Consider the following 55405-nt stretch of genomic DNA (forward strand, 5'->3'; position numbering starts at 1 on the left):
TAATGTGCCGCCGTCATCGCGAGCAGGCTCGCTCCCACAGTAGTCCGAGTTGTCCGCAGGTCTTGCATGCCGCCGCAAATCCCCTGTGGGAGCGGGCTTGCTCGCGAAGGCGGTGTGTCGGTCGGGATCGATGTTGAATGTGCCGCCGTCATCGCGAGCAGGTTCGCTCCCACAGTAGTCCGAGTTGTCCGCAGGCCTTGCATACCCCCGCAAATCCCCTGTGGGAGCGAGCCTGCTCGCGAAGGCGGTGTGTCGGTCGGAATCGATGTTTAATGTGCCGCCGTCATCGCGAGCAGGCTCGCTCCCACAGTAGTCCGAGTTGTCCGCAGACCTTGCATACCCCACAACCCTGCGGGGAGGGGGCTCACTGGGTTGTGGCGATCGGGCCGAGTCGGGCCGGGTCGTGCAGTAGGGAGAATCCCAGCTCGCGCAATGTGCGGCCGATGAAGCGTGAGCCCACGTCATTCAAGTGTGCGTCATCGCGGTACAGCAACTGCCCGTCCATGATCGGGCTGCATAGCCCCGCTGGGCAGATCACTTGATTGGGGTCGATAAAGCGCACCTGGGGCAGTCTGGCGCGTATCCCCTCCCAATACGGCGCGGTGACGTCCAGCGGGGCCGAGCATGGGCGATCGGTGCCGAACATCAAGCGGCGCACGGGGCAGGTCGCTGCATTGTCGATGTTCTGGTTGCGCAGAATCACGATGACCTGGCCGGTGTTGTTCGCCACGTGCTTGATGCTCGCTTCGATAATGTGTGCGGCCGCCGCATCCTTGGGCCAGGCGCCGGCCAGCACGACGTATGGGTAGTGGTTCTGCTTGATCAGCTCGAACACCCGGTCGTTGCGCGCCATGCAACGGTCGCCATACGCCTCGGACACCTCGGTGGCATAGCCGAAAATCGGCGGGCAGGCGTCCAGTGTGTAGTCCATTAATCTGATGCCGTTGGGTTTGGCCAGGATATCGACCATGCCCGTGAAATGATTGGCGAACGAGTCACCCACCATCATTCCGTCCAGTTGCTCCTTGTGTGCACCGAGCTGGCAATCCGGATCAGGTTCGGCGCTGTACCGCGCACTGGGCATATGGCAACCGCTGCGAAGCCTGTTCGGTTTGCTCAGTGCCATGGCCTCGAGCCTCGACACTTCAGGCGCAAAACGCTGTGGGAAGCCGTTCCATTGCAGGCTCAAGGTCGCCAGGACGGCCAGCCCCAGGGCCGGGACTATGAATCGGCGGACCAGTACGCGGGGAAACTGCAATTGCGCGCCAGTGCGCCGAAAGGGAATTTCGACATACCGCCAGGACCACCAGGACAACAGAATCGACACCAGCACCAGTGACATGCCCACAGAAAGGGTTATCTCGATGCCCAGGTAATTCAGGTAGGCAATCAACGGCCAGTGCCATAAATACAGCGAATAGGAAATCAGGCCTATGAACACCATGGGCCGGTTGGTCAGCAGGCGGGAGCGAGCCTCACCGCTGTCGGCCAGAATCAGCAGTGCCGCGCCCAGGCAAGGTATCAGCGCATTGACGCCGGGGAAGGGGGTGTCCCGGCTCAGGGCAAACAAGGAAAAACCAATCAGCCCATACCCCGCCGCTGTATAAGCCAGCACTTCTATCCGGCCGAGTGTACGTGGCTGATAAAGATAGATACCCAGTGCTCCGCCTAGCATCAGCTCGAAAAAACGTGTGGGCAGCAGGTAATAGGAGGCCGTGGCGAAGACGTTCGTGGCGTATTCGGAAAGCCCCACCGCCGCCACGATACCGACGGCCAACACCGGCAGGACATAACGCGGTGTCAGGCGATAGAGCATCAGGATCAGCAGCGGCCAGATCACGTAGAACTGCTCTTCAATCCCCAGGGACCAGGTATGCAGCAGCGGCGCTTCGCTGGCATCGGCGGCGAAATAGTTGCCGTACTTCATCCAGATATAGATATTCGAGACCCCCAGCAGGGAGAACAGCGCACTGACGTTGAGCCGCGTCAGGTCGGCGGGGGAAAGGATGAAGGCCCCTGCGATCACGCTCGCCAACAACACAGTGACCAGTGCGGGCACGATGCGATTGATGCGCCGCTGATAAAAGCGCTTGAGCGAAAAGGTGTTGCCCTTGATCTCGGAAAACACCTGGGAAGTGATGAGGAAACCCGAGATGACGAAAAAAATATCGACCCCCACGAACCCGCCTGGCAGCAGGTCGGCGTTGAGGTGATGGATGAGTACGGCCAGCACTGCAATACAGCGAAGCCCATCGATATCGAGGCGATATTTTGTTTGAGGCATGTCGGCGATCGTCCTTGAATAGGAGGCAATCCAGGTGCGTCATGTTTATGACGAATTTGCCGACTGCATGTAAACGGCACGTATTAGTCATTGATTGATAGCTGGAAATTTATGCTTTGCAAGGCGTCGGGCAAAACAAGGCGGGGCAGACGACCAGCGGTGTTTGCCCGTCGCCTGAGCGCATCCTTGGTCTGCCCGTCACCCAACTCCGCTATCCTGAGCCTCACGTTTACCCATGAGCCTTTTCATGCTTGAAGTTCGCGACGTATTTAAGAGCTATGCCACGCCGCAAGGGCCATTGCCGGTGCTGCAGGGTATCGACCTGACGTTGGCCCCTGGCGACAGCCTGGCACTGATGGGTGAGTCCGGCAGCGGGAAAAGCACCTTGCTGCATCTGGTTGCCGGTCTGGACAAGGTCGACCGTGGCAGCATTCGCTTTGGCGAGCGCAGGCTCGACGGCATGAGCGAAAGCCAACTGGCAAGCTGGCGACGTACACAGATAGGCCTGGTGTTCCAGCAGTTCAACCTCATCAGTAGCTTGCCGGTGGAGGATAATCTGGCGTTCCAGGCGCGTCTGTGCGGTCGCTATGACCCTGCCTGGCAGACCCATCTGGTGCAACGGCTCGGCCTTTCGCAACTGCTGCACCGCTATCCCGAACAGCTGTCCGGCGGCCAGCAGCAACGGGTGGCATTGGGGCGGGCACTGGCCTCGCGGCCGCCCTTGTTGCTGGCCGACGAACCCACCGGCAGCCTCGACGAAGCCACCAGCGACGAGGTGTTGCAACTGTTGCTGGAGTTGCTGGACGGCAGCCCGACGAGCCTGCTGATGGTGACCCACAGTCCCCGGGTGGCGGCCCGTCTGAGCCGTCGAGTGGTCTTGCAGGGCGGACGTCTGGCGCAGGTGGCCCAAGGGTGATGATCCTTCGCCAGACGCTCAAGGCCTTGCTCAGCCATTGGCGCCAGCACCCGGTGCAGTTTTTCAGCGTCCTGACCGGGCTCTGGCTCGCCACCAGCCTGCTCACCGGCGTGCAGGCGCTCAACAGTCAGGCCCGGGACAGTTACGCTCGAGCCAGCCAACTGATTGGTGGCGAACCCCAGGCCAGCCTCAGTACGCCCGGCGGCGGCACCTTTACCCAACAATGGTTTGTCGATCTGCGTCGCCTGGGATGGCCGGTGTCTCCCGTGTTGCAGGCTCGGGTGACGCTGCAGGGGCACGAGGATCAGCGCCTGCAGTTAATGGGCATCGACCCGGTGTCTTTGCCCCCCGGAGCGGCAGTGGCGGGGCAGGTCCGGGAGATGGCAGACGTGGTGGAGTTTTTCACTGACCCTGGCCGCACCTGGATCGCTGCGCAGACCTTGCAGGCCTTGGGGCTGAGCGAGGGTGACCGGCCCCGGACGGTCGATGGACAATCCCTGCCACCGTTGCTTGTCCAGGCGGACATGGCGCCCGGCGTGCTGCTGATGGACATCGGCTTCGCCCAGCAGGTACTTGGACGGCCGGACCAGCTGTCGCGCTTGCTATTGCCTGCCACGTTCAACGCGCCCTTGCCGACGGCGTTCAACGGCCGGCTGCAGTTCAAGCACGCCGATGAAGAAAACAATCTGTCGCGCCTGACCGAAAGCTTTCACCTGAACCTTGACGCCTTGGGGGTGCTGTCCTTCGTGGTGGGGTTGTTCATCGTTCACGCCGCCATTGGCCTGGCGCTGGAACAACGCCGCAGCTTGCTGCGAACCCTGCGGGCCTGTGGCGTCAGTGCGCGGTTGCTGGTCACCAGTCTGGCCCTCGAACTGGGCGCCTTGGCCTTGCTCGGCGCAATCGCAGGAGTGCTCAGCGGCTACTGGCTGGCGAGTCTGTTGTTGCCCGATGTCGCGGCGAGCCTGCGCGGCTTGTACGGCGCCGAAGTGGCCGGCCACCTGAACCTCAGCCCGTGGTGGTGGCTCAGCGGCGTGGGCTTGGGCTTTCTCGGCGCGTTATTGGCCGGCGCCGACAGTTTGCTGCGGGCGGCGCGCCTGCCGCTGTTGGCGCTGGCCAATCCCCAGGCTTGGCATCAGGCCCATGCACGCTGGCTGCGGCGCCAGGGGTGGGTGGCGACATTGGCGGGGTTGCTCGCGGTATCGGCGTTGATCTGGGGTGACAGCCTGGGCAGCGGTTTTGTCTTGATGACGGCGTTGTTGCTGGGCGCTGCCCTGGCTTTACCGGTGTTGCTCAGTGGCGCGCTGAAGTTGCTGTTGCGCCGCAGTCGTTCGGTACTTGGGCAATGGTTTCTCGCCGACTGCCGTCAGCAATTGCCGACGCTGAGCCTGGCACTGATGGCGTTGCTACTGGCTCTGGCGGCGAATATCGGTGCCGGCAGCATGACCGCAGGTTTTCGCCAGACCTTCAGTGACTGGCTCGAGCAACGGCTGACCGCCGAGCTGTACATCAATCCGCAAACCCCGGCCCAGGCGGGCGAGCTGCACGTCTGGCTCAAGGAGCAGCCGGCGATCAGCACGATATTGCCCAACTGGCAGGTCTCGATTCCTTTGCAAGGCTGGCCGACGGACATCTACGGCATCATCGATCACAGCGCCTATCGTCAGCATTGGCCGTTGCTGGAGTCGGTTTCCGACAAGCCTTGGGAGCAACTGGCCGGGGGTGACACGTTGATGCTCAGCGAACAACTGGCCCGGCGTCTCAACGTGAATATTGGCGATCGATTGACGATCCCGACGCCCCTGGGACCCTGGACGCCGCGCCTCGTCGGGATCTATGCCGACTACGGCAACCCCAAGGGCCATGTGCTGGTCAATGCCGACCACTTGCTGCGGCATTGGCCGCAACTGACGCCGAACCGCTTCAACCTGCGCATCGAACCCTCCGCGATCCCGGCGTTGCTGACGGCGTTGCAGGCCCGGTTCAGCCTGGATGACAGCCGAATTGTCGATCAGGCGCGCCTCAAGGGCTGGTCGACGCAAGTATTCGAACGCACCTTTGCCGCCACCGCTGCCCTCAATAGCCTGACGCTGGCGGTGGCCGGGGTGGCGTTGTTTATCAGTCTACTGACCCAGAGCCAAAGCCGCCTCGGCCAGTTGGCGCCGCTGTGGGCGTTGGGGGTAACGCGCCGGCAGTTGATGTTGCTCAATCTGGGCCAGACCTGGCTGTTGGCGCTATTGACCCTGGTACTGGCCTTGCCACTGGGCATCGCCCTGGCCTGGTGCCTGGACGCGGTAATCAATGTGCAGGCCTTCGGCTGGCGCCTGCCGTTGCGGGTATTCCCGTGGCAATTGGCGCAGTTGCTGGGCCTGGCGATGCTTGCCACGCTGCTGGCATCGGCCTGGCCGCTGTATGCGTTGTACCGCACGCAACCGGCGGATTTGCTGAGGACCTTTGCCCATGAAGATTAAACTGGGCTTGATGCTGATAGCGCTACTGCTCTGCGGTTGTGATAACCGGCAACCGCCGCCGAAGGGCTTCGCCGGCCTGGGTGAGCAGGCCGGCGCATTCACGCCCGTGGTGCCGGGGCGGGTATTCAGTTTTCCCGCCGATCATGGTGTTCATGAGGGGTTTCGCATCGAGTGGTGGTACGTCACTGCCAATCTCAAGGATGCCGAGGGCCGCGATTACGGTGTGCAATGGACGCTGTTTCGCAGCGCCCTGAACGCCGCGCCCCAGGCCAGCGGCTGGCGCAACCAGACGATCTGGCTCGGTCATGCCGCGGTCACTTCCAGCGCCGTCCACCATGCCGCCGAGCGCTATGCACGGGGCGCAGTGGGGCAGGCCGGGGTGCAGACGACTCCTTTCGACGCCTGGATCGATGACTGGCGGTTCGCTACACAAGCGTCGGGGGCCGATCCATTGGCGGACATGCAGCTCAAGGCCAGTGGCCCACACTTCAGTTATGAGTTGCGCCTCACGTCGACGCGTCCGCTGGTGCTACAGGGCGATAAGGGGTTCAGCCAGAAATCCGAACAGGGCCAGGCGTCGTACTACTACAGCCAACCGTTCTTCCAGGCCAGCGGCCATGTGGAAATCGATGGCCAGCGTTATACGGTCAGCGGCCCGGCCTGGCTCGACCGCGAATGGAGCAGCCAGCCACTGACTGCGAACCAGACGGGCTGGGACTGGTTTTCCCTGCACCTGGACAGCGGCGAGCATGTGATGCTCTACCGCATGCGCCACAAGGAGGGGGCGCCATACCTCACGGGCACCTGGATCGATGCCCAAGGCCAGGCGCAGACCCTGCATGCCGGGCAGATCAGCCTTGAACCACTGGACACCGCCGTGGTTGCCGGGCGCTCGATGCCGGTGCGCTGGACGATCAGGATCCCCGACAAGCGACTCGACATCACCACCGATGCCTTGAACCCCAACGCCTGGATGAACCTGCGCATTCCCTATTGGGAAGGGCCGGTGCACCTGAGCGGCAGCCACAGCGGCAACGGTTACCTGGAAATGACGGGCTACTGAGAATCGCCGGAACTCCCCGGGAACGTCGACCCTCATACCTTATGAATGCCTCTGAGGAGTCCGTCATGAGTGATGACCTCACACTTCCCTCGCTGGCCGACTGGCAGCGCTTGTTCGACGACAAGACCTACTGGCAGCAGTCGCCCGACGTCCATTTCACCGAGCTGATGCGGGTGGCCGATGACCTGTTCGGCCAGGGCGCTATCGACCTGGCACAGTGGCAGGAACTCAAGGCCAAGGCCGAACAACTGCACCATCGTTCACCCGACGCCAACGTCGCTGAAGAAGTCGCCGATCCTGACGCCTGACGCGCAGGCCCGAAAAACCAAGGAGTTCGCCATGAAACCCAGTGATCAAACGTCGCACAATCCAGACGAGCCGGCGATGCCGGGAGAGGTGGAGCGTGACAACGACGCCCTGCGCCCCAACGATCCGGCTAAACGCAAACAGCAGGAAGGCGATACTGAAGCGGGGGAGACGGATGCACAAAAGACCGCGCGACAGGGCTGAGGATGGATAGACCGCGCGGTCTTGAAAACGCATTTGTTAATGCTGCTTTACTTGCCCGGTCTTGTTCGGCGTAGCGGATATGTTTTTTTTATACTGCTGTTGGATTTTGTATAGCTGTTTGTATAGCTGTTATTGATTGGGCGTTAATAATGACGACTAAAGATAAATAATTATTTAAACAAGCTCCCGGACATATTTTGCAAGTTCCACTATTATTATGCCCGTTCGCCCAGTGTCAGGCTCTTTACCAGTGCATGGAATGCCGAGGCCGTCGCACTGGGCGAACACCATCCTGAATCAATATCTATCGACGACTATCCGGCGACCGGTGAACGCCAGTCATCGGAGCCCGACGTGCCGCTGACTTCGTGGGTCCAGGTGATCTTGCGGTAGGTGAAGTGCACATCTTCCAGATGGGTGAAGTGCGCGTTCGCCGGGTCCTGGCAGTTGAGCATGTAGTCCTTGATATCGACGATGATCGCGTCCTCCAGAGTGGTGGTGTAGTAATGCTCCTGGGTGCCGGCCGCCGAGGTGCGGTACCACTGGATCTCGACTTTGGTCAGGCGTTCTCCGCAGGTCAGGGCCGCCAGCAGCAGCGGCGAGGCCTTGTCGAACACCTTGGTGATGACCAGGGGTTTATGCACGCGCTGGCCGGTTGGCTGACCCGACTGAGGATCGCGGGGGATGATGACCTGGTGCTCGAAGCCTTGCACCATGACTTGATCTTCATGACCTTCCTGGTAGGTGTTGCCCACCGAGTCGGCCGTAAAGGCGCCGGCAGTGATCAGACCTTGTTTGGTGCCTTCGATGGACATGTAAGCGGGGGTAGCCAATGGATGCTCTCCTTGCGGGATAACTAAAGGGACCTGGGAAGGGAATCGTCCCCAGGTGGCCTGACGGTTATCAAGAGCTATGCCATCTTCTATAAAAGATATGTATATCAATAAGTTAGGATCAGGCGTCGATCCATGAGCGCTCCGGGTACAGAGGAATGCGCGCGAGGAGTTGCGTAGTTGGCAAGCCGGATGCGCAACTTCTTACGCATTCGGCTTTCCGGTTTTTCCTACATTCCCAGGGCGGACATGCACTCATCCATCGAGCGCTGTTGCGTTTCGGCATACAACTGCAGCTCATCGATGGTCGGTTGTCCCAGCGCTTGCTCGAATGCCTGGCGATTGGACTGTCCGGCGTAGTGAATTTGAGCGGCATCGCCGAGGTTCGACTGGAAGATGCCGGCGGCGCTCACTGGCAGGAAGTCCTCGTACACCAGGGGTTCGGCGCGCAGGTATTGCGCTTCCAGCAAGCGTTCCAGCGAGACCGGTTGCTTGATCGTGCCTTTGGCAGCGAGGCCCTTTGGCGTCACGAAATAGCGAAAGTACGCCAGTGCCTGCCGACGCAGCTCATCGTGGTTGTCAGGGAACTGGGCAAAATGCTCGGTCATCAGTGCGTTGTAGCGTTCGGCGTTGGCTTCGTTGGGAAACTCCCCCAGCGCATCCCGAGCGGCGTTCAGCAACTGATCGTAGAGTGCGCGACCTTTCGGGGTGAGGGCGGCGCCCCGTTGCTCGATTTCGCCGAAGCGGGCGCTGTGGCTGCCTTGGGAGTGGGGCTGGTCGGTGAACGCTACAGGTTCGTCGAGCGCCTTGAAGCTGGTCTGCCGCAGCAGGATCGGGCACTGCCGACGGGGCGGGCCTTCGACGACTGCCTTCGGGGTAATGCCGTGCACGGGCATCTGGGCCTGCACAATGTCGATGTCCAGGGTACGTGGCGTCAGGTGATTGATGTGCGGGCCCTTGAAAGCCACCACGTCGGCGATCAGCCGATGCTGGGCGCTCAGTTGCCGATACTGCTCGGCCGTGACGGTGGCGCTGTGGTGCCAGCGAAAGGTTTCCAAGGCCTCTAGGACGAAGTCATCAGCCTGTGGTTGGGTCAGCCCCCCTTGGCGTTCAGCGAGGTCGATGAGCTGGAGCGCCGTGGAGGTAAAGATCTGGCGCTTGTTCAGCACCGATTCGGCAAAGGCCCGAAGCTCGGCGTTTTCGATCAGCTCCAGACGCAGCAACGAGGTAAACACCCGGAACGGGCTGACCTGCAAGGCGCTTTCATGCACGGCTCGAAATGCCGTGGAATGCACAGGCACCCCGGCGGGCGTGAGGTCGTAGTAGCCCACCGGGTGCATGCCCATGACCGCGAACAGACGCCCCAGGGTTGCCAGTTCTGCGGCGGTGCCGACACGGATCGCGCCGTGGCGCTCCAGGTCCAGACGCTGGAGTTCGCCAGTACTGCGCAAGTGTTCGGCCAAGTGCGGGTCGTTGACCAGCACCTGGGCATTGGTCTGTTCCACCAGGTTCATCAGTGCCCCGTACAGCGGCACCTCGTCGCGGTACATGTCGGACATCGCCTTGGAGAAGCGTTGGCGGATCAGGTCGGGACTGACGAAGCTCATTGTGAGAATTCCTGGCGCAAGCTGTGGGAAAGTGGAAGGAAAGATCGCAGCCTTCACCAGCGTCGACAAACGAAGAATCTTCAGGACTTCATTCTGTCAGGGACTGATCCGCCCACTTCACCGTGGCTCAGGCAGCCTTGAAGAGCGGCATCAAGGTCACTGGCCCAGGCCCTTGAGAAAGTCGCGATACAGCGCGGCGGTTCTCCCGGGTCGCTCGACCATGGGCATATGGCCTACCCCCTCCCAGATTTCCACACGCAAGTCGGCGATGCCCTTGCTCCATACGGGCACACTGCTGACGTCAATCAGCCGGTCCTTGCGACCCCAGAGCAGCAGCGAAGGCGCGCGGATGTCGGGCAGGCGCGGCTCCATCGGCGGGCTGGCGCGAAAATCCACGAAGATCTCTTCCAGTTCATCCCGGCGCTGCTCATAACGCTCGGCCAGCGCCGCCAGCACCACACTCGGCACCCACGGCGGCGAGGCCATCGTCATCGCGTAGAAAGGAGCGAAGTCGTCCCGCGAGCGCACCAGAAACGGGTTGTGGCCGGCTGCCAGGTGCCGCTCCATGTCGCTGGGTTCGGGCGCGGTGACGCCGGCCGGGTCGATCAGGGCCAGGGTGAGTATCCGTTCCGGGGAGGTCGCTGCCAGCCAGGCGGCGAGATGACCGCCCATGGAGTTGCCGATCACATGGACCTTGTCCAGGCCGCAGGCATCCAGCAGTTCGATCACCCGTCGGGCCTGGGTCGGGATGTCATAACCGCCGCCGGCCTTGAAGCCGGTTTCGCCATGACCGGCCAGGTCAGGAATCACCACCCGATAGTCGCTGACAAAATGCCGGGCAAAACGCAGCCAGAGGTTCTTGTCGGCGCTGTAGCCGTGCAGCATCAATATGCTGCCGGACGCTTCGTAGGGCCCGCCTTGCCAGGTCGACACGGTCATTTCGCTGATGGGCACCGTGATCTTGTGCAGTCGGTACAGACGCGCTTCCAGGGCCATGCCCATGTCGTACAGCACATGGCCGATGCCTGGATACGTCAGCCAGCTCCAGGCGATAAACACGGCGAGGACTACCCACAACACCAACATGCTTTGCCCTCCAGGGTCAGGACAGAATGTGATCGGCCAACCGGAGCCGACGAGTCAGATAGTGATAAGTGAAGCTGAAACCGGGGAACATCGCGACGACGTGGCCGCTTTTGCTTTGATACCAGCTGTGACAGCCGCCGGATTTCCATACAGTGCGTTGCATTTCCCGGTGGATCATTTCGGTGTAGCGCTGTTCGGCGGCAGGCTGCACTTCGATGCTGCGCAGGTTTTGCCGGTTCAAGGTGCGGATGCAGTCCAGGATGTAGTTCATCTGCGACTCGATGATGAACAGTGCCGAGGTGTGACCGATGCCGGTGTTGGGGCCGGTCACGATGAACAGGTTGGGGAAGTCCGGCAGGCTGGTACCCAGGTAGGCGCGCGGGTATTGGGCCCAGACGTCGTGCAGTCGGGTGCCGTTGCGGCCGGTGACGGGATAGGAAATCACCCCGTCGGTGGCGTCAAAGCCTGTCGACCAGATGATCAGGTCCAGTGGGATGTGCTGGCCGTCCCGGGTGATGATGCCGGTTTCATCGAGGGCGGCGATGCCGTGCTCCTGGCCATGCACGCTGACGTTGGCCCGGCACAGGGCCGGATACAACGTACTGGACAGGATGACGCGCTTGCAGCCGATCAGGTAGTCAGGGGTCAAGCGACGACGCAGAACCGGATCCGGCACTTGGCGTTCAAGCATGTTCAGGGCCTGGCGCTGGACCATGCGAACCGCCGGCCGTGAATATTTGAACGCAATCACCCGGGTTTCGAATTGCCAGTAGATCGACCAGCGCAACAGGGTGCGCATCGGCGCCAGGCTCAGCAACCAACGTTCGAGACGGTTGAACGTGCGGTCGCGGCGTGGCAGTACCCAGTGGGGCGTACGCTGAAACACGTGCAGATGGGCGACTTCTGGCGCAATGGCCGGGATGACTTGGGCGGCGCTGGCGCCACTGCCGACGATGGCAACGCGTTTGTGGCGATAGTCGTAGGTGTGGTCCCAATCATTGGTGTGAAACGTCTCGCCCTGGAAGCGATCCCGGCCTTCGAAATCAGGGATCACCGGTTGGCTGAGGGGGCCTGTGGCATTGATCAGGAATTGCGCATGAAAGGTCCCTAGGCTGGCGGTGTCGACGATCCAATGTCGGGCATTGTCGTCCCATGCCACCCGCTGCACATTCGCGCCCAGTTGTACCTTGTCCTGCAGGGCGAAGCGTTCGATCACGTGCCGGGTGTAGCGGTGCAGCTCCTCCTGGCCGGCGAACATCCGGCTCCAGTCGTAAGCGGCGAATGAGAGCGAATACAAGGGCGACGGCACGTCTACCGCCGCGCCGGGGTAGGTGTTCTGGCACCAGGTGCCGCCGAAGAAATTCCGTCGCTCCAAGAGCAGGAAATCCTTTATGCCCTCTTTGAGGAGATTGATTGCCGCGCACTGGCCCCCGAACCCGCTGCCGATGATCAACACCTGATAGCTGCGCATGGGCCTCCTTTCTGGTGGTGGTTGCCGATTCCCTTTGTCATGTATAGCCAAAATCCGAGGGGAGCCGTGCATTTGATGGCGAATAAATACCCCTTCATTGATGGTGGCTATTTGATGCCGCCCTGATAGACTTCAAATAACCCTATCCCACAACCCGGGAAGCCCTCGGTACAGAGGCCTCTATGCAAAGAACGGGACGAAAGGGACTGTCATTGGCCAGGAGGCTTTACACCTCACGAATCCTGGGCCTGATGCTAGGGTTGTTGTTGGTGAGTGTCGCTGTCTATCCCCTTGACCCGGCACCCTGGGTCTGGTGGGCCATGCTGTTCAACGGCTTGTTATGGCCGCATGTGGCCTATCAGTGGGCCCGTCGCGCGGCGCAGCCGTACCAGGCCGAACGCCGAAACTTGCTGATCGACGCCTTTCTTGGCGGTTTCTGGGTCGTTGCGATGCAATTCAATCCGCTGCCCACGGCCGTTACGCTGGCAATGATGGCGATGAACAACGTCTCCATCGGGGGCTTGCGTTTTCTGTTCGCCGGGGCGGCGGTCCAAGTGACGGGCATCGCCCTGGGCCTGGCGATCTTCCCGTTGACCAGTGTGCCGATGACCAGTTCGGCGCAGCTCTATGCCAGTTTGCCTCTGTTGTGCATATATCCGCTGGCGTTGGGCTGGATCTGTTTTCGCCAGACCGACATCCTGGGCCGGCAAAAGCGCGAGTTGTTGGCCCTGAGCCGTACCGACAGCCTGACCGGTCTGCTCAATCATGGGGCGTGGAAGGACCGGCTTAACGAGGAGTTCCAGCGCTGCCTGCGACAGCCACACGATGGGGCTGGTCACGGCGTGATTGCGCTGATGGACATCGACCACTTCAAAGCCATCAATGACACCTATGGCCATGGCGCTGGTGACATCGTGTTGCGTCAGCTGGGCAAGATGCTCAAGCAAAACCTGCGGGCCACCGACATTGTCGGACGTTATGGGGGGGACGAGTTCTGCGTGATTCTGCCGGACCTGACGTTGCACAATGCCGTGCTGGCCATGGAGGCCCTGCGTGAGCGGTTCGCCCTGCTCGGCTACGAGCAGGCCCCCGCGCTAAAGGGCAGTCTGAGCATTGGCCTGGCCGCCTTCAACCCGGCCTATGGCGACGCCACTCTCTGGCTCAACGACGCCGACCAGGCGCTTTACGAGGCCAAGACCGGCGGGCGCAACCGGGTTGTTTGCCATCGGCAGTGCCAGATGCTCGAGGAACCGGCGGTTTCTTTCTGACCCAACCGAGGAAGAGGGTTTATTTGTGCTAAACACAAACAAGTCCTGTTCCAGCCGCACTGTGTTCCGGCCTGAACTATCCCCCTAGGATTGCTTCACTCAACCACTTGTGAAGGAATCCCTCATGCAACGTTTTACCCGTCGTTTGCTCGCCGCTTGTGCGTTCTCCGGTATTGTCGCCAGCACCGGCGCATTGGCTGATGCCCATCCCACCATTCGAGCCATGGCTGGCGCGGAGCCGGTCAACCAACTCCCGGCCGGTAAAACCGCGTTACTGGTAATCGATTTTCAGAACGAATATTTCACCGGCAAAATGCCCATCCCTGACGGCGCTGCTGCGTTGGCCAATACTCGCGAACTGATTGATTTCGCCGATGATCACCACATGCCGGTGTTCCATATCCAGCACATTGCGCCGGCCGGTTCGGCGGTGTTTGCCGAGGGTGGCGAAACCGTGAAATTCCATCCGGACATGCAGCCCCGGGCCCAGGATGTTGTCTTGCAAAAGACCACTGTCAGCGTCTTCGGCAGTACCGACCTGGACAAGCGTTTGAAGAGCGCTGGTATCGAAAACCTGATCATCTCCGGTCTCATGACCCACGCGTGCGTGGCCGGTGCTGCCCGTGATGCGGCGCCGCTTGGCTACAATGTGTTGGTCGCCTCCGATGCATCGGCTACCCGTGCGATCACCCGGGTCAGTGGCGAAGCGATCGACAAGGACGCCTTGCACAAGGCCGCACTGGCCGAGGTCGAGGATACTTTAGGTGATGTGATGACCACCGCCCAAATCATCAAGCTGCCGGTACGCTGAAAATGAATCAGATGCTCGCCATGCGCGTGTTTCGCTGCATCGTGGAGGCTCAGGGGTTTTCAGCCGCGGCCGAACGACTGGACACCACTCATTCGTCGGTGTCGCGCAACTTGCAGCAATTGGAGTCTGTGCTGGGCGTGCGTCTGATCAATCGCAATACCCGACGCATGAGCCTTACGGCAGCAGGCGAGCGCTACTACGCCGCTTGCGTGGATATTCTGGATCGCGTTGATGCCGCGTCCCAGGCGGTGACCCTGGAACAGGAACGGCCCTCCGGGCTGCTGCGCATCAGTTCACCGCTGGTGATCGGTACGCTGGAGCTGGCACGTTGGTTGCCGGCGTTCCAGGAGCGCTATCCGGACATCCAGGTCGATTTGTCCTGCTCGGATCCGCTTGTCGATCTGGTAGCCGATGGGTTCGATGTGGCATTACGGATTTGCGGGCCGTTGGCCGACAGCAGTCTTGTCGCGCGCTTGCTCAGCGTTTCGCCGCTGGTTCTGGTGGCGGCACCGGCCTATGTCTTCAAGCGCGGGCTGCCTCGCGGCGTTGCTGAACTCAACGACCATCGGCTGCTGACGTATGCCTCGGCCACGCAGTGGGTGCTGGTGGGGGAAGCAGGGGAGTCGAGCACGGTGGATTGCGCCAGCAGCTTTCATACGGACACCATCACTGCCTTGCACGCCTGCGCTCTGGCGGGCGGGGGCATTGCCGCGTTTACCCTGGCGACGGTGCAGGATGACTTGCTGACGGGAAGACTGGTGCGGATTCTGCCTGAGTACACGCTTGGGCAGCGGCACTACTATGCGCTTTACCCGCATGCGCGGAATTTGCCGGCCAAGGTTCGAGTGTTTGTGGATTACATGGCGCAGTATTACGGCGCCAGGAACTGATGGACCTTGGACTGAACAGCGCCGGGGCCTGAAAAGCCCGGACAACGTTGCGACGATTTGAACGATGTAGCTGAGCCGTGGCGAGGGAGTTCCCTCGTCACAATGGGGCAAGCCACAATGAATCAAACAGCCTTGGTGTGATCGGCTGGCCCGCGCAACGTCGCAATATCCCGCTTGGGCGGCATGCCAAACAAACGGCCGTACTCACGGCTGAACTGCGAGGGGCTTTCATAGCCCACTTTGAAGGCCGCACTCGCCACGTCCATATGTTCATTGAGCATCAAGCGCTTCGCTTCGTTCAACCGTAGCCACTTCTGATACTGCAGCGGACTCATCGCGGTGAGCTGGCGGAAGTGATGGTGGAAGGTGGGGGGGCTCATCTGCACACGCGCCGCGAGGTCCTCTACGCGGATGTGTTCGGTGTAATTCAATTTCAGCCAGTCGATGGCTTTGGCGATCCGGTAGCCCTGGCTGTCCACGGAGGCGATCTGACGCAGCCGCGAAGCCTGGTCGCTCATCAACAACCGATAATGAATTTCCTGTTGGATCAGCGGCGCCAGTACAGGGATCGCGTCAGGCTCATCCAGCAGCGCCAACAAGCGTGCGAACGGCGCCAGAAGCTCAGGTGTTGCTGTACCAATGCCTGCGCCAATTCCGATGGGCCGGTCTCGATACGGCGTCATGCCGCTCTGGGCGACCAGATCGGCGACCATGCGCAAGTCGAGCTTGAAGACCAGGCCCAGGCAAGGTTGCTCCGGGCTTGCCACCATCACTTCAGAATTGGCGGGGATGTCCAGCGAAGTGATGAGAAATCGTGTGGTGTCGTATCCATACGCCTTGCCACCTACCCATACCTGTTTCACGCCTTGGGCCACGAGCACGATGCTCGGTTCGATCATGCAGATGACGGGACGCGCCGGGGCTTCACGTCGAAAGAAACTAAGGCCGGCCACCGGCATATCAAAGTCCCCCGTCTGTGGGGTCCGGGCGTCAATGAGGCTGGCGAGCGTCTCTTGCAGGGATTTGCGTTGGGTGGTCATGGCGGGTTCGGAAGTTGTCCAGGACTGATAGCTATAGGCAGAACATTAACTCGCCAAGCGAAGCGCTGCCTACATGAAGTGGGCGAACTCATAGGATCGGGCAAGAAAAGCAGCGCAATGCGCTACCTGAAATCCGGGTTGGGCGCTGAGAATTTGATCCGACCTGACTCAGGAGATCATTACTCAATGCATGTTCGAGCCTACGCGGGCGACACCCCTCGAATCACTCAAACAGAAGGACTATCCAGTGAAAAGAATGCTGCTTGCCCTCGGTCTGCTTATCGTCTCTTGCTCATCCATGGGGGCTGATATGTCCAACGGTGCTGACAACTTCTACAAAAGTGACAAGGTGACAGTGGAAAAGGTCGCCTTCAAGAATCAATACGGGATGGAGGTGGCAGGTAATCTGTTTGTCCCAAAGGGACTGGACCCGAAGGCGAAGAGCGCCGCCATCATCGTGGGTCATCCCATGGGCGCGGTGAAGGAGCAGAGTTCCAATCTGTACGCGACCAAAATGGCCGAGCAGGGTTTTGTTACGCTCTCCCTGGATTTGTCGTTCTGGGGGGAGAGTGAGGGTACGCCGCGCAATGCGGTGTTGCCGGACATGTACGCAGAGGATTACAGCGCTGCGGTGGATTTTCTCGGCACCCGGCCGTTCGTCAATCGCGAGCGCATCGGCATCATTGGTATCTGCGGCAGCGGCGCTTTCGTCATCAGCGCAGCCAAGATCGACCCGCGCCTGAAGGCCATCGCGACGGTCAGCATGTACAACCATGGCGACTTGTACCGCAAAGGCCTGGGTAACTCGACAACGGCGGAACAGAAAAAACAGTTCCTGGCCACGGCAGCCGAGCAGCGCTATGTGGAGTTTATCGGTGGAAAAACCGCGTACACCTCTGGCTCACCGCTGAAATTGACGGGCGATGCCATCGCGGATGAGTTCTTTGACTTCTACCGGACCCCGCGTGGCGAAGTCACTCCCGCCGGCGCTTCGCCGCAGACCACGACCATGCCCACGCTGTCCAGCAACGTCAAGTTCATGAACTTCTACCCGTTCGATGACATTGAAAGCATCTCGCCGCGTCCTTTGCTGTTTATCACCGGCTCCGAGGCGCACTCGCGTGAGTACAGTGAAGATGCCTACAAGCGGTCTGCGCAACCCAAAGAGTTGCTCATCATCCCGGGAGCCAACCATGTGGACCTTTACGACCGGGTGAACCTGATCCCGTTCGACAAGTTGGCCGGGTTCTTTCGCAACAATCTGAAGTAACTCCCTCAATCACGCCATCACTTGGCACCTCTTGTCCTGCGGCAGCGATCTTCGTTGCCGCAGTTCGTCCCCTCGAGTCTTCAGTGGACCCGACGCTCAAGAAACACAGGATTCATATCCCATGACCGATAGCGTATTGCCCATATCCCAAGACCGCCCCACGTGGAGCGCGGTGCTTGCCATGTCCCTCGCTGCGTTCGCCCTCGTTGCATCGGAGTTCATGCCGGTCAGCCTGCTCACGCCCATTGCGGCCGATCTACACATTAGCGAAGGGCAGGCCGGTCAAGGCATCGCCGTGTCTGGCGCCTTCGCCCTGATCACCAGCCTGTTCATTGCATCGATTGCCGCTAGGGTGGACCGTAAAAGTTTGCTCCTGCTGCTGACACTGTTGATGATCATTTCTGGAACCGTGGTCTCATTGGCACCCAATTACGCGGTATTCATGGCCGGACGCGCACTGATCGGCGTTGCGATTGGCGGCTTTTGGTCGTTGTCAGCCGCCACGGCCATGCGGCTGGTGCCGGATCACCAGATCCCACGGGCCCTGGCGATCGTCAATGGCGGCAATGCGTTGGCGACGGTGGTGGCGGCGCCGCTGGGCAGTTTTCTTGGGCAGATAATCGGTTGGCGTGGCGCGTTCTTTTGCATTGTGCCTGTCGCCGCCACCGCTTTGGTCTGGCTGCTGTTACGCCTGCCCTCCATGCCGGCACAGACGAAGCAGGGCAGCGCCAACGTGTTCAAATTGATGGCGCGGGGCCCCATAGCCTTGGGCATGCTGGCTGCCAGTGCATTCTTCATGGGTCAATTCATGTTGTTCACCTATCTACGACCGTTCCTTGAAACGGTGACGCAGATGAGCGTGTCTTTGCTTTCGTTTGCATTGCTGGTGATTGGCGTGGCCGGTTTGCTCGGTACCTTTGTGATCGGTGCGTTCTTGAAAAATGGCCTGTATCGGACGCTCATCGTCATCCCGTTGCTGATGGCAGCGATTGCACTTGCCCTGGTGGGGTTCGGGGCGTCGGCAACCATCACGATTATCCTGCTGGGGCTTTGGGGTTTAGTGGCCACCGCTGCCCCCGTCGGCTGGTGGACCTGGCTGGCGCGAACGCTGCCAGATGATGCCGAAGCAGGGGGGGGATTGATGGTCGCGATCATTCAGCTTGCGATTGCGGCGGGTGCCACGGTGGGCGGCATCCTTTTCGATCTGAGCGGCTATCAGGCGACTTTCGAAGCCAGCGCGGTTGTGCTGGGTGGTGCAGCCGTTCTCGGCATCCTGGCTGCACGGGCCGCGGTTCGGGATTGCCCAGACATTCGCGCCCGGGCGCAAGCCAAGGCCGTTTGAGCAGATGACCGTTGAGCGCCTGCGGTTGGTGGCACATTGATATATTGGTAGGCTAGGGGCTCGTTACCTATCGAGTGGGTCAGTGTGACTACCGAGCGAATTTTCCAGTTGGAGCAAGCCCTTATGGCCGTGATCGCTGCGGCGGGAAAGATGGGGGTCTGCAGTGATGAACTGTGCGCGCAGGCGGTGGGCGGGTTGATGTTTGAACACCATTGGAGCTGGGCAAACGCACAGTACGCGCAAGGGGCGGCCGACGAGATCGACAACGCGTTGAGCCTTCTCGTAGGGAAACCAACGGTGGAAAACAGGTCGCCGGCGATTGAGACCGGCGCCAATGCGTTGCTCAATCCGCCAGCTAATTCGCGGTCTGTCAGTTTTATTTGATACGAGTGTGCGCCCATTTGCGTGTGCGCCCTCATCGCGAGCAAGCTTTGCTCCCACAGGGTAAATGCTTGGAGGTTAATGCTGCGAGCGATATTCCGGCGCGGCTTCCAGCGAGGTCTTGTGAGCGTTTTCCTTGGACGTTTGCCCCTGCGTATCGGGTAGCGAGGCGACATGAACGGTACGGGCCGGGATCGCAAATCGCACACCGATTCTGGCGAATTCTTCCATCATGCCCAGGTTGATCGCCTGTTGGACATCCATGTAAACGTTGTAGCTGGGGTCCAGCACGATGTACACCGTTTCGAATTCCAGTGCGCTCTCGCCGAAACCGCGAAAGTGCGAGCGGTCGAAGCGGGTCTTTTCCTGAGCCTTGATGATGTTTTCGACGATGACCGGCACTTGCCTTAGCTGTTCTGTCGAGCAGTCATGGGGCAAGGCGAATTCAAAGACGATGCGTCGTTCCTGAAGCCGTTTGTAGTTCTGAATGGTGGTGCTGATCATTCCGGCATTGGCCATCACGATCTGCTCGCCACCCAGGCTACGGATCCGCGTGGTTTTCAAGCCGACATGTTCCACGGTGCCGGCCAGGGAACCGACGACAATGAAGTCGCCGACCTCGAACGGCTTGTCCACGGCGATGGACAGCGAGGCGAACAGATCACCGAGGATGTTCTGCACCGCCAGCGCCACGGCGATACCACCGACCCCGAGGCTGGCGATAAAGGCGGTGATGTTCACGCCCAGGTTGGAGAGCATCGCCAGGAGTACCACGGCCCAGAGAAACACCTTCGCGCCCCACAGGCTCAGGGTGGCCAACGCGCTTTTCTGGTGGATGTCGGAGTGGCTGTGGCGGGCGAAATAGTGCAGCAACGCCAGGGCAATTGCCCGGTTGGCCCAGAGCCCCACCTGCAAGGCTGCGACCACGAACCAGAGGCTGCTGACCCGGTCAAGCCAACGCTCCGGCAGGTCCAGGACGCCGACGCCAATGAGGATGGAGGCCAGTAACAACAGCGTATTGCTGGTGCTGGACAGGACTTCGACGGCGATGTGGCTGACGTACGCATCGGGTTTCTGTGCCCGGGCCTGCACTTTTCTCAACAGCAAGCCGATGCCGGCCCTGACGATGATAAAACTCACCACCATCACACCCAGGGCCAGGAGCCAGTTGGCGATGGAGATGCCGAGTAATTGGGTATCGGTAAGGAACTGAAGAGAGCTTGAGTCCATGTGAACGGTCACCTGTGCCATTGCTGTTCAGGTTTTGGCCCTTGCCGACTTTGGTGTGAGAACCTGGGCAGGGCATGAACCTGGTTAGTTCGCGCAAAGCACGGGCCGTTCAATTTTGTTCTGCGCGAGCAGTTGCGTAGGAGAGTGCTGGCGGCGTAGTTTCCTGGGCAGAACCTCTGTCAGAGCAATGCCATGCACATGACCGAACTGAGCAATGAGGAGTTGGAGCCGTTGCGCCAGGCGCTGATCCTGGGGGGGCTGCCTGTGGACGACCTGAACCAGCAGGGCCGACGTTTTTTCAGCTTCAGGCAAGCAGACGCTCAGACAGCGTTTGGCGGGATCGAGGGGGAGGGCGCGGACCGATTGTTACGCTCTCTGGTGGTCCCTGAGGGGCTGCGGGGGCGCGGCATAGGCGCAGCGATGCTGGTCGCTCTGGAAGACTTTGCGAAAAACCAAGGTGTGGAGCGCCTTCACCTGCTCACTGCCAGTGCTGCTAGCTTCTTTGTCGCCCAGGGGTATCAGCCGCGTGACCGTTCGCTGGCGCCGATGTCGATCAGCGAAACGGCCCAATTCAGATCATTGTGCCCGGCCTCGGCGGCCTACCTGAGCAAATGCCTCATCTAACGCAGTAGATGCACGGCCAGGCCGGTCAGTCCGCATCCCAGTAGCACCTGGATGACGCCGCGTTTGTAGCGAAACAGCGCAATGGCGGCGGCGAGCGCGATGATTGCCGACGGCCAGTCCAGCGCACCGGAAAAACCGCTGGGCCAAAGCACGTGGTAACCGAAGAAGCAGGCCAGGTTGAGGATCACCCCGACCACGGCGGCAGTAATCGCCGTCAGCGGTGCGGTGAATTTCAGCTCGTTATGCGTCGACTCCACCAACGGCCCACCCGCGAGGATGAACAGGAATGAGGGCAGGAACGTAAACCAGGTCACCAGCGTGGCGGCAACCGCGCCAGCGAGGAAGGCCTGTTCAGGGCCGAACACCTGCATCACGTAGCCACCGACGAAGCCGACGAAAGCGACCACCATGATCAACGGGCCGGGAGTGGTTTCGCCGAGGGCCAGACCATCGATCATCTGTGTCGGGGTCAGCCAGCCGAAATGTCCGACAGCGCCTTGATACACATAGGGCAGAACCGCATAGGCGCCACCAAACGTCAGCAAGGCCGCCTTGGTGAAGAACCAGGCCATTTGCGTCAGGGTGCCTTCCCAGCCGAACAACAGGGTCAACACACCCATCGGCAAGGCCCACAGCAGGGCGCCGATGATCGTCAGCCGGGCCAGTCGCAAGGCGCTGAAGCGGGTATGCTCCGGGGGCGGGGTGTCATCGTCGATCAATGCCGGGCCAAAGGATTGATGCGTGGCGTTGTGGCCGCCCAGGCTGAACTTTTCCGGTGCCCAGCGGCCGCCGAAGTACCCGATGACCGCCGCTCCCAGCACGATCAGCGGGAAGGGGAGATTGAAAGCGAATATCGCGGTGAACGAGCCGGCGGCGATGGCCCACAGCCAACTGTTCTTGAGCGCGCGCGAACCTATCCGGTGGGCGGCATGCACGACGATCGCGGTCACGGCTGGCTTGATGCCATAAAAAATCCCGGCCACCACGGGCACTTCGCCAAAGGCGACATACAGCCAGGACAATGTGATGAGAATGAACAGCGAAGGCAGCACGAACAGCGCCCCGGCAATGATCCCGCCCCAGCTGCGGTGCATCAGCCAGCCCAGGTACGTCGCCAATTGCTGCGCCTCGGGGCCTGGCAGCAGCATGCAGTAATTGAGGGCATGCAGAAAGCGTCGTTCGGAAATCCAGCGTCGGCGCTCCACCAACTCCTGGTGCATGATCGAGATTTGTCCTGCCGGCCCACCGAAACTGATAAAGCCCAGCTTGAGCCAGAACCAGAACGCCTCGCGCAAGCTGATGGCCGAGGGGCTGGACAACGGGTCGTCGACGGTCGGGATGGGTTTATTCATGGTCGGCCGGTGCTTGGATGGCAAAGGCGACCTACGTTATGGGGCGTTACGCAATTTTGATAGCCCTGGCAAAGCGATTCATGAAAAAAACCGGCTTTCCGGGATTGTCGCCATTGGGGGGGATTTTCCGGCCAGAACGGGTGAATTTGACAGGGCCATGCGCAGGATTTTGGATCCATTGAGCCACCCATCGGCTATGCCACACCGGCAAATTGCCGCCCCCCCAGGCGGTAGGCTAAGCTCACGAATATTGGGGGCTTTGAGGGTTTCGCTCATGCTTTGCCCCCCTCAGGAATTCGCTTGCCTATCCCCCATTTTGATCCGTTCCATGTCCCCGGCGGTGCCCTCAAGCGCCTGCCGTTGCTCAAGGCAGCGGTGGCGTTTATCGCGGCGGTCTGCCTGTGCCTGTGTGGCCTGCTTTTTTTGCAACTGGAACAGTCTCGTCGCTACGATCTGGAGTCGGCGCGCACCGCCTCAGCCAACCTCACCCGGGCCATGGCCCAACAGGCTCAGGACACGTTCCAGCAGACAGACCTGGTCCTGACCAGCCTGGCGGACTGGATAGAGAGCGACGGTTTCGGTCCGGCGCTGCAACCACGTCTGCAGAAAACCTTTGCCCGGCGCGTGCAAGCCCTGGAGCAATTGCATGGCCTGTTCCTGTTCGACAAGCACGGTCATTGGGTCATTACGTCCTTTGAACAACTGCACAGGGGCCCAGGGGTAGCAGATCGGGACTACTTTACGTTCCATCAGCAGAACACCGCCCTGATCGCTCATATCGGGCCGGCTATCCGCAGTCGACAAAATGGCGAGTGGATCATCCCGGTGTCGCGGCGCTTGAATGATCAGGACGGCAATTTCCAGGGCGTATTGTTGGCCGGGATCAAGATGTCGTACTTCGATCGATTCTTCGAAAGCTTCAGCCTCGCTGATCAAGACGAGATGGTCCTGGCCTTGTCCGACGGGACCTTGCTGGCCCGGCGCCCCTTCGACGAGGCGAAAATCGGTCGATCCCTGGCCGAGGAACCGGTCTTTCAGCATGAGTTGTACAGCGAAAGCGCCGGTACCGCGACCATCCGCTCCGCTGCCGATGGCGTCCTCAGGCTCTATGACCACCAGCATTTACAGGCCTATCCGCTGGTGGTGACCGCCGCGATGTCCGAACAGGCGATCCTGGCGGGTTGGCACGACAGAGCCTTCAAATCCAGTCTCATCGTAGCGGTGGTGGTATTAGGTATCTGCCTGTTCGGCTGGGTGTTCGTGCGTCAGGTGCGCAACAGCGAACGGATCGAAGCGGACCTGCGCAAGGCCCAGGAAGCGTTGGAACTGATTGCCACCCATGACAGCCTGACCGGGCTTGCGAACCGTCGGCTGTTCGAGCGGGCCCTGGACATCGAGTTCGGCCGGGGTGCCCGCCAGCGCAGCCCATTGAGCCTGATCATGCTCGATATCGATTTCTTCAAGCGTTACAACGACACCTACGGCCACGTGGCCGGGGATCATTGCCTGGCAGAAATGGCGAAGGTGCTCAAGGGTTGCTGTCATCGCAAGGCTGACCTTGCCGTGCGTTATGGCGGCGAGGAGTTCGCGGTGCTGCTGCCCGATACCAACCTGCAAGGGGCCTTAGCCCTGGCCGAGCAGATCCGCCGCAGCGTTATCGACCAACACATCACCCATGCCGGCTCTCCTACCGGCTACTTGACGGTGAGCCTGGGCTGCTACGCGTTCGTGCCCAGCAGTTTGGACAGCATTGAAGTGTTCCTCCAGCGGGCCGATGCGGCGCTTTATCAGGCCAAGCACAGCGGACGCAACCGAGTGGCGGCGTTATCGATGGAAGACGGGTTTGATACGCTGGCGCGCTCGGATCGTTGAGGTCGCAGAAATCATCAAAATCGATGGCCGGGAGATCGTAAGTCGTTGCAACCACCACGGTGGCTTGTCGGTCACAGCTAGTGTCCTGGATCTGGAGCCCTGGCCCGATGAAAAACCTGCGCATAGCGACCTTCAATATCAACGGTATCCGGGCCCGACTGCCCAATCTGCTGGAGTGGCTGGAGCGGGAGAAACCCGACATTGTCTGCTTGCAGGAACTCAAGGCAGCGGACAAGGATTTCCCCACAGCGCAGCTGGAATCGGTTGGTTACGGATCGCTCTGGCACGGCCAGGCGTCCTGGAATGGCGTTGCGATCCTGGCCCGTGATGCGCAACCGCTGGAGAGCCGCCGTGGCTTGCCCGGTGGCGACGATGACCGCCACAGTCGTTACCTGGAGGCAGCGGTGCATGGCGTGCTGGTGGGTTGTCTTTATCTGCCTAACGGCAACCCGCAACCTGGGCCCAAATTCGATTACAAACTGGCCTGGTTCGAACGGCTGATCGCTTATGCCCAGGGGCTGCAGGCCAGCGATCATCCGGTGGTGCTGGCGGGTGACTACAACGTGGTGCCCACCGATCTGGACATCTACAACCCGCGTTCCTGGCTCAAGGATGCCCTGCTGCAACCCGAAAGCCGCGAGTGTTACCAAAGGTTGCTCGACCAGGGTTGGACCGATTCGTTGCGCCATCTGTACCCGGACGAGCGGGTATACACCTTCTGGGATTATTTCCGTCAGCACTGGCAAAAGAACTCCGGGCTGCGCATCGATCACCTGCTGCTCAACCCGGCGGCCAGTCCTTACCTGAGCGAGGCGGGCGTGGACGCATGGGTCAGGAATCAACCGCATCCCAGCGACCATGCTCCGACCTGGATCCGGCTCGCTTCGCGAAAACGTCGGTGAGGGAGCGAGGTCTGCGGTCGGTTATTGTCTCGCAAAGGCGAATGCCTTATATCTGCACCCCAGCAGCGGACTTTTTGTAAGCCCTGCACTGGACAGGAAAGGACATCCTCATGAGCCAAACCCGACTGAACGATTCGGGCCGTTATCTGCAACGCCTGGGCTTCGACACACCGCCAGCCCCGACCCTCGACACCTTGCGCCTGCTTCAACGACGCCACACCGCCGAGTTCCCCTTTGAAACCCTTTCGACGCTGCTGGGCCAACCCGTCCCCATCGACCTCGAATCAGTGGAGCGAAAAGTCTTCGAACAAGGCCGCGGCGGCTACTGCTATGAGCTCAATCAATTGTTCCTGGCGCTGCTGTTGGAACTGGGCTTCGAAGCCCGAGGCATCACCGGACGGGTGGTGATGAATGCCCCCGAGGGTGCCTGGCCCGCCCGCACCCACCGCCTCAGCCTGGTGACGCTTGACGGCGTGCGTTACACCACCGATGTCGGCTTCGGCGGCATGGTGCCTACTGCGCCGCTGCTGCTGGACAGCCGTGACATCCAGGCCACTCCCCACGAACCCTATCGCATCGAGGCTCACCCGGACGGCTATCTGCTGCGTGCCTGCGTGGCCGACGAATGGCGGCCGATGTACCTGTTCGATCTGCAGCGCCAGGAAGACATCGACTACACCGTCGGCAATTGGTACGTCAGCAACCACCCCGAGTCGCCATTCATGGGCCGGTTGATGGTGGCTCGCACTGGCGATGGATTGCGCAAGACCCTGAACGGAAACAGCTATGCCTTGCACCGGATAGGCGAGCAAAGCGAGCGCCGGACAATCACCGACGCCGACGAACTGATCGACCTGCTGGAAAACGAGTTTGGTCTGCGCGTACCGCCACGCGAGCTTTTACGGCCCGCCGTGGTTGGGCTTCTGTAACGAAGTGGGGTAGCAGGGGAGGCGCAAGGATCCGCGGGAGAGGATGGCTGTGCGCAATAAGTTGTATACAACTCTATGGACATTTGTCCTGAGTTTTGAATACAGTGTGCGCATAACAAAAAACAGGGAACTCCCGAACCATGAAAACGCCCCATGTTTCACTCCCACGGCCCGAGGACGAAAACCTTGGCGTCGGCGCGAATATGGCTTACGGCCTGCAACATGTGTTGACCATGTACGGTGGCATCGTCGCTGTGCCACTGATCATCGGTCAGGCCGCCGGTTTGTCACCGGCGGACATCGGCCTGTTGATCGCGGCGTCATTGTTCGCGGGGGGGCTTGCAACATTGTTGCAAACCCTTGGCCTGCCGTTTTTCGGCTGTCAGTTGCCTCTCGTGCAGGGCGTTTCGTTTTCCGGGGTCGCGACCATGGTGGCGATCGTCGGCAGCGGCGGAGAAGGGGGGTTCCAGGCCATCCTCGGAGCGGTGATCGCCGCGTCCTTGATCGGCTTACTGATTACTCCGGTGTTCTCGCGAATCACCCGGTTCTTTCCGCCGCTGGTCACTGGCATCGTCATCACCACCATTGGCCTGACCTTGATGCCGGTAGCCGCTCGCTGGGCGATGGGCGGCAATAGCCACGCCGCCGATTTCGGCAGCATGGCCAATATCGGTTTGGCCGCCGTCACCCTGGTCCTGGTGCTGCTGCTGAGCAAAATGGGCAGCGCGACGATCTCGCGGCTGTCGATTCTGCTGGCAATGGTCATTGGTACGGTCATCGCCGTATTCCTGGGCATGGCGGACTTTTCATCCGTCAGCCAAGGCCCGATGTTCGGCTTCCCCACACCTTTCCACTTTGGCATGCCGACTTTTCATGTCGCGGCCATTCTGTCGATGTGCATCGTGATCATGGTGACATTGGTGGAAACGTCCGCCGATATCCTCGCGGTGGGCGAGATCATCGACACCAAAGTCGACTCCAGGCGTCTGGGTAACGGCTTGCGGGCCGACATGCTGTCGAGCATGATCGCGCCGATCTTTGGCTCTTTCACCCAGAGCGCCTTTGCCCAGAATGTCGGGCTGGTGGCGGTGACGGGGATCAAGAGCCGTTTCGTGGTGGCAACTGGCGGGGTATTTCTGGTGGTACTCGGCCTGCTGCCGTTCATGGGCCGAGTGATCGCGGCGGTGCCGACTTCGGTGTTGGGCGGTGCCGGTATTGTGCTGTTCGGCACCGTGGCTGCCAGCGGCATCCGCACGCTGTCAAAAGTCGACTACCGCAACAACGTCAACCTGATCATCGTCGCCACCTCTATCGGTTTTGGCATGATTCCCATCGCCGCGCCGAATTTCTACGATCATTTCCCGAGCTGGTTCGCGACAATCTTCCATTCGGGCATCAGCTCTTCGGCGATCATGGCAATCGTGCTGAACCTGGCCTTCAATCACTTCACCCGGGGTAACTCGGATCAACAGTCCGTATTCGCCGCCGGTACCGAGCGGGTGTTGCGTTATCAGGACCTGGCGGCGCTGCGTGAAGGCGACTACTTCAGTGACGGCAAGCTGCACGACTGCGATGGCAACGAGATTCCGGTGGTGTCGGAGGCAGCCCATGCACCGGTAGAGCATGGCCCGGTACGATTGAAAAGCAGCGAGCACGTCTAGCCTCGTGACGACGGCGCTTGCTCGGCTTTATGTCTCTTAATAAAGAAAGGCCTGTGATCGAGGATCACAGGCCTTTCCTTTTGCCTCAGAGACTGATCACCAGCGCCCGTAATGACCGCGCGGTGGGCCGTAGTAATAGCCCCGTGGTGGCCCGTAATACACCGGCGCCGGACGATAGTAGACAGGGCGCTCGATGTAGACCGGCTGTGGCTGGTAGTAGACCGGTGGCGGCTGCTGCACATAAACCGGTTGTGGCTGGACGTACACCGGTTGCTGCACGTAGACCGGACGATCACGGTTGATGATCGCTGAGCCGACGATGGCCGAACCAACGATTGCGCCAAACACGGCGGGCCCCTCCCAACCACCTCGACCATGGGCGGATGCCTGGCCGGTGACCGCGAGTGCCCCCATGAGCAGGGCGATGATGGGGAGTTGACGGTTCATAACGATTCCTCGTTTTGGCCCCGGCGCCTGTGGTCTGCAACAGACCCGAATGAGGGTCGCGGGGATACTTGCTCTGACAGCGATTTTTTCAGAATTTGCCGTGCCGTTGGGTAAATATTGTGTAAGGTCTGTAGCGGTTTCTTTACTGCAAGGAGTCACACATGCAGATCAACCCCAACAAAGACACTCAACTGTGCATGTCACTATCGGCGCGCCCTGGGAACTTCGGCCTGCGCTTTCACAATCACCTGTATGAGCAACTGGGGCTGAATTTTTACTACAAGGCATTCAGCAGCCAGGACTTGCCCGGTGCTGTAGGCGGCATCCGCGCCTTGGGCATCCGCGGGTGCGGGGTGTCGATGCCGTTCAAGGAAGACTGCATCGCCCTGGTCGACGAACTCGATCCTTCCGCCGCCGCGATCCAGTCCATCAATACCATCGTCAACACCGATGGCCATTTAAAGGCCTACAACACCGACTACATCGCGATCGCCCAATTGCTGCAAACCCATGCGGTGCCCAAGGATTCAACCTTTGCTCTGCGCGGTAGCGGCGGCATGGCCAAGGCCGTGGCCAGCGCCTTGCGCGAAGGTGGTTACTCAAACGGTTTGATCGTGGCCCGCAACGAAACCGCCGGGCGAGCCTTGGCCGGCTCCCTGGGTTACGAGTGGCAGGCTGAACTGGGGCAGCGACGGCCGCAGATGCTGATCAACGTCACGCCGATCGGCATGACCGGTGGCCCGGAAGCCGATCAACTGGCGTTCGAGCCCGAGACCATTGCAGCGGCCGAGACGGTGTTCGATGTGGTGGCGATCCCGTCGCAAACGCCGCTGATCGTGCGCGCCCAGGCTGAGGGCAAACGGGTCATCACCGGGCTCGAAGTGATTGCGATCCAGGCCCTGGAGCAGTTTGTCCTGTACACCGGCGTGCGGCCCAGCGCGGAACAATTCAAGAAGGCCGTGGCGTTCGCTCGATCCTGATTACTCCAGTCGCGCCAGCCGTTCTTCCAACGCGGCGATCCGCGCTTCGAGTTCTTCGATGCGCTCCAGCGACACGCCGCTGCCGGCACCACGCTCCACGGGATGCTGGCGGGCGGCGAGGATCGCTTCGATATCCGCCGGGTCGCCCATGGCGTGCATGTAACGGTCTTCCCGCTGGCCGGGCTGACGCGGCACCAACAGCGCCAAGCCACGGGCGATCAGCCGTTCAAGCTGATGCACCACCTGTTCGGTGTCTTCGAAATCGTGCATCCGCCCGCTACGGGTCAGCAGTTCATTGACTGTCTGCGGGCCGCGCAAGAACAGCAACCCCATCAGAATCACTTGGGCCGGCACCAGCTCCAGGGCCTTGTCGACCCGATGCTCCCAGCGGTCGGCGCGGCTGCCCATCACCAGTTTGGTAAAGCCGCGACCTTCCAGCGCACGCAGGCTCTGGCCGACCTGGCCCGGATTGAGGTTCATGACCGGCTCACGGCTGGTCTTCTGGTTGCAGGCCAGCACCAGGGCGTTGAGCGTCAGCGGGTAGGTCTCGGGGTTGGTGGCCTGCTTTTCGACCAGCGCGCCGAGAATGCGGATTTCCGTGCTGTTGAGCCGCGGTTCTTCGGCCGGGCTTTGTTCTTCGATACTCATCGCGCGTTCCCTATGCTGTGGAAGCCGCCTAGCCTAATCCTTGCGCAATAAAAGACAAGGTGCGCAACAAGGCGTGGCTATAATCGCACCCGTTTGATTTGTCCTTTCCTGCCACCTGCATGAGATCGCCATGACTATTTCCCTGTACGCCGCTTCCATCCCGGTTTTCAAGCAGATGCTCAACGCCCTGAGTGATGTCCTGAACAAGGCTGAAGCCCACGCCACTGCGAAAAACATCGACCCGAACGCGTTCCTGCAAGCCCGCCTGTACCCGGACATGTTCCCCCTGGTACGCCAGGTGCAGATCGCGGTGGACTTCGCCAAAGGCGTGTCCGCGCGTCTGGCCGAGCTTGAAGTGCCGAAATATGACGACAGCGAAACCACCTTTGCCGAACTGCAAGCCTTGATCACCAAGGTATTGGCGTTCATCGACGGCATCAGCCCCGAGCAGATCGACGGCAAGGAAGGCATCGAAATCGTCACCCGTCCGGGCACGCCGAAGGAAAAACGCTTCACCGGCCAGAACTACCTCCTGACCTATGGTCTGCCGCAGTTCTTCTTCCACGTCACCACCACCTATGCGCTGCTGCGCCACAATGGCGTGGAAGTGGGCAAACGCGACTACATGGGCGCGTTCTAAACCCGCCAGCATGAAAAAGCCCGGGACGGTGTGGGCCGTCCCGGGCTTTTTTGTGGCGGTCTGTTTACACGGTGGCTGTGCCATCGCTATCGCGAGCAGGCTCGCTCCCACATTGGATTTGTATCTGCCACAAACCCTGTGAGAGCGAGCCTGCTCGCGATGACGGTCATACCTCCAGCGCCGCTGTCAGGCCACGCGTTCGCGCTTCTCTTCCTCACCCAAGCAAGCCGCCGCGGTGAACAGCACATCGGTAGAGGAATTGAGCGCAGTCTCCGCCGAATCCTGCAGGACGCCGATAATGAAGCCCACGGCGACCACCTGCATGGCGATGTCGCTGGGGATACCGAACAGGCTGCATGCCAGGGGAATCAGCAACAGCGAACCACCGGCCACGCCGGACGCGCCGCAGGCACAAATGGCCGCGACGACGCTCAGCAACACGGCGGTCGGCACGTCGACCACGATACCCAGGGTATGCACCGCCGCCAGGGTCAGTACGGTGATGGTAATGGCGGCGCCGGCCATGTTGATGGTCGCGCCCAGCGGGATCGATACCGAATAGGTGTCTTCGTGCAGGCCCAGGCGTTTGCTCAGTTCCAGGTTCACCGGGATATTCGCCGCCGAACTGCGGGTGAAGAACGCAGTAATGCCGCTCTCGCGCAGGCAGGTGAACACCAGTGGATACGGGTTGCGGCGCAGCTTCCAGAATACGATGAGCGGGTTCATCACCAGCGCCACGAACAGCATGCAGCCAATCAGCACGGTCAACAGGTGAAGGTAGCCCAGCAACGCGCTGAAACCTGAGGTTGCCAGGGTCGAGGCCACCAGGCCGAAGATCCCCAGCGGGGCGAAGCAGATGACCACGCGCACGATCACGGTCACGCCGTTGGACAGATCCCCGAGCACGGTACGGGTGGTTTCGCCAGCATGGCGAATGGCAATGCCCATGCCGATGGCCCAGGCCAGAATGCCGATGAAATTGGCATTCATCAGGGCGCTGACCGGATTGTCCACCACGCTGAGCATCAAACTCTGCAGTACTTCGCCGATGCCGCCGGGGGCGGTGACGGCGACGTCATGGGACACCAGGACAAGGCTGGACGGAAACAGGGTACTGGCAACCACCGCGACCACTGCGGCGGCGAAAGTGCCGAGCAGGTACAGGAAGAGAATGGGCCGGATATGGGTTTCCTGACCGTGCTTGTGGTTGGCGATCGACGCCATGACCAGCACGAACACCAGGATCGGTGCCACGGCCTTGAGCGCTGACACAAAGACCTTACCGATGAAAGCGGTGGACTTGGCAAGGTCCGGTGCCAGCCACGCCAGGATGATGCCGGCGATCAGACCGATGACGATTTGCGTCACCAGGCCGGTGCGTTTGAGGCGGTGTAGAACGGAAGGAGACAAAGCAGTCATAACGGCATCTCTGATTTTTTTTGTGTGCAACGGTCGACCCCTCAGGGCAACAGGCGGGCAGGCCACGTGAGCGGGACCGAAAAGAAAGTACAGCGTTTGCAGGCCGCGGACTTTATCACAGCCCGCGGAAAAACCTGACGGACCTGTGACGATCCGTCGCTTGGGCGTTCACACGCGTTTGTCTGAGGGGCGCATTCTGTTAGGCTTTGGGCCAATCCCCTTTCTACTCTGCCAGCGACCCTTTTGGGCTGACGCTGGTGTCGTTGTTTTGCTGGAGTTCTGCATGTTGTCTGTTTTTCTGTTGTCGGCGGCTGGTTTTACGGTGCTGACCACCGAATTCATTATCGTCGGCCTGTTGCCATCCATCGCCCGCGACCTGCAAGTCACGATTGCCCAGGCCGGGCTGCTGGTGACGTTGTTTGCATTTACCGTGGCGGCATTCGGGCCGTTCCTGACCGCCTGGTTCGCCCGCTTTGAGCGGCGCAAGCTGTTTATCAGCGTGTTGGTGATGTTTGGTCTGGCCAACACACTGGCGGCGCTGGCCCCCAATATCGGCGTAATGGCCGTCGCCCGATTGATCCCAGCCTTGGGGCTACCGGTGTTCTGGGCATTGGCCAGCGAAACGGCAGTGGACATTGTCGGGCCGCAGTTTGCCGGGCGGGCCATCGCCCGGATCGGGTTCGGCATTGTCTGTGCCACGGTGTTCGGTATTCCGGTAGGCACGCTGATTTCTGATGCGTTCGGCTGGCGCAGCGCCTTCGCCATCCTGGCGTTCGTTGCGTTCGCCAAGGCCTTGCTGCTGTTTGTCTACCTGCCCAAAACCAATCTGCATCAGCACCAGGTCAGTTTGCACTCGCAACTCAAGATATTGCGCAGCCCGTTGATGCAGGGCCATGTGCTGCTGTCGATCCTGGTGTTCAGCGGCATGTTCACCGCGTACACCTACCTGGCCGATATCCTCGAGCGCCTGGCCGGGTTCGACGGCACACTGGTGGGCTGGTGCCTGATGGGCTTCGGGGCCGTGGGGCTGGTGGGTAACTCTCTGGGCGGCCGCGCGGTGGACCGACACCCTTTGATCGCCTCGATGGTGTTCTGTCTGTTCCTGATCGGCGGCATGGTGGCGCTGGTGCCGAGCATTCATTCGACCGTCGGGCTGGCGGCAGCGATGGGCATCTGGGGAGTGACCCAGGCGGCCCTGTTCCTGGTCAGTCATGTACGACTGATGAAGGCCGCGCCTGAGGCTCCAGCCTTTGCCGCATCGCTGAACATCGCCGGGGCCAATCTGGGAATTGGCCTGGGGGCGATGGTCGGTGGGCGCGTCATCGATACCCTGGGCCTGGGCAGCGTTGGTTTTGCCGCGTCCGGGTTCATCCTCATATCGATCCTGCTGGCGTTGTTGCTGATGACCTTCAAGCCCCGTGCCGCCTGCGCGCAGTCCTAAGCGCTGAACAGCTCGCGTCGGGCCCCTTCGGCGATGGCGACGATGCCCGGATGGCTGACCTTGCGCTCTACGGAAATGGCATAGAACGACTCGCTGACCGCATCGGTCTGGCCGATCACCTGCACGCCGTACTGACGCTGAACTTCTTCGGCGATCACGCTCGGGCCGATGAAAATTCCGCTGCCTGATTGCCCGAAGGCCTGCATTAGCGCGCTGTCGTCGAATTCGCCGACGATGCGCGGCTGGATCTGTTGCTCGGCGAACCAGCGTTGCAAGCGGCTGCGTACCACGGTTTCGGCACCTGGAATCAGCAGCGGGGCGTCATTCAGGCTGCGGGGGAAATCCTGCCCATAGCGCTCGGCCAGCGCAGCGGTGGCAAAGAAGCTGATCCCGCACTCTCCCAACTTCTGGCTATAACCCTTGATGTCCAGGTGGGTCGGCATCGGGCTGTCGGAAATCACCAGGTCCAGGCGCTGGATCGCCAGGTCCGCCAACAGCCGCTCGAGTTTGTCTTCGCGGCAAGTGATGCGCAGCGGCTCACTCAGCTCCATGGTCGGCGCCAGCAGTCGATAGACGATGGACTTGGGCACCACGTCCGCCACCCCGACCCGGAACAGCGTCTGCTGCTCATTGGGTTGCGCCCGGAGCATAAGCTCCAGTTCGCCACCCAACTGGAACATGTGTTCGGCATAGGGCAGCGTCTGGCGGCCGGCCTCGGTCAGTTCCAACTGTCGCCCGACGCGGCGAAACAACTTGATGTTAAAGGTTTGCTCGAGCAGCGAGATCTGCCCGCTAATGGTTTGTGGTGTCAGGTTCAGTTGCTCGCAGGCCCGCACAATGCTGCCGGTCTTGGCCACCACCCAGAAGTAATGCAACTGTCGGTAATTGAGCATAAGGCACACCGATTCGTAAAAATCGAAGTATAACCGCTGAAAATACGAATTTTCCTGAAGTATTCACCTCTCTAGAATGCCGGGCCATCGGTGAGCCACCTTTGGTGCTCTGTTTAACCCTGAGAGGCATTTATCCATGACGTACAAAACCCTGGGTTTGGCGGCCTTGTTGGCAGTGTCTTCAATCGCCCTCGTTGGCTGCGAACAGGCCGAAAAAAGTGCCCAGCAGTTGATGGGGCAAGCCGCTGAAACGGCCAAGCAGGCAATCGATGACACCCATAAGGCTGCGGAACAGGCGATCAGCGAGGCCACTGGCGGGTTGATCAGCCCCAAGAAGAAGCCGGCGGATGAGGCTGAAGAATCCGAAACCTCCACCCAAACCATTTAACCCCGTCATATCGAGTCAGGACTGACCCATGGATTATCTTTTACAACTCGCTGCCAGCCCCACTGCATGGATCGCGCTGGCGACTCTGGTCGTCATGGAAATCGTGCTTGGCATCGATAACCTGATCTTCATTTCGATCCTGACCAATAAACTGCCCGAACAGCACCGCGCCAAGGCGCGGCGTATCGGCATTGGCATGGCGCTGATCCTGCGCCTGGGCTTGTTGAGCACCATTGCTTTCATCGTGCAGTTGACTGAGCCGGTTATCGAAATCCTCGGTCAGGCATTCTCCTGGAAGGACATGATCCTGATCGCCGGAGGCCTGTTCCTGCTGTGGAAAGCCACCACCGAGATCCACCACAGCATGGACCCGGCACCGAATGATCCGAAATCCGCCACCTCCGGCGTGACCCTCGGATTTGCCGCTGCGATCGGTCAGATCCTGATGCTGGACCTGGTATTTTCCATCGACAGCATCATTACCGCCGTGGGCATGACCGAGCATCTGCCGATCATGATCATTGCTGTCGTGATCTCGGTGTTGGTGATGTTGCTGGCGGCCGAGCCGCTGGCCAAGTTCATCAACGACAACCCGACAGTGGTCATGTTGGCGCTGGGCTTCCTGATCATGATCGGCATGACGTTGATCGCCGAAGGCTTTGGTGCTCATGTGCCCAAGGGCTATATCTACGCAGCCATGGCGTTCTCGGCAGCGATTGAGGTGTTGAACATGATGTCGCGTCGCCGTCAGCAAAGGGCGTTGGCTGACAAAGCCTGATTACAGGCACTCAAAAGCCGCCCGGGTCCATGCCCGGGCGGCTTTTTTTTGGATTTTTGAAGGGCGGCGGGACGGTCAGTGTGCGGCGGCGTGGCGCCTGGCCGGTTTTGGCGCTTTTTCCGCCCGCGCTGGTCGTGGCGCAGGATGATGGCGGCGTGCAATGCGCAAAACGCCCCACAGCATGGCTGTGGCGACGCTTAACCAGCCGAATATCAGCATCAGGATTGTTGTGGTCAGGCTCATCTGTGCCTCCTTCTGCCCAAGTTCAGGGCGACGCACTCGTTACAATGGACAGTCTAGTCGCTAAAGTGTTGCAGGGAATCGATCGGTATTGATGACAGACGGACCGCTTCGTTCTATCGCCGCGATGGGACTGCTGTTTAAGGCTATACCCACGTCTGTCTGCACCTTATGATCGACGGCCCTTGCCTGGCCCGATGTCGGGTGCCTTAACAAGAGAGTCCTAATGTTTCCGGTAATTTCCTCTTTTCGATCACTGGTACTGGTGACGGCCTGCCTGGCGGCCCTGGCGGGTTGCGCAGGCAGTGTGTCGCCGCAGATTCAGCGCCTGCCCGAGCGGGTGGAACTCAACAGCGTGCCTTTTTTTCGCGGTGAGATGTACCAGGGTGGCCCCCAGTCGCTGGCCAGCCTCTTGACGCTTCAAGGCACGGTAATCACCCCGGGGCTGCTGGAGAAGCCTCTGCATCTGCCGGAAGGCGAGGCTCATTTGCAGCAGAACCTGCAGACCCTGGCGCGAGAATATGGGCTGGTGGTGTACCCCCTCGACAGCGAACTGCCGGCACTGTTGGAGCAAGTCGCGGCAGGTTATCCCGTGTTGGTGCGCTATACGGAGGGGTCGGCTTTCTGGTCTGGGCCCAGGTACGGCATTCTCGTCGGTTATGACCGCCAAAAGCAGACGGTCTTGCTGCGATCAGGGATGAACCGGCGGCTGCTGATGAGCTTCAGTGGGTTTGAGTCGGCTCTCAAGGATGCTGGAGGCTGGGCGGTATTGGTCCAGCGACCTACGCAGCTCCCGGCCAAGGTAGACTCTCAGCGCTGGCTGAAAGCTGCGGGCGAACTGGCCGGGGCAGGGCAGGAGCAGGCAGCGGCCCGGGCGACTCAAGCCCTGAGCGGCGCACACTGATCTCACCCCCGTTCGTCACTTGTCGGGCACCACCCGCCATGCCAGAGGCTCCTAACCTCAGGGCCGGAATATCCGGCCCATGCTTGCGAGGAGAAAAGCATGGCACAGTCGAAAACACCTACGGGGCCACATTCTTCCGAACATTCTTCAGGCGATGATTTGGGATTTGATCCCGATTCGCCGGATCTCGGCGATCCTCAAGTCGATCCGATAGGCCCCGCCAAGGCGCCTCTGGACGAAGAGGATGAGCAGGAGGAGCCCGGTTCCAGAGCGTATGACCCGTTGGGTGATCTAAAACCTTGAATAAACAAAGCCCCGATGAGTCGGGGCTTTGTTTGCCTGGTTAATTAATTCGACGCTTCGACTACACCGGTTTGGCGGCTCTTGAGGTTCTTGGCCGCCTTGTATTGAAGGGCCGCGGCAGGGACGCTGGCGCTTTTGCCGGTTTCCACCCAGCTACGGATCCGGCTGGCATCGGCGAAGTGGGTATATTTCCCAAACGCATCCAGCACCACCAGGGCCATCGGTCGATTGCTCATTTTCGTCACCAGTACCAGGCAGTGGCCGGCCTGATTGGTGAAGCCGGTCTTGGTCAGTTGGATGTCCCAGCCAGCCTTATGGACCAAGTGGTCGGTATTGCGAAAGCCCAGGCTATAAACCGGTTTGCGGAAGGTTACGGTCTTTTCCTTGGTGGTACTCAGTTCGCTCAGCAATGGATATTTGCGTGCCGCGATCAGCAGTTTGGTCAGGTCCCGGGCGGTGGATACGTTGTGAATCGACAGGCCTGTGGGCTCGACATAGTGGGTGCTGCTCATGCCCAGCGCCTTTGCCTTGGCGTTCATGGCCGCGATGAACGCTGCGTACCCGCCCGGGTAGTGGTGGGCGAGGCTGGCGGCGGCGCGGTTCTCCGACGACATCAGGGCAATCAGCAACACGTCCCGGCGTGACAGTTCGCTGTTGAGCTTGACCCGGGAAAATACCCCCTTCATCTCCGGTGTATTGGCGATGGTCATGGAGATGTATTCATTCAGATCCTGCTTGGCATCCAGCACGATCAGACCGGTCATCAATTTGGTCACCGAAGCGATGGGCACCACTACGTCGGGATTGCTGGCATAAACGACTTTATTCGTCTGCAAGTCCAGCAGTATCGCGCTGCCCGAGGCGACTTGCAGTTTTGAGGTGTCTCGCGGGGTGGCGATGGTTTCCTGCGCCTCGACATTCTGCGTGATAAAGGTACCTGTGAAAGCGAAGAACAGGCTGAGGATAGAAAGACGGATTTTCACGCGAGTAGACTCGATAGAGTTGAAGGTGCCGTGCAGCAATGGCTTGTTAAAAATGCGCTGCATTTTATGAGTATGGGCGACGACAGCGCCATATGCCTGTACCGCCGGAGCTTGCGATTAAATAAAGTTTAATGAAGGGCGCAAAAACTCCTGTGGGAGCGAGCCTGCTTGCGATAGCGGTGTGTCAGTCAGCATGGATGAAGGCTGAGACAAAGCTATCGCGAGCAGGCTCGCTCCCACAGGGATTGGAACTGCGCTGAAAAGGCGTATCAGCTATGCAGCGTTTCCGCCGCATACAAGGTGTTTTCCAGCAGACAGGCACGGGTCATCGGACCTACGCCGCCAGGGACTGGAGTGATCCAGCCTGCACGGGGCAGGGCGGTTTCGTAGATCACGTCGCCGACCAGCTTGCCATCGTCCTGGCGGTTGATACCCACGTCGATCACGATGGCGCCTTCCTTGATCCACTCGCCCTTCACCAGGCCAGGCTTGCCGGCGGCAACGACCACCAGGTCGGCGCGGCCGACGTGTCCAGCCAGGTCCTTGGTAAAGCGATGGGTCACGGTGACGGTGCAGCCGGCCAGCAGCAACTCCATGGCCATCGGACGGCCAACGATGTTGGACGCGCCAACCACCACGGCATCGAGACCGTACAGGTCCACGCCGGTGCTTTCCAGCAACGTCATGATGCCTTTGGGGGTGCAGGGGCGCAGCAGCGGGATACGCTGGGCCAGGCGACCGACATTATAAGGATGGAAGCCGTCGACATCTTTGTCCGGGCGGATACGCTCCAGCAGTTTGGAGGCGTCGAGGTGTTCAGGCAGGGGCAGTTGGAGCAGAACGCCGTCGATGTTCGGGTCGTCGTTCAGGCGATCAATCAGATCAGCCAATGCTTGCTGAGTGGTTTCGGAAGGCAGGTCGTAGGCCTGGGAAAGGAAGCCGACCTCTTCACAGTCTTTACGCTTGTGCGAGACATAAACCTGAGAGGCAGGATCGCTGCCGACCAGGATCACCGCCAGGCCGGGCGTGCGCAGGCCTTGCTGGCGACGCTCGGTGACTCGTTGGGCGATCTGCTGGCGCAGGCTGGCGGCGATCGATTTGCCGTCGATAAGTTGTGCAGTCATTGCGCGTGGTTAACCATCGAGAGGGGAAAAAAAGAGAACGCATTCTCGCATGCCGAGGCGTGAGGGCAAAGGCGCTTGGTCTGCAAATTCCCCTAACCCCTTTAATTAAATGAATTTTTTTTAAAAAAGAGTTGACGACCTATCAGGCCGTCTATAACATTCGTCGCACTTGTCGGGCACAGCCTAGCACTGGTTAAGAAGGTGGAGCAGAGTTGGTTGTTTTAACTCGGTAACACTGAAAGCACTTAGTTTGTAATCGTCCAAGAATACAGATTAAAAAGGCGCCCGTAGCTCAGCTGGATAGAGCATCCGCCTTCTAAGCGGATGGTCGCAGGTTCGAGTCCTGCCGGGTGCGCCAATTAGGCAGCTTTGGCACAAGTAAGGCAACAAGGTAATATGGTGGGCGTAGCTCAGTTGGTAGAGCACGGGATTGTGACTCCCGTTGTCGTGGGTTCGATCCCCATCGTCCACCCCATATTCTAGAAAGGCGCCAGATTAACAGTCTGGCGCCTTTGCTTTAAAAGCTTGATACGCGGATGTGGTGGAATTGGTAGACACACTGGATTTAGGTTCCAGCGCCGCAAGGTGTGAGAGTTCGAGTCTCTCCGTCCGCACCATACAAGTCGCTATTTAAATAGCAGAGAACGGCGCAGTACCTGAAGAGGGCTGCGCCGTTTTTGTATTCATGATTTTTTTGTCGCCGACCCTGGTTCAGGGTTGTGCGGGGTGCCCGGGTCGTCACGATTGTGTTTCCTGATGATGCGCGGCATGCCCGTTGGTCTCCTCGCGAGACCGGATGCCGGGCGCGCGGGTTTGCTGCTCCTATATATAGAAGCATTGACCCAGAGCCTTGCAGTGATCGACTGTATTTGCAATCCGGGTGAGGCATGACCGTATGTCCGCTCCTAAATTCGGCGCCTGTTTCCAGCCCTTTTTCAGTAGGGTGACTTCTTGAGTTTGACCTACTAGAATGCATGCCCTTGATTCTGGGGTCGGAAACGCCCGGCCAACGTCTGTGCAACGAGGAATATCCATGCAAGTTTCTGTTGAAAATACTTCTGCTCTTGAGCGCCGCATGAGCATCACCGTGCCGGCTGAGCGCATCGAGACTCAGGTCAACAAGCGTCTGCAGCAGACTGCCCAAAAGGCCAAAATCCCAGGTTTCCGCCCAGGCAAAGTGCCAATGAGCGTGATCCGTCAGCGTTATGAAGCTGACGCACGTCAGGAAGCCGTGGGCGATGTGATCCAGTCTTCGTTCTACGAAGCGGTCGTCGAGCAGAAGCTGAACCCGGCCGGTGCTCCGTCCGTCGAGCCTAAAGTGCTGGAAAAGGGCAAGGACCTGGAGTTCATCGCCACGTTCGAAGTGTTCCCTGAGTTCACGGTTGCCGGTTTCGAGTCCATCTCCGTCGAGCGTCTGAGCGCCGATGTTTCGGATGCCGACCTGGACAAGATGCTGGACATCCTGCGCAAGCAGAACACCCGTTTCGAAGTGGCCGATCGTGCTGCCCAGAACGAAGATCAACTGAACATCGATTTCGTCGGCAAGGTCGACGGTGAAGTGTTCGCCGGTGGTTCCGCCAAGGCTACTCAGCTGGTGCTGGGCTCTGGCCGCATGATCCCTGGCTTCGAAGATGGCCTGGTTGGCGCCAAGGCCGGTGAAGAGCGCGTTCTGAACCTGACGTTCCCTGAGGACTATCAGAACCTGGACCTGGCTGGTAAATCCGCCGAGTTCACCGTGACCGTCAACAGCGTTTCCGAGCCGAAACTGCCAGAGCTGAACGAAGAGTTCTTCGCCCAGTTCGGCATCAAGGAAACCGGTCTGGAAGGTTTCCGCGCCGAAGTTCGCAAGAACATGGAGCGTGAGCTGCGTCAGGCCATCAAGTCCAAGGTCAAGAACCAGGTCATGGACGGTCTGCTGGCCTCCAACCCGATCGAAGTGCCAAAGGCTCTGCTGGACAACGAAGTGAACCGTCTGCGTGTACAGGCTGTTCAACAGTTCGGCGGCAACATCAAGCCGGACCAACTGCCCGCTGAGCTGTTCGAAGAGCAAGCCAAGCGCCGCGTTGTGCTGGGCCTGATCGTTGCTGAAGTGGTCAAGCAGTTCGAACTCAAGCCTGACGAAGCCCGCGTTCGCGAGCTGATCCAGGAAATGGCTTCGGCCTATCAGGAGCCTGAGCAAGTCGTGTCCTGGTACTACAAGAACGACCAGCAACTGAACGAAGTCCGTTCGGTTGTGCTGGAAGAACAAGTTGTGGATACTGTTCTGCAGAAAGCTAGCGTGACCGATAAAGCGGTCTCTTACGAAGAAGCGGTCAAGCCGGTGGAAGCTCCACAAGCCGATTGATCGTTCTGCGGTAAGAAATACACACCCATAAGCCAGCCTTCGCGCTGGCTTATGCGTATTCAAGACATAACTATTTGGGAGTGACTGCGAGACATGTCCCGCAATTCTTTTTATCAGCAGAGCTCTGACATCCAAGCCGCAGGCGGCCTGGTCCCGATGGTTATCGAGCAGTCTGCCCGTGGCGAACGTGCCTATGACATCTACTCGCGTCTGCTCAAGGAACGCGTCATCTTCCTGATCGGCCCCGTTGAAGACTACATGGCCAACCTGGTTGCGGCGCAACTGCTGTTCCTTGAAGCGGAAAACCCGGACAAGGATATCCATCTGTACATCAACTCACCTGGTGGCTCGGTGACAGCAGGCATGTCGATCTACGACACCATGCAGTTCATCAAGCCTGACGTTTCCACCATCTGCATCGGCCAGGCCTGCAGCATGGGCGCATTCCTGCTCGCCGGTGGCGCAGCGGGCAAGCGTCACTGCCTGCCTAATTCGCGCATGATGATTCACCAGCCGTTGGGTGGTTTCCAGGGGCAGGCGTCGGATATCGACATCCATGCCAAGGAAATCCTCCACATTCGTTCGCGCCTGAACTCGCTGCTGGCCCATCACACCGGCCAAAGCCTCGAAACCATTGAGCGTGACACCGAGCGTGACAACTTCATGAGCGCTGAGCGTGCGGCCGAATATGGCCTGATCGACTCCGTGATCAACAAGCGTCAAATGCCTGCCTAAGCCGCTCAAAATGCAGGTGGTTGGGATGACCGGCCGCCTGCGGGCTTGAAAAAGCCCGCAATTGCCTTCATCTTGTGTTGCAAGCCTATCGGATTTGGATCGATCGAATGACTGACACCCGCAACGGCGAGGACAACGGCAAACTGCTTTATTGCTCCTTCTGTGGCAAAAGCCAGCATGAAGTACGCAAATTGATTGCCGGCCCCTCGGTCTTCATTTGCGACGAGTGCGTCGACCTGTGCAATGACATCATCCGCGAGGAGGTGCAGGAAGCCCAGGCCGAAAGCAGCGCGCATAAGTTGCCTTCGCCTAAAGAAATCAGCGGCATCCTTGATCAATATGTCATTGGTCAGGAGCGCGCGAAAAAGGTACTGGCCGTAGCGGTGTACAACCACTACAAGCGCCTGAACCAACGTGACAAAAAGAATGACGAGGTCGAACTCGGCAAGAGCAACATCCTGCTGATCGGCCCGACAGGCTCGGGTAAAACCCTGCTTGCCGAAACTCTGGCCCGTTTGCTGAACGTTCCGTTCACCATCGCCGACGCAACCACCCTTACCGAGGCGGGTTATGTGGGTGAGGATGTCGAGAACATCATTCAGAAACTGCTGCAGAAGTGCGATTACGATGTGGAAAAGGCCCAGATGGGTATCGTCTACATCGACGAAATCGACAAGATTTCCCGCAAGTCCGACAACCCGTCCATCACCCGGGATGTTTCCGGTGAGGGCGTGCAGCAGGCCTTGCTCAAGCTGATCGAAGGTACCGTGGCTTCCGTTCCGCCTCAGGGTGGTCGCAAGCATCCGCAGCAGGAGTTCCTGCAGGTCGACACGCGTAACATTCTGTTCATCTGCGGTGGCGCGTTCTCCGGCCTGGAAAAGGTTATTCAAAACCGTTCCACCCGTGGCGGCATTGGTTTCAACGCCGAAGTGCGCAGTAAGGAAGAGGGTAAGAAGGTCGGTGAATCCCTGCGTGAAGTCGAACCTGATGATTTGGTCAAGTTCGGTCTGATCCCGGAATTCGTGGGTCGCTTGCCGGTCCTGGCGACGCTGGACGAGTTGGATGAAGCTGCATTGATGCAGATTCTGACGGAGCCGAAGAATGCCCTGACCAAGCAATATGCCAAGCTGTTCGAAATGGAAGGTGTAGACCTGGAGTTCCGTTCCGACGCGCTGAAATCGGTTGCCAAACGAGCCCTGGAGCGTAAAACCGGTGCCCGTGGGTTGCGCTCGATTCTGGAAGGCGTATTGCTCGACACGATGTATGAGATCCCCTCGCAGTCTGAGGTGAGTAAAGTCGTGATCGATGAAAGCGTTATAGAAGGTAAGTCCAAGCCTTTGTATATCTACGAAAACAAAGAGCCGGCTGCCAAGGCCGCGCCGGACGCTTAAGCGTCCCGGTGCCGGAATAAAGAAGGGGCCTTCGGGCCCCTTTGCTTTTTGCGCGTTTTAGACGTGTCTTTGCGCTTGTTTTTTTTCAAGGCTGCCCCCATCTTGGTTTCAAGCTTACTTCCATCTGTTTCCGGCCTTGTGGCCGCCGTAGAGGCGAAATCATGAAGACAACCATCGAATTGCCTCTCCTGCCATTGCGTGATGTCGTGGTTTATCCGCACATGGTTATCCCGCTGTTCGTGGGGCGCGAGAAGTCTATCGAAGCCCTCGAGGCTGCGATGACGGGTGACAAGCAGATTCTTCTGTTGGCGCAGAGAAATCCTGCTGACGATGATCCCGGCGAAGACGCACTTTATCGCGTAGGCACAATTGCAACAGTTCTGCAGCTGCTCAAGTTGCCCGACGGCACCGTCAAGGTCCTAGTCGAAGGTGAGCAGCGTGGCACGGTCGAGCGTTTCAGCGAAGTGGACGGCCATTGCCGGGCCGAAGTGTCGCTGATCGACGAAGTGGACGCGCCCGAGCGTGAGTCTGAGGTGTTTGTCCGCAGTCTTCTGTCGCAGTTCGAACAATACGTGCAGTTGGGCAAGAAGGTGCCTGCTGAGGTCCTGTCGTCGCTTAACAGCATCGACGAACCTGGACGGCTGGTCGATACGATGGCGGCCCACATGGCCCTCAAGATCGAGCAGAAGCAGGAAATTCTCGAAATCATCGATTTGTCTGCCCGTGTCGAACATGTGCTGGCACTGCTGGATGGCGAAATCGACCTACTGCAGGTCGAGAAGCGCATTCGTGGTCGCGTCAAGAAGCAGATGGAGCGTAGCCAGCGCGAGTACTACCTGAATGAGCAGATGAAGGCCATTCAGAAGGAACTTGGCGATGGTGACGAAGGGCACAACGAAATCGAAGAGCTGAAAAAGCGCATCGATGCCGCCGGCCTGCCCAAGGATGCACTTGCCAAGGCCCAGGCCGAGCTGAACAAGCTCAAGCAAATGTCGCCTATGTCTGCCGAAGCCACTGTGGTGCGCTCCTATATCGACTGGCTGGTTCAGGTGCCTTGGAAGGCGCAAAGCAAGGTCCGTCTGGACCTGGCCCGCGCCGAAGATATTCTCGATGCCGACCATTACGGTCTGGAAGAGGTCAAGGAACGTATCCTCGAATACCTCGCCGTGCAAAAACGCGTGAAGAAAATTCGCGGGCCGGTACTGTGCCTGGTGGGGCCTCCCGGGGTCGGTAAAACATCGCTGGCAGAGTCGATTGCCCACGCGACCAATCGTAAATTCGTGCGCATGGCCCTCGGTGGCGTGCGCGATGAAGCGGAAATTCGGGGGCATCGCCGCACTTATATCGGGTCGATGCCAGGAAGATTGATTCAAAAGATGACTAAGGTTGGCGTGCGCAATCCGCTGTTTCTTTTGGATGAAATCGACAAGATGGGCAGCGATATGCGCGGCGATCCCGCTTCTGCGCTGCTCGAAGTGCTCGATCCGGAGCAGAATCACAATTTCAACGATCACTATCTGGAGGTCGACTACGACCTGTCGGACGTGATGTTCCTCTGCACCTCCAACTCCATGAACATTCCGCCAGCACTGCTGGACCGGATGGAGGTGATCCGTCTGCCGGGCTACACCGAAGACGAGAAGATCAACATCGCCGTCAAATACCTTTCGCCCAAGCAGATCCAGGCCAACGGCCTGAAAAAAGGCGAGCTGGAATTTGACGAGGAAGCGATTCGCGACATTATCCGCTACTACACTCGCGAGGCGGGTGTGCGTGGTCTGGAGCGGCAAATTGCCAAGGTCTGCCGCAAGGCGGTCAAAGAGCATGCGCTGGAAAAACGCTTCGCGGTCAAGGTTACTTCGGACCTGCTGGAGCACTTCCTGGGTGTTCGCAAATTCCGCTACGGCCTCGCCGAGCAGCAGGATCAGATTGGTCAGGTGACTGGCCTTGCGTGGACTCAGGTCGGTGGCGAGTTGCTGACTATCGAAGCGGCCGTAGTACCGGGCAAGGGTCAACTGATCAAGACCGGTTCGCTGGGCGATGTGATGGTCGAGTCGATCACCGCAGCGCTGACGGTCGTGCGCAGCCGCGCCCGGAGCCTGGGCATCCCCCTGGACTTCCACGAGAAGCGCGACACCCATATCCACATGCCTGAAGGGGCTACGCCCAAGGACGGCCCGAGCGCCGGCGTAGGCATGTGCACGGCCCTGGTATCCGCGCTGACCGGCATTCCTGTGCGCGCCGACGTCGCCATGACGGGTGAAATCACCCTGCGTGGCCAGGTATTGGCCATCGGCGGTCTGAAGGAAAAACTGCTGGCGGCTCACCGTGGCGGGATCAAGATCGTGATCATTCCCGAGGAGAATGTCCGCGATCTGAAGGAGATTCCCGACAACATTAAGCAGGATCTTCAGATCAAACCGGTTAAATGGATTGACGAGGTCCTGCAAATTGCGCTGCAATACGCGCCGGAGCCCTTGCCGGATGTGGCTCCGGAGATAGTCGCGAAGGAAGACAAGCGAGAGTCTGACTCTAAGGAAAGAATTAGCACGCATTAATACGCATTTGCCTGGGGGGCTTCCTTGACAGTTTTTTAGAGCCCTTGTTATAAAGCGGCTCTTAAGTGTCTGTAGGCCATTCAGCACTCGTTTTTGCTTTCACCAAAAAAACTTAGAATCATCTCAAATAGATATAAGGGGACTTAGAGTGAACAAGTCGGAACTGATTGATGCTATCGCTGCATCCGCTGATATCCCGAAAGCTGCTGCTGGCCGTGCGCTGGACGCTGTAATCGAATCCGTCACTGGCGCTCTCAAGGCCGGCGACTCCGTAGTTCTGGTTGGTTTCGGCACCTTCTCCGTGACTGATCGCCCAGCGCGTACCGGCCGCAACCCGCAGACCGGCCAAACGCTGGAAATCCCTGCTGCCAAAAAGCCTGGTTTCAAAGCAGGCAAGGCATTGAAAGAAGCTGTTAACGACTAAGGTTTCACCGAGTTTATCCGGGTCGGGGTCATGCCTGGCTTGGCAGCGGAGCGGTCATACAGCCGGTTTGTAGCCGGTGTGTCACGCCAGGACTCGCGGGTTTGAGTCCGGTCCGCTCCGCCAGTTACGAGAAGGCGCATCCTCGGATGCGCCTTTCTTCTATCCGGATTCTACCCACGCTCCACGGTTGCCTAAATTTGAAGTTCAACCGTTTCTGGGGGACGCATGCTGCAGAATATCAGGGACAATTCACAAGGCTGGATTGCCAAAACCATCATCGGGGTCATCGTCGTATTGATGGCGTTGACCGGTTTCGATGCCATTTTTCAAGCTACCACCAACAGTAATGACGCAGCCAAGGTCAACGGCGAAGAGATCAGCCAGAACGAGCTGAGCCAGGCGGTCGACATGCAACGCCGCCAGCTCATGCAACAGCTGGGCAAGGATTTCGACGCTTCGTTGCTGGACGAAAAAATGCTGCGCGACTCAGCGCTCAAAGGCCTGATCGATCGCAAGCTGTTGCTGCAAGGCGCGCAAGATTCGAAATTCGCCTTCTCCGAAGCCGCGCTGGATCAAGTGATCCTGCAAACGCCTGAGTTTCAGGTCGATGGCAAGTTCAGCGCCGAGCGTTTCGATCAGGTGATCCGCCAGCTGGGTTACAGCCGCATGCAATTTCGTCAGATGCTGGCTCAGGAGATGCTGATCGGCCAGTTGCGCGCAGGTCTGGCGGGGAGTGGTTTTGTCACCGACGCCCAGGTGTTGGCCTTCGCCCGTCTGGAAAAACAGACCCGGGATTTCGCCACCTTGAATATCCAGGCCGACTCGTCGACGGTCAAACTGACCGATGATGAGGTAAAGGCTTACTACGATAAGCATGCCAAGGAATTCATGACGCCCGACCAGGTGGTCATCGACTACCTTGAGCTGAAGAAGGCTTCTTTCTTCGATCAGGTCAGCGTCAAGGATGAAGACCTGCAAGCGGCCTATCAGAAAGAAATCGCGAACCTGTCCGAACAGCGTCGTGCTGCGCACATCCTGATCGAAGTGAACGACAAGGTCACCGAAGCCCAGGCCAAGGCAAAGATCGAAGAGATTCAGGCTCGTTTGGCCAAAGGCGAATCGTTTGAGGCGTTGGCCAAGGAGTTCTCCCAGGACCCAGGTTCGGCGAACAACGGCGGCGATCTCGGTTATGCCGGTCCGGGTGTCTATGATCCGGAGTTCGAAAAGGCACTGTATGCGTTGAGCAAGGATCAGGTATCGGCACCGGTGCGTACCGATTTCGGTTTTCACCTGATCAAGTTGTTGGGAGTCGAAGCGCCTGAAGTGCCAACGTTTGCCAGCCTCAAGGACAAGCTTGTTCGCGAGCTGAAAACCCAGCAGGTTGAGCAGCGTTTCGTGGAGGCGACCAAGCAACTGGAGGATGCCTCTTTCGAAGCCTCCGACCTGGCACAGCCGGCTCAGGACCTGAAACTGACCGTCCACACTTCGGCGCCGTTCGGCCGTGAGGGTGGGGAGGGGATCGCGGCCAACCGCGCCGTGGTGACCGCCGCGTTCAGCCCGGAGGTACTGGATGAGGGTGCAAACAGCACCGCCATCGAACTGGACCCGGAAACCGTGGTGGTGTTGCGTGCCAAGGAGCACCGCAAACCCGAGCAAATGCCATTGGAAAGGGTGGACGGGGCCATTCGCGCTCAACTGGCGAAGGAACATGCCAGTGCGGCGGCCAAGACCCGGGCCGAGGAGTTGATTGCCGGTTTGCGCGACGGCAAGACGGCCCTGGATCAACCTGTCGACGGTCAGAACTGGAAGGTCATCGAAGCGGCGACTCGAAGCCAGGAAGGGATTGATCCGGCGGTGTTGCAGGCATTGTTCCGGATGCCTAAACCCGAATCGAAAGACAAGCCGACGTTCAGCAGTGTGACGTTGCCCGACGGCAGTCTGGTCATCGTGCGTTTGAACGGCGTGAACGAAGCGGCGGCACCGAGCGATGAGGAGAAGGCGCAATACCGCCGTTATCTCGCTTCTCGTGTCGGCCAGCAGGACTTCGCTGCCTATCGCAAGCAGTTGGAGAGTGAGGCGGACATCGAGCGCTTCTAAGTGCTCTGATGTTTGCCCCACAACGACCCGGCCGAAAGGCCGGGTTTTTTGTGTCTGCTTGTTGCATCGGGCAGTATCTTCGTCGTTCCACCGAATTCGCGTCTTTTTCCCGCAAATAACCCCCAGTAGACTTGTAACCCGTTTGAGACAAGATTAGCCACGCGGCCTGGCAGCGTTCTGTTGCACAATACGCCCCGGATCGTTTTCCTCAGGATGTTCAATGTTCAAATCATTCCCTATGCGCACCGTCGGGCTGGCACTGGTGCTGGCCGCTGCAGCCGGTTGCTCGTCGAAGAAAACCGCTATTTACGAGCATGAAAACTTCGATGACTCCGGTACGTTCTCGCGTTCCTATTCAGTGAATGATGCGGCGACCTGCGAAGCCGGGCGCCGGGCATTGCTCAGCCAGGGCTACATCATTACCAGTAGCGATCCGAAGCTGGTCAGCGGACACAAGAGTTTTCAGCAGACCGGCGAAACCCATATGGAGATCAGCTTCAATCTGGTCTGTGCGCAAGACAGTGGTCCCGGACACCGTGCGACCATGTTTGCCAACGCCTTGCAGGACCGTTATGCGCTGAAGAAAACCAACAACTCCGCCAGCCTGGGCGTGGGGGTGCTGGGATCGGTGTCGATGCCGATCGGCTCGTCCGATGATTCGATGGTCAAGGTTGCCAGCGAAACCGTGTCGTCGGCGAAGTTCTATGAGCGTTTCTTTGCCCTCGTGGAGTTGTTCCTGCCCCCCGAGGCGAAGAAACCCGTGGAAGAAACCGAAAAGCCCAAGGCTGAGCTTGGCGTTCCGGAACCCCAGGTCGAGCCGGCGGCGTTGTCACCGGTTTCTACTCCGCAGCCGACACCGATGCCTGTTCCTGCACCAGAGCCGGCACCGATGCCTGTACCTGCTCTTGCTCCAGAGCCGGAGCCGGCTCCCGAACCGGCACCAGCGCCAGTCGCGCCGGTGGAGGAGGCCACGCCCGCGCCTGCCGAGACTTCTCCGGCCAGTTCGGAGCCGGTCGCGCCGCCGGCAGAGCCCGCGCCCATCGCACCCAGCGAGCCTCAACTATCAGAGCCTGAGTCGTCGACGCAAGCCATTACACCGCCACCCTCCAGCGCCTTGCCGGCCCCCTCCGAGCCGATCCAGCCGCTTCCCGCCTCTTGATGCTCAGTGGCAAGGGTGGAAATCCCTTGCCACACCTGCACGCAGTAATTTCCCAGCGCTGTGCTACGTTTAATTCATGAAGCTTTTGCTTCATGTTTTGTTCATAAAGCGGCTTTATGCTGATTCCAGCGCCATCAGGCATCGGTTTCAACGTTACGTTATGGGAAGGATTCAAGATGGATGATTATCAGGAAGAGCTGCTGGAATATCAGGCGTATGAGCTTGATCCCCTGGAACCCGCCGAGGATGCAACAGAGCTGTAAATCCGCTAAAAACGACACGTTATCAGCAGCAGGTTTGCAGCCTAACTGCTTCTACGACTGCGCCGAAACTCGCCCGGAGTCTGGTTGTTCCAGCGCTTGAAGGCGCGTTGAAAGGCTTCCGCTGAGGCGAACCCCAGCAGGTACGCGATTTCACCGAACGCCAGTTCAGTGTCGCGAATGTAGGTCATGGCCAGGTCGCGGCGAGTGTCGTTGAGGATTGCGCGAAATTGCGTGCCTTCTTCGGCCAGTTTGCGACGCAGTGTCCAGGTCGGCAGCTTCAGACGCGCCGCCACTTCTTCCAGATCGGGTTCCCGACCGCCGTTGAGCAAGGGCCCCAGCAGTTGGATGATGCGCTCGCGCAGGCTGCGGGTGCGCGTCAATTGCTCCAGTTCCCGTTCACACAACTGAACCAGGTGTCGCCAGGTGCCGGGGCAATGTTGGGGGTTGCGTTGGGCGAGACTGTCGAGTCCCAGGCGTAGCTGATTATGTTCGGCACCGAACTGGATCGGGCAGTCACCGAGCGCGCGATAGGCCTCCAGGTATGCCGGTGCTTCGAACTCGATTTCCACACGTTCAGCCCTCAACGCGACAGCACTCACGCAGGACAGCTGCGCCAGCCAGCCGGCGATGATCGAATCCACGACGAAGCGGTTGTAGGCGTTATAGGGGCTGATGGAATAGAACCGCAGCCACGCGCCTCGGGCATCTTCATGAAAACTCGACTGACCGCGATAGTTGGAGCCGTACAGCGGCTCGAAGCGGATCATGCACCGCGCGGCTTCGCGCACCGTCGGTGCCTGGGCCGCCGTCACGCCTGCCAGCCCGGCCTGGCTCAAGCGGCTAAGTTGGCCCATGCGCAAACCCAAGGCAGGGTCCTGGGTCTGTTGGATGGCGGCGTGCCCCAGGCGCATGTAGCGCGGGATCGACAGACGAGCACCGGGCTCGGCCAGGCGTGCCGCATCCAGACCGTATTGTTCAAGCAAAGGCTGGGGATCGTGGCCATGGCTGGCAACCGCATCGGCCAGGCTATGGACGAAGCTGACTGACAAGTCTCCCAGTCGCATCGGTTGCGGTTTCATGGTGTTACAGCCACAGGTTCAGCAGACGGGCGCCACGAGCTTCACCGTCGGGAAAATGCTCGCCGTCATGGCTGATGAAACTCTGCCCGGCGCTACCGTTGTCCCAGAACTGACCGCGCAGGAAGACACTGACGCCGCCCCTGGCCTGGCTGCTGGGCGGCTGGCTGGTCAGTGTCAGGCGATGCCAGGCCTGGCCTTCACTCACTTCCCCAGGCTTGAGGCTGACTTCGCTCGGTGTGGACAGGCCCCTATAGCCACCCCAGGGTTTTTCCCAGGTATGGCGACCGTTGACAAAGGCCGGCACTGCCACCAATTGCGCCCCCTGTTCATTCAACTGCCGATAATGAACCGGGTACCAACTGTCGCTGCCGATCAGCACGCCCAGGCGACCGGCAGGGGTGTCGACGACGCTGATTGTGTCCGGATGGTCTGGCCCCAGCACGCCCTGTTGCTCGAACATGGGGTGCTGTTGGCGCTGTGGCTGGCCCAGCGGCCGACCGTCGCGGCCGAACACCACGCTACTGTTGTACAACGGGCCCCGGCCCACTTTCAGTTGGCCATCGCTGACGCTTGGCTCGGGCAGCACGATGGAGCCGGCCACCAGAGTCACGCCGAACTCCTTGGCGAGTCCGCCGAACAGTGCCTGGTAGTCACGGGCCATGGTGTCGGCTTTCATGCGCAGGTAAGCATCGTCCAGCCGGTTGTCACCTTTTGCGCTGACCAGCGCCTGGATGAACGCCAGCGGGTTGCTGACCGCCAGCCAGTTCATCGCTTCCTTCAACGTGGCGGCCTGATACAACTCGTCTTTTTCCCCGGCGACCATCAACCAGGTGCCAATGTGCTCGGGCAAGACCACCACGGTTTTGTCATTGAGCAAGCCCAGGTCACGAGCGGTTTGCAGATAGGCCGCCAGTTTGCGGTGCAGGCGTTCGGGGCTCTGGTAGTCGGTGGGGAACAGTTCGGGCTGGATGCCCAGCAAGTTGCCTTGATCGGCGGGGGTGCCCTGGTTCACCGCCAGGTTGATGCGAAGGTCTGACAGGTAATGACCCGCCGGACGATCCACCGTCCACAGTGCGTAGGTGATCAGGGCGGCAATCAAGGCCAGTGACAACAGCAGGTACAGAAATTTGCGCATGGGAACAGTCAGCGGCCGTGTGCGGATTCGCTGACTAGGGTAGGGCCCACGATGGGGTGTTGCCAAGGGGCGTTGCGCATTTGGATCATTAAGTTGTCAGTTACGGCCATTGAGCACGCAGCTTCCCGCTCTTAGGCTGTCTGGCATGACTGATGGAAGCCGCAGAGCCTCCGCATTTTTTCCGTGATCGCCCGTTGTGGAGTTATCGATGACCACCCCTCATTACCCGCACCTGCTGGCCCCGCTGGACCTGGGTTTTACCACGTTGCGCAATCGCACCCTGATGGGGTCGATGCACACGGGTCTTGAAGAAAAGCCCGGTGGTTTCGAGCGCATGGCGGCGTATTTTGCCGAGCGCGCGCGTGGCGGCGTGGGGCTGATGGTCACCGGCGGAATCGGGCCGAATGACGAGGGCGGCGTTTACTCCGGCGCGGCCAAGCTGACCACCGAGGAAGAAGCCCTCAAGCACCAGATTGTGACCCGTGCCGTGCATGAGGCCGGTGGCAAGATCTGCATGCAGATTCTCCACGCCGGGCGCTACGCCTACAGCCCCAAGCAGGTGGCACCGAGCGCGATCCAGGCGCCGATCAACCCGTTCAAGCCCAAGGAACTGGACGAAGAGGGCATCGAAAAGCAGATCAGTGATTTTGTCACCTGTTCGGTCCTGGCCCAGAAAGCCGAGTACGACGGTGTCGAGATCATGGGCTCGGAAGGTTATTTCATTAACCAGTTCCTGGCGGCCCATACCAACCACCGCACCGATCGCTGGGGTGGCAGCTATGAAAACCGCATGCGCCTGCCGGTGGAAATCGTGCGTCGGGTGCGTGAGGCGGTCGGTCCCAACTTCATCATTATCTTTCGCCTGTCGATGCTCGATCTGGTGGAAGGTGGCAGCAGCTGGGATGAAATCGTTCAGTTGGCCAAAGCCATCGAGCAGGCCGGGGCGACGATCATTAACACCGGTATCGGCTGGCACGAGGCGCGGATTCCTACCATCGCCACCAAGGTTCCGCGGGCGGCGTTCAGCAAGGTCACAGCCAAACTGCGCGGCTCAGTGAGTATTCCGCTGATCACCACCAACCGCATCAACACCCCGGAAGTGGCCGAGCAGATCCTGGCCGAAGGCGACGCCGATATGGTGTCCATGGCGCGGCCTTTCCTCGCCGATCCGGAGTTCGTCAACAAGGCTGCCGCCGGGCGCGCGGATGAAATCAATACCTGCATCGGCTGTAACCAGGCCTGTCTGGACCATACCTTTGGCGGCAAGCTCACCAGTTGCCTGGTGAACCCGCGGGCGTGCCATGAAACCGAGCTCAATTACTTGCCGGTCACCCAGGTGAAAAAAATCGCTGTGGTCGGTGCCGGTCCGGCCGGTTTGTCCGCTGCTACCGTGGCGGCCGAACGGGGTCATCAGGTGACGCTGTTCGATTCGGCCAGCGAAATTGGTGGCCAGTTCAATATCGCCAAGCGGGTGCCGGGCAAGGAAGAGTTCTTCGAAACCCTGCGTTATTTCAAGCGCAAATTGCAGACCAGCCATGTCGAGCTGTGTCTCAACACGCGGGTGGATGTGGCGCAATTGGTCGCGGGCGGTTTTGACGAGATCATCCTGGCCACCGGTATCGCACCGCGGGTGCCGGCGATTCCCGGGGTGGAGCATGCCAAGGTCCTCAGCTACCTGGATGTGATTCTGGAGCGCAAGCCAGTGGGCCGCAGCGTCGCGGTGATCGGGGCCGGCGGTATCGGCTTCGACGTGTCGGAGTTCCTGGTCCACCAAGGGGTTGCCACCAGCCAGGACCGTGAAGCGTTCTGGAAAGAATGGGGGATCGATACCCTGCTCCAGGCGCGCGGGGGTGTGGCGGGTATCAAAGCCGAGCCCCATGCCCCTGCGCGGCAAGTGTTCCTGTTGCAGCGCAAGAAATCCAAGGTGGGCGACGGCCTGGGCAAGACCACCGGCTGGATTCACCGCACGGGCCTGAAGAACAAGCAGGTGCAGATGCTCAACAGCGTCGAGTACCTGAAAATCGATGACGAAGGCTTGCACATCCGCATCGGTGAAACCGGCGAGCCGCAGGTGCTGGCCGTGGACAACATCGTGATCTGCGCCGGCCAGGATCCGTTGCGCGAGCTGCAGCAAGGCCTGGAAGCAGCAGGGCAAACCGTCCACCTCATTGGCGGTGCCGACGTAGCGGCAGAACTGGATGCCAAGCGGGCGATCAATCAGGGTTCGCGATTGGCGGCGCAGTTGTAAGACACCGAATCTGTGGGCGCCTGGATCCACTGTGGGAGCGAGCCTGCTCGCGATAGCGATGAGTCAGTTGCATGAGTGTTTACTGACCCACCGCCATCGCGAGCAGGCTCGCTCCCACAAGGGGTTGCAATGAACACAGGCACTGAGGTCATCCGCGACCTAGCTGTTAAACTTGCGGCTCGTCCCGATTCGGCCTGCTGCAATGTTGCTTTCCTGCCTCGACTGGCACCCCCAACCCCGCCTGGAGCTCCTTCATCTGGACTGGCTCGCCCGTGCCGGAATAGAAGTGGCGGTGCTGCGTCTGGACCAGATTGACCCCCTGATCAGCGGCAACAAGTGGTTCAAGCTGGTTCACCATGTGCGCGCTGCCCATGGGGCCGGTGCCAAGGGGATCATGAGCCTGGGCGGTGTCTATTCCAACCATCTGCATGCGCTGGCGGCGGCTGGCAAGCGCTTCGGGTTCCCAACGGTCGGGCTGCTGCGCGGCCATCCCCAGGAAACGCCGACGGTCCTTGACCTCAAAGCGTTCGACATGGATCTGCACTGGCTGGGTTATGGCGGATACCGAGGGCGGCACGCCGCGGATTTCTGGCAACCCTGGCAGGCGCAATACCCGCACCTGCATCCGGTGCCTGAGGGCGGTTCAGGGTTGTCCGGCGCGCAGGGTTGCATGGATTGGGTGGCCGGGGCGCGTGAACAATTGGCGGCGTTGGGCTGGGTGGATTATCACGGCTGGTGGCTGGCCTGCGGTACCGGGACCTCCCTGGCGGGGCTGGTGTTGGCTGAAGCGGGGGAGCACCCGGTCTACGGCGTGTTGGCTGTGCCTGCGGATCACGGCGTGGCGCAGCAGGTCGAAAGCATCGTGGGGCAAGCAGGTCTCTGCAACCCGCGTTATGAGTTGTTCGACGGCAGCCGTGGCGGCTTCGCCCGGGTCGACGCCGAACTCGTCGCCTTCATCCACGCCACTGGCGCCA

At 59.8% G+C, this 55405-nt stretch carries 50 protein-coding genes and 3 tRNA genes (1 of these 53 cut by a window edge); 36 read left to right on the forward strand and 17 right to left on the reverse strand.

Annotated elements, in window-relative coordinates:
- Window positions 1-364 precede the first annotated feature (364 nt).
- A complete protein-coding gene (locus PSEUDOMOFG3G_RS07855) occupies window positions 365-2284 on the reverse strand; it encodes an acyltransferase family protein (protein WP_139049578.1) in 1920 nt (639 codons plus the stop codon).
- A gap of 247 nt (window positions 2285-2531) precedes the next feature.
- Here PSEUDOMOFG3G_RS07855 and PSEUDOMOFG3G_RS07860 point away from each other — a divergent pair, with 247 nt between their 5' ends.
- The 5 genes from PSEUDOMOFG3G_RS07860 to PSEUDOMOFG3G_RS07880 all read left to right on the forward strand — a co-directional run bounded on the left by PSEUDOMOFG3G_RS07860 (window position 2532) and on the right by PSEUDOMOFG3G_RS07880 (window position 7241).
- Window positions 2532-3200, forward strand: a complete 669-nt coding sequence (locus PSEUDOMOFG3G_RS07860) for an ABC transporter ATP-binding protein (RefSeq protein ID WP_047228530.1) — start codon at window positions 2532-2534, stop codon at window positions 3198-3200.
- Window positions 3200-5668, forward strand: a complete 2469-nt coding sequence (locus PSEUDOMOFG3G_RS07865) for an FtsX-like permease family protein (protein ID WP_139049579.1) — start codon at window positions 3200-3202, stop codon at window positions 5666-5668. The genes PSEUDOMOFG3G_RS07860 and PSEUDOMOFG3G_RS07865 overlap by 1 nt, the downstream gene beginning before the upstream one ends.
- Window positions 5658-6731: a lipocalin-like domain-containing protein gene (locus PSEUDOMOFG3G_RS07870; RefSeq protein ID WP_139049580.1), complete on the forward strand. Its 1074-nt coding sequence runs from the start codon at window positions 5658-5660 to the stop codon at window positions 6729-6731. Before PSEUDOMOFG3G_RS07865 ends, PSEUDOMOFG3G_RS07870 begins: the two co-directional genes overlap by 11 nt.
- A 65-nt stretch (window positions 6732-6796) precedes the next feature.
- Window positions 6797-7039, forward strand: a complete 243-nt coding sequence (locus PSEUDOMOFG3G_RS07875; RefSeq protein WP_047228527.1) for a hypothetical protein — start codon at window positions 6797-6799, stop codon at window positions 7037-7039.
- Window positions 7040-7070: 31 nt separating this feature from the next.
- Window positions 7071-7241, forward strand: coding sequence for a hypothetical protein (locus tag PSEUDOMOFG3G_RS07880; RefSeq protein ID WP_171061341.1), 171 nt, complete (start codon window positions 7071-7073; stop codon window positions 7239-7241).
- 314 nt (window positions 7242-7555) lie between these two features.
- Here the strand turns inward: PSEUDOMOFG3G_RS07880 and PSEUDOMOFG3G_RS07885 are convergent, their stop codons facing one another.
- From PSEUDOMOFG3G_RS07885 to PSEUDOMOFG3G_RS07900, 4 genes are all read right to left on the reverse strand, one after another.
- On the reverse strand, window positions 7556-8074 hold the full coding sequence (locus PSEUDOMOFG3G_RS07885) for an Hcp family type VI secretion system effector (protein ID WP_047228526.1): 519 nt from the start codon (window positions 8072-8074) through the stop codon (window positions 7556-7558).
- A gap of 230 nt (window positions 8075-8304) precedes the next feature.
- Complete coding sequence (locus PSEUDOMOFG3G_RS07890) at window positions 8305-9681, reverse strand: VOC family protein (protein ID WP_139049581.1); 1377 nt, start codon at window positions 9679-9681, stop codon at window positions 8305-8307.
- 156 nt (window positions 9682-9837) lie between these two features.
- Complete coding sequence (locus tag PSEUDOMOFG3G_RS07895; protein ID WP_047228524.1) at window positions 9838-10767, reverse strand: alpha/beta fold hydrolase; 930 nt, start codon at window positions 10765-10767, stop codon at window positions 9838-9840.
- A gap of 16 nt (window positions 10768-10783) precedes the next feature.
- The gene (locus PSEUDOMOFG3G_RS07900; protein ID WP_139049582.1) at window positions 10784-12238 is read right to left on the reverse strand and encodes an NAD(P)/FAD-dependent oxidoreductase; all 1455 of its coding nucleotides are present in this window, start codon (window positions 12236-12238) and stop codon (window positions 10784-10786) included.
- 182 nt (window positions 12239-12420) lie between these two features.
- Here PSEUDOMOFG3G_RS07900 and PSEUDOMOFG3G_RS07905 point away from each other — a divergent pair, with 182 nt between their 5' ends.
- The 3 genes from PSEUDOMOFG3G_RS07905 (at window position 12421) to PSEUDOMOFG3G_RS07915 (ending at window position 15207) form a co-directional block, all read left to right on the forward strand.
- Window positions 12421-13506, forward strand: a complete 1086-nt coding sequence (locus PSEUDOMOFG3G_RS07905) for a diguanylate cyclase (protein ID WP_076383956.1) — start codon at window positions 12421-12423, stop codon at window positions 13504-13506.
- A gap of 124 nt (window positions 13507-13630) precedes the next feature.
- Window positions 13631-14317 carry a cysteine hydrolase family protein gene (locus PSEUDOMOFG3G_RS07910; protein WP_139049583.1) on the forward strand — a complete coding sequence of 229 codons (687 nt, stop codon included), beginning with the start codon at window positions 13631-13633 and terminating at the stop codon, window positions 14315-14317.
- A gap of 2 nt (window positions 14318-14319) precedes the next feature.
- Window positions 14320-15207, forward strand: a complete 888-nt coding sequence (locus PSEUDOMOFG3G_RS07915; protein WP_139049584.1) for a LysR family transcriptional regulator — start codon at window positions 14320-14322, stop codon at window positions 15205-15207.
- 122 nt (window positions 15208-15329) lie between these two features.
- On the opposite strand, the gene PSEUDOMOFG3G_RS07920 is transcribed toward PSEUDOMOFG3G_RS07915, so the two are convergent.
- Entirely contained in the window at window positions 15330-16247 is a 918-nt protein-coding gene (locus tag PSEUDOMOFG3G_RS07920) for an AraC family transcriptional regulator (RefSeq protein ID WP_139049585.1), read from the reverse strand.
- Between the two features lie 247 nt (window positions 16248-16494).
- Between PSEUDOMOFG3G_RS07920 and PSEUDOMOFG3G_RS07925 the strand changes: the two genes are divergently transcribed.
- The 3 genes from PSEUDOMOFG3G_RS07925 to PSEUDOMOFG3G_RS07935 all read left to right on the forward strand — a co-directional run bounded on the left by PSEUDOMOFG3G_RS07925 (window position 16495) and on the right by PSEUDOMOFG3G_RS07935 (window position 19243).
- A complete protein-coding gene (locus PSEUDOMOFG3G_RS07925; RefSeq protein ID WP_076386596.1) occupies window positions 16495-17517 on the forward strand; it encodes an alpha/beta hydrolase in 1023 nt (340 codons plus the stop codon).
- Between the two features lie 121 nt (window positions 17518-17638).
- On the forward strand, window positions 17639-18859 hold the full coding sequence (locus PSEUDOMOFG3G_RS07930; RefSeq protein ID WP_139049586.1) for an MFS transporter: 1221 nt from the start codon (window positions 17639-17641) through the stop codon (window positions 18857-18859).
- A 123-nt stretch (window positions 18860-18982) separates the two neighbouring features.
- Window positions 18983-19243 (forward strand): hypothetical protein, encoded by a 261-nt coding sequence (locus PSEUDOMOFG3G_RS07935; protein WP_177500506.1) that lies wholly within the window; start codon window positions 18983-18985, stop codon window positions 19241-19243.
- Window positions 19244-19318: 75 nt separating this feature from the next.
- On the opposite strand, the gene PSEUDOMOFG3G_RS07940 is transcribed toward PSEUDOMOFG3G_RS07935, so the two are convergent.
- Window positions 19319-20470 carry a mechanosensitive ion channel family protein gene (locus PSEUDOMOFG3G_RS07940; RefSeq protein WP_047228517.1) on the reverse strand — a complete coding sequence of 384 codons (1152 nt, stop codon included), beginning with the start codon at window positions 20468-20470 and terminating at the stop codon, window positions 19319-19321.
- Between the two features lie 192 nt (window positions 20471-20662).
- On the opposite strand from PSEUDOMOFG3G_RS07940, the gene arsN2 reads away from it, so the two are divergent.
- Window positions 20663-21094 (forward strand): arsenic resistance N-acetyltransferase ArsN2, encoded by a 432-nt coding sequence (arsN2, locus tag PSEUDOMOFG3G_RS07945; RefSeq protein WP_139049587.1) that lies wholly within the window; start codon window positions 20663-20665, stop codon window positions 21092-21094.
- Here arsN2 and chrA read toward each other — a convergent pair.
- On the reverse strand, window positions 21091-22446 hold the full coding sequence (gene chrA, locus PSEUDOMOFG3G_RS07950) for a chromate efflux transporter (RefSeq protein WP_139049588.1): 1356 nt from the start codon (window positions 22444-22446) through the stop codon (window positions 21091-21093). The two genes, arsN2 and chrA, sit on opposite strands and share 4 nt — an antisense overlap.
- Window positions 22447-22746: 300 nt before the next feature.
- Here chrA and PSEUDOMOFG3G_RS07955 point away from each other — a divergent pair, with 300 nt between their 5' ends.
- The 4 genes from PSEUDOMOFG3G_RS07955 (at window position 22747) to PSEUDOMOFG3G_RS07970 (ending at window position 27810) form a co-directional block, all read left to right on the forward strand.
- A complete protein-coding gene (locus PSEUDOMOFG3G_RS07955) occupies window positions 22747-24318 on the forward strand; it encodes a GGDEF domain-containing protein (protein ID WP_139049589.1) in 1572 nt (523 codons plus the stop codon).
- A 107-nt stretch (window positions 24319-24425) separates the two neighbouring features.
- Window positions 24426-25220, forward strand: a complete 795-nt coding sequence (xth, locus tag PSEUDOMOFG3G_RS07960; RefSeq protein WP_047228513.1) for an exodeoxyribonuclease III — start codon at window positions 24426-24428, stop codon at window positions 25218-25220.
- Between the two features lie 110 nt (window positions 25221-25330).
- Complete coding sequence (locus PSEUDOMOFG3G_RS07965) at window positions 25331-26149, forward strand: arylamine N-acetyltransferase (RefSeq protein ID WP_107322271.1); 819 nt, start codon at window positions 25331-25333, stop codon at window positions 26147-26149.
- A gap of 140 nt (window positions 26150-26289) precedes the next feature.
- Entirely contained in the window at window positions 26290-27810 is a 1521-nt protein-coding gene (locus tag PSEUDOMOFG3G_RS07970; protein ID WP_047228511.1) for a nucleobase:cation symporter-2 family protein, read from the forward strand.
- A 96-nt stretch (window positions 27811-27906) separates the two neighbouring features.
- Here PSEUDOMOFG3G_RS07970 and PSEUDOMOFG3G_RS07975 read toward each other — a convergent pair whose 3' ends face one another.
- Entirely contained in the window at window positions 27907-28257 is a 351-nt protein-coding gene (locus PSEUDOMOFG3G_RS07975) for a hypothetical protein (protein WP_047228510.1), read from the reverse strand.
- A gap of 161 nt (window positions 28258-28418) precedes the next feature.
- On the opposite strand from PSEUDOMOFG3G_RS07975, the gene PSEUDOMOFG3G_RS07980 reads away from it, so the two are divergent.
- Window positions 28419-29237, forward strand: a complete 819-nt coding sequence (locus PSEUDOMOFG3G_RS07980; protein ID WP_139049590.1) for a shikimate 5-dehydrogenase — start codon at window positions 28419-28421, stop codon at window positions 29235-29237.
- Here PSEUDOMOFG3G_RS07980 and PSEUDOMOFG3G_RS07985 read toward each other — a convergent pair whose 3' ends face one another.
- Entirely contained in the window at window positions 29238-29885 is a 648-nt protein-coding gene (locus tag PSEUDOMOFG3G_RS07985; protein WP_047228508.1) for a YceH family protein, read from the reverse strand.
- A gap of 130 nt (window positions 29886-30015) precedes the next feature.
- Between PSEUDOMOFG3G_RS07985 and PSEUDOMOFG3G_RS07990 the strand changes: the two genes are divergently transcribed.
- A complete protein-coding gene (locus PSEUDOMOFG3G_RS07990; RefSeq protein WP_047228507.1) occupies window positions 30016-30525 on the forward strand; it encodes a DUF1993 family protein in 510 nt (169 codons plus the stop codon).
- A gap of 186 nt (window positions 30526-30711) precedes the next feature.
- On the opposite strand, the gene sstT is transcribed toward PSEUDOMOFG3G_RS07990, so the two are convergent.
- Window positions 30712-31944, reverse strand: a complete 1233-nt coding sequence (gene sstT / locus PSEUDOMOFG3G_RS07995) for a serine/threonine transporter SstT (protein WP_047228506.1) — start codon at window positions 31942-31944, stop codon at window positions 30712-30714.
- A gap of 283 nt (window positions 31945-32227) precedes the next feature.
- Here sstT and PSEUDOMOFG3G_RS08000 point away from each other — a divergent pair, with 283 nt between their 5' ends.
- Entirely contained in the window at window positions 32228-33385 is a 1158-nt protein-coding gene (locus PSEUDOMOFG3G_RS08000) for an MFS transporter (RefSeq protein ID WP_139049591.1), read from the forward strand.
- Here the strand turns inward: PSEUDOMOFG3G_RS08000 and nhaR are convergent.
- Window positions 33382-34278 (reverse strand): transcriptional activator NhaR, encoded by an 897-nt coding sequence (nhaR, locus tag PSEUDOMOFG3G_RS08005; protein ID WP_076383964.1) that lies wholly within the window; start codon window positions 34276-34278, stop codon window positions 33382-33384. The two genes, PSEUDOMOFG3G_RS08000 and nhaR, sit on opposite strands and share 4 nt — an antisense overlap.
- Before the next feature lie 136 nt (window positions 34279-34414).
- Here nhaR and PSEUDOMOFG3G_RS08010 point away from each other — a divergent pair, with 136 nt between their 5' ends.
- Window positions 34415-34666 carry a hypothetical protein gene (locus PSEUDOMOFG3G_RS08010; protein ID WP_107322275.1) on the forward strand — a complete coding sequence of 84 codons (252 nt, stop codon included), beginning with the start codon at window positions 34415-34417 and terminating at the stop codon, window positions 34664-34666.
- Window positions 34667-34694: 28 nt separating this feature from the next.
- Window positions 34695-35444, forward strand: coding sequence for a TerC family protein (locus PSEUDOMOFG3G_RS08015; RefSeq protein WP_047228502.1), 750 nt, complete (start codon window positions 34695-34697; stop codon window positions 35442-35444).
- A 75-nt stretch (window positions 35445-35519) separates the two neighbouring features.
- On the opposite strand, the gene PSEUDOMOFG3G_RS08020 is transcribed toward PSEUDOMOFG3G_RS08015, so the two are convergent.
- Window positions 35520-35687: a hypothetical protein gene (locus PSEUDOMOFG3G_RS08020; RefSeq protein ID WP_171061342.1), complete on the reverse strand. Its 168-nt coding sequence runs from the start codon at window positions 35685-35687 to the stop codon at window positions 35520-35522.
- A gap of 223 nt (window positions 35688-35910) precedes the next feature.
- Here PSEUDOMOFG3G_RS08020 and PSEUDOMOFG3G_RS08025 point away from each other — a divergent pair, with 223 nt between their 5' ends.
- Complete coding sequence (locus PSEUDOMOFG3G_RS08025) at window positions 35911-36588, forward strand: peptidase C39 family protein (RefSeq protein ID WP_047228501.1); 678 nt, start codon at window positions 35911-35913, stop codon at window positions 36586-36588.
- Between the two features lie 99 nt (window positions 36589-36687).
- Window positions 36688-36891, forward strand: a complete 204-nt coding sequence (locus PSEUDOMOFG3G_RS08030; RefSeq protein ID WP_076383965.1) for a DUF6021 family protein — start codon at window positions 36688-36690, stop codon at window positions 36889-36891.
- 44 nt (window positions 36892-36935) lie between these two features.
- Here the strand turns inward: PSEUDOMOFG3G_RS08030 and pbpG are convergent, their stop codons facing one another.
- Both pbpG and folD read right to left on the reverse strand, forming a co-directional pair.
- Window positions 36936-37874, reverse strand: a complete 939-nt coding sequence (gene pbpG / locus PSEUDOMOFG3G_RS08035) for a D-alanyl-D-alanine endopeptidase (protein ID WP_076386598.1) — start codon at window positions 37872-37874, stop codon at window positions 36936-36938.
- 269 nt (window positions 37875-38143) lie between these two features.
- Window positions 38144-38998 carry a bifunctional methylenetetrahydrofolate dehydrogenase/methenyltetrahydrofolate cyclohydrolase FolD gene (folD, locus tag PSEUDOMOFG3G_RS08040; protein ID WP_047228500.1) on the reverse strand — a complete coding sequence of 285 codons (855 nt, stop codon included), beginning with the start codon at window positions 38996-38998 and terminating at the stop codon, window positions 38144-38146.
- A gap of 281 nt (window positions 38999-39279) precedes the next feature.
- Between folD and PSEUDOMOFG3G_RS08045 the strand changes: the two genes are divergently transcribed.
- The 11 genes from PSEUDOMOFG3G_RS08045 (at window position 39280) to PSEUDOMOFG3G_RS08095 (ending at window position 49969) form a co-directional block, all read left to right on the forward strand.
- Window positions 39280-39356 (forward strand) — tRNA-Arg (locus PSEUDOMOFG3G_RS08045).
- Window positions 39357-39397: 41 nt separating this feature from the next.
- Window positions 39398-39473 (forward strand) — tRNA-His (locus PSEUDOMOFG3G_RS08050).
- Window positions 39474-39530: 57 nt separating this feature from the next.
- A tRNA-Leu gene (locus PSEUDOMOFG3G_RS08055) sits at window positions 39531-39615 on the forward strand.
- Between the two features lie 416 nt (window positions 39616-40031).
- A complete protein-coding gene (gene tig / locus PSEUDOMOFG3G_RS08060) occupies window positions 40032-41342 on the forward strand; it encodes a trigger factor (RefSeq protein ID WP_047228499.1) in 1311 nt (436 codons plus the stop codon).
- 93 nt (window positions 41343-41435) lie between these two features.
- The gene (clpP, locus tag PSEUDOMOFG3G_RS08065) at window positions 41436-42077 is read left to right on the forward strand and encodes an ATP-dependent Clp endopeptidase proteolytic subunit ClpP (protein WP_003183177.1); all 642 of its coding nucleotides are present in this window, start codon (window positions 41436-41438) and stop codon (window positions 42075-42077) included.
- A 107-nt stretch (window positions 42078-42184) separates the two neighbouring features.
- A complete protein-coding gene (clpX, locus tag PSEUDOMOFG3G_RS08070) occupies window positions 42185-43468 on the forward strand; it encodes an ATP-dependent Clp protease ATP-binding subunit ClpX (protein WP_047228498.1) in 1284 nt (427 codons plus the stop codon).
- 161 nt (window positions 43469-43629) lie between these two features.
- Complete coding sequence (lon, locus tag PSEUDOMOFG3G_RS08075) at window positions 43630-46026, forward strand: endopeptidase La (RefSeq protein WP_076383967.1); 2397 nt, start codon at window positions 43630-43632, stop codon at window positions 46024-46026.
- A 148-nt stretch (window positions 46027-46174) separates the two neighbouring features.
- Window positions 46175-46450 (forward strand): HU family DNA-binding protein, encoded by a 276-nt coding sequence (locus PSEUDOMOFG3G_RS08080; protein ID WP_047228496.1) that lies wholly within the window; start codon window positions 46175-46177, stop codon window positions 46448-46450.
- A gap of 225 nt (window positions 46451-46675) precedes the next feature.
- Window positions 46676-48547, forward strand: a complete 1872-nt coding sequence (locus tag PSEUDOMOFG3G_RS08085) for a SurA N-terminal domain-containing protein (protein ID WP_139049592.1) — start codon at window positions 46676-46678, stop codon at window positions 48545-48547.
- A 220-nt stretch (window positions 48548-48767) separates the two neighbouring features.
- Window positions 48768-49706, forward strand: coding sequence for a DUF2242 domain-containing protein (locus PSEUDOMOFG3G_RS08090; protein ID WP_139049593.1), 939 nt, complete (start codon window positions 48768-48770; stop codon window positions 49704-49706).
- A gap of 116 nt (window positions 49707-49822) precedes the next feature.
- A complete protein-coding gene (locus PSEUDOMOFG3G_RS08095; protein ID WP_171061343.1) occupies window positions 49823-49969 on the forward strand; it encodes a hypothetical protein in 147 nt (48 codons plus the stop codon).
- 41 nt (window positions 49970-50010) lie between these two features.
- On the opposite strand, the gene PSEUDOMOFG3G_RS08100 is transcribed toward PSEUDOMOFG3G_RS08095, so the two are convergent.
- Together PSEUDOMOFG3G_RS08100 and PSEUDOMOFG3G_RS08105 are read right to left on the reverse strand one after the other, a co-directional pair.
- Window positions 50011-51048, reverse strand: a complete 1038-nt coding sequence (locus tag PSEUDOMOFG3G_RS08100) for an AraC family transcriptional regulator (protein ID WP_047228493.1) — start codon at window positions 51046-51048, stop codon at window positions 50011-50013.
- A 4-nt stretch (window positions 51049-51052) separates the two neighbouring features.
- A complete protein-coding gene (locus PSEUDOMOFG3G_RS08105; RefSeq protein ID WP_139049594.1) occupies window positions 51053-52183 on the reverse strand; it encodes a carbon-nitrogen hydrolase family protein in 1131 nt (376 codons plus the stop codon).
- A gap of 208 nt (window positions 52184-52391) precedes the next feature.
- On the opposite strand from PSEUDOMOFG3G_RS08105, the gene PSEUDOMOFG3G_RS08110 reads away from it, so the two are divergent.
- Window positions 52392-54431, forward strand: a complete 2040-nt coding sequence (locus tag PSEUDOMOFG3G_RS08110) for an FAD-dependent oxidoreductase (RefSeq protein ID WP_047228491.1) — start codon at window positions 52392-52394, stop codon at window positions 54429-54431.
- A gap of 202 nt (window positions 54432-54633) precedes the next feature.
- On the forward strand, window positions 54634-55405 hold the 5' portion of the coding sequence (locus PSEUDOMOFG3G_RS08115; protein ID WP_139049595.1) for a 1-aminocyclopropane-1-carboxylate deaminase/D-cysteine desulfhydrase. The gene runs 137 nt beyond the window's last position; the window shows 772 of its 909 coding nt (coding positions 1-772); the start codon lies at window positions 54634-54636; its stop codon lies beyond the right edge, outside the window.

This window comes from Pseudomonas sp. FG-3G, assembly GCF_901007645.1.
In the GTDB taxonomy this organism is placed as follows: Bacteria; Pseudomonadota; Gammaproteobacteria; order Pseudomonadales; family Pseudomonadaceae; genus Aquipseudomonas; species Aquipseudomonas rhizophila.

What these genes read in the sequence shown, in the direction of transcription:
- PSEUDOMOFG3G_RS07855 (WP_139049578.1), bottom strand. Translation starts at nt 2,284, where the DNA reads ATGCCTCAAACAAAATATCGCCTCGATATCGATGGGCTTCGCTGTATT.
- PSEUDOMOFG3G_RS07860 (WP_047228530.1), top strand. Translation starts at nt 2,532, where the DNA reads ATGCTTGAAGTTCGCGACGTATTTAAGAGCTATGCCACGCCGCAAGGG.
- PSEUDOMOFG3G_RS07865 (WP_139049579.1), top strand. Translation starts at nt 3,200, where the DNA reads ATGATCCTTCGCCAGACGCTCAAGGCCTTGCTCAGCCATTGGCGCCAG.
- PSEUDOMOFG3G_RS07870 (WP_139049580.1), top strand. Translation starts at nt 5,658, where the DNA reads ATGAAGATTAAACTGGGCTTGATGCTGATAGCGCTACTGCTCTGCGGT.
- PSEUDOMOFG3G_RS07875 (WP_047228527.1), top strand. Translation starts at nt 6,797, where the DNA reads ATGAGTGATGACCTCACACTTCCCTCGCTGGCCGACTGGCAGCGCTTG.
- PSEUDOMOFG3G_RS07880 (WP_171061341.1), top strand. Translation starts at nt 7,071, where the DNA reads ATGAAACCCAGTGATCAAACGTCGCACAATCCAGACGAGCCGGCGATG.
- PSEUDOMOFG3G_RS07890 (WP_139049581.1), bottom strand. Translation starts at nt 9,681, where the DNA reads ATGAGCTTCGTCAGTCCCGACCTGATCCGCCAACGCTTCTCCAAGGCG.
- PSEUDOMOFG3G_RS07895 (WP_047228524.1), bottom strand. Translation starts at nt 10,767, where the DNA reads ATGTTGGTGTTGTGGGTAGTCCTCGCCGTGTTTATCGCCTGGAGCTGG.
- PSEUDOMOFG3G_RS07900 (WP_139049582.1), bottom strand. Translation starts at nt 12,238, where the DNA reads ATGCGCAGCTATCAGGTGTTGATCATCGGCAGCGGGTTCGGGGGCCAG.
- PSEUDOMOFG3G_RS07905 (WP_076383956.1), top strand. Translation starts at nt 12,421, where the DNA reads ATGCAAAGAACGGGACGAAAGGGACTGTCATTGGCCAGGAGGCTTTAC.
- PSEUDOMOFG3G_RS07910 (WP_139049583.1), top strand. Translation starts at nt 13,631, where the DNA reads ATGCAACGTTTTACCCGTCGTTTGCTCGCCGCTTGTGCGTTCTCCGGT.
- PSEUDOMOFG3G_RS07915 (WP_139049584.1), top strand. Translation starts at nt 14,320, where the DNA reads ATGAATCAGATGCTCGCCATGCGCGTGTTTCGCTGCATCGTGGAGGCT.
- PSEUDOMOFG3G_RS07920 (WP_139049585.1), bottom strand. Translation starts at nt 16,247, where the DNA reads ATGACCACCCAACGCAAATCCCTGCAAGAGACGCTCGCCAGCCTCATT.
- PSEUDOMOFG3G_RS07930 (WP_139049586.1), top strand. Translation starts at nt 17,639, where the DNA reads ATGACCGATAGCGTATTGCCCATATCCCAAGACCGCCCCACGTGGAGC.
- PSEUDOMOFG3G_RS07935 (WP_177500506.1), top strand. Translation starts at nt 18,983, where the DNA reads ATGGCCGTGATCGCTGCGGCGGGAAAGATGGGGGTCTGCAGTGATGAA.
- PSEUDOMOFG3G_RS07940 (WP_047228517.1), bottom strand. Translation starts at nt 20,470, where the DNA reads ATGGACTCAAGCTCTCTTCAGTTCCTTACCGATACCCAATTACTCGGC.
- arsN2 (WP_139049587.1), top strand. Translation starts at nt 20,663, where the DNA reads ATGCACATGACCGAACTGAGCAATGAGGAGTTGGAGCCGTTGCGCCAG.
- chrA (WP_139049588.1), bottom strand. Translation starts at nt 22,446, where the DNA reads ATGAATAAACCCATCCCGACCGTCGACGACCCGTTGTCCAGCCCCTCG.
- xth (WP_047228513.1), top strand. Translation starts at nt 24,426, where the DNA reads ATGAAAAACCTGCGCATAGCGACCTTCAATATCAACGGTATCCGGGCC.
- PSEUDOMOFG3G_RS07965 (WP_107322271.1), top strand. Translation starts at nt 25,331, where the DNA reads ATGAGCCAAACCCGACTGAACGATTCGGGCCGTTATCTGCAACGCCTG.
- PSEUDOMOFG3G_RS07970 (WP_047228511.1), top strand. Translation starts at nt 26,290, where the DNA reads ATGAAAACGCCCCATGTTTCACTCCCACGGCCCGAGGACGAAAACCTT.
- PSEUDOMOFG3G_RS07975 (WP_047228510.1), bottom strand. Translation starts at nt 28,257, where the DNA reads ATGAACCGTCAACTCCCCATCATCGCCCTGCTCATGGGGGCACTCGCG.
- PSEUDOMOFG3G_RS07980 (WP_139049590.1), top strand. Translation starts at nt 28,419, where the DNA reads ATGCAGATCAACCCCAACAAAGACACTCAACTGTGCATGTCACTATCG.
- PSEUDOMOFG3G_RS07985 (WP_047228508.1), bottom strand. Translation starts at nt 29,885, where the DNA reads ATGAGTATCGAAGAACAAAGCCCGGCCGAAGAACCGCGGCTCAACAGC.
- PSEUDOMOFG3G_RS07990 (WP_047228507.1), top strand. Translation starts at nt 30,016, where the DNA reads ATGACTATTTCCCTGTACGCCGCTTCCATCCCGGTTTTCAAGCAGATG.
- sstT (WP_047228506.1), bottom strand. Translation starts at nt 31,944, where the DNA reads ATGACTGCTTTGTCTCCTTCCGTTCTACACCGCCTCAAACGCACCGGC.
- PSEUDOMOFG3G_RS08000 (WP_139049591.1), top strand. Translation starts at nt 32,228, where the DNA reads ATGTTGTCTGTTTTTCTGTTGTCGGCGGCTGGTTTTACGGTGCTGACC.
- nhaR (WP_076383964.1), bottom strand. Translation starts at nt 34,278, where the DNA reads ATGCTCAATTACCGACAGTTGCATTACTTCTGGGTGGTGGCCAAGACC.
- PSEUDOMOFG3G_RS08010 (WP_107322275.1), top strand. Translation starts at nt 34,415, where the DNA reads ATGACGTACAAAACCCTGGGTTTGGCGGCCTTGTTGGCAGTGTCTTCA.
- PSEUDOMOFG3G_RS08015 (WP_047228502.1), top strand. Translation starts at nt 34,695, where the DNA reads ATGGATTATCTTTTACAACTCGCTGCCAGCCCCACTGCATGGATCGCG.
- PSEUDOMOFG3G_RS08020 (WP_171061342.1), bottom strand. Translation starts at nt 35,687, where the DNA reads ATGAGCCTGACCACAACAATCCTGATGCTGATATTCGGCTGGTTAAGC.
- PSEUDOMOFG3G_RS08025 (WP_047228501.1), top strand. Translation starts at nt 35,911, where the DNA reads ATGTTTCCGGTAATTTCCTCTTTTCGATCACTGGTACTGGTGACGGCC.
- PSEUDOMOFG3G_RS08030 (WP_076383965.1), top strand. Translation starts at nt 36,688, where the DNA reads ATGGCACAGTCGAAAACACCTACGGGGCCACATTCTTCCGAACATTCT.
- folD (WP_047228500.1), bottom strand. Translation starts at nt 38,998, where the DNA reads ATGACTGCACAACTTATCGACGGCAAATCGATCGCCGCCAGCCTGCGC.
- tig (WP_047228499.1), top strand. Translation starts at nt 40,032, where the DNA reads ATGCAAGTTTCTGTTGAAAATACTTCTGCTCTTGAGCGCCGCATGAGC.
- clpP (WP_003183177.1), top strand. Translation starts at nt 41,436, where the DNA reads ATGTCCCGCAATTCTTTTTATCAGCAGAGCTCTGACATCCAAGCCGCA.
- clpX (WP_047228498.1), top strand. Translation starts at nt 42,185, where the DNA reads ATGACTGACACCCGCAACGGCGAGGACAACGGCAAACTGCTTTATTGC.
- lon (WP_076383967.1), top strand. Translation starts at nt 43,630, where the DNA reads ATGAAGACAACCATCGAATTGCCTCTCCTGCCATTGCGTGATGTCGTG.
- PSEUDOMOFG3G_RS08085 (WP_139049592.1), top strand. Translation starts at nt 46,676, where the DNA reads ATGCTGCAGAATATCAGGGACAATTCACAAGGCTGGATTGCCAAAACC.
- PSEUDOMOFG3G_RS08090 (WP_139049593.1), top strand. Translation starts at nt 48,768, where the DNA reads ATGTTCAAATCATTCCCTATGCGCACCGTCGGGCTGGCACTGGTGCTG.
- PSEUDOMOFG3G_RS08095 (WP_171061343.1), top strand. Translation starts at nt 49,823, where the DNA reads ATGCTGATTCCAGCGCCATCAGGCATCGGTTTCAACGTTACGTTATGG.
- PSEUDOMOFG3G_RS08100 (WP_047228493.1), bottom strand. Translation starts at nt 51,048, where the DNA reads ATGAAACCGCAACCGATGCGACTGGGAGACTTGTCAGTCAGCTTCGTC.
- PSEUDOMOFG3G_RS08105 (WP_139049594.1), bottom strand. Translation starts at nt 52,183, where the DNA reads ATGCGCAAATTTCTGTACCTGCTGTTGTCACTGGCCTTGATTGCCGCC.
- PSEUDOMOFG3G_RS08110 (WP_047228491.1), top strand. Translation starts at nt 52,392, where the DNA reads ATGACCACCCCTCATTACCCGCACCTGCTGGCCCCGCTGGACCTGGGT.